Genomic DNA, 56,972 nt, shown 5'->3' on the forward strand with positions numbered 1-56,972 from the left:
GTGCACCGGACGGCCCAGCACCACGCTGTCGAAGCGGCGACCGGCGGCGCGTTCGCCGCGCTGCTTGAGTTCACCGATGAATTGCGACAGCAAGGCGCGAAACGGCAGCGCGCGGCCGCCCACTTCGGTCTGGCCGTCGATCATGCCCGAGCCGAGCAGGCTCTTGAGCGAACGCATGAGCCGGCCCTCGTAGCCGGCCAGGTAGGTCGACAGCGCGGCGCGGCCGTAGCTGAATTCGTTTTCATCGGCGTTGAAGAACACCACCGACGGCAAGGTCATCTTGCCGTCTTCGAGCGCAAGCAAGGAAGGTTGTCCCTGCCTGCTCCAGCCCATCGTGGAATTGGAAGTGCCGAAATCCACGCCGCAAGCGTCTGACATGCTTATCCCTGCTTTTTTGCAAAGGCGCGATGATATAGAAAAGCGCGGCGCGTGTCTGTAGTAAAGCGGATACCGGGGGCGTGGCTTTCCGCAATGCGGAAAATATTATGGAAACGACAATAAAACAGCTGCAAAAGCAGCCGAAAAGGCTTGATTGTCAGACTGCAGTCGCCTGCAAGCCGGCCCTGAAGTTGATCCGGAAACGCGCGCCCGGCCCTGCGTTCTCAGCCTGCAGCGTCCAGCCATGGGCATGGGCGATTTCTTCGCAGATGGACAAGCCCAGGCCGGCGCCTTCGTCGCGCCGATGTGGGCCGCGCCAGAAGCGCTTGAACAATTGCGGCATGGCGTCGGCCGGAATCCCGTCGCCGTAGTCGCGCACGGCGACGCCGCGCGCACTGACGTCGACATCGACGGCGCTGCCGGGCGGCGCGTGGTGCACGGCATTCTCGATCAGGTTGCGCATCAGTACGAACAGCGCGCCGCGATCGGCTGCGATCATTACCGGTTCTTCGTTGGCCGGACCGACGATATGCACTTCGCGTTGTTGCGCCAGGCGCTCCAGTTGCGCGGAAGCTTCGGCGGCGATGTCCTTGAGGTCGATCTGTTCCATCGCGTAATTCTGGTGCTCGCTGGCTTCAGCCAGATGTAGCAGTTGATGCACCTGGCGCGCCATGTGGTCGAGGTCGCGCAGCAAAGCGCCGCGGTCGCCGCGCTCATCCAGCTCGATCTGGCCACGCATCAGCGCCAGCGGTGTCTTCAGCTCATGCGCGGCGGTGGCGAGGAATTCGCGCTGTACGCGATAACCGTCCTCCAGCCGTTGCAATGCCAGATTGAAAGCGGTGAACAGCGGCGTCAGTTCGCTCGGCACGTCTTCCAGCGACAAACGCGCGGACAAGTTGTCGACCTGGATCTGTCCGGCGGCGGCTGACGCCTTGCGCAGCGGCTTCAGCGCGCGATGCAAGGTGGCCACCACGATCAGGCTGAACAGCAGCATGGCGACAACGGCGACCGCAATGGCGATCTTCTGCGCTTTTTCGCTGTCGCTGCCGACGATGATCCGTTGCATGCGTTCGCTGCGCATCAGCTGGACGTAGAAAGTGCGATCGTCGTGAATGAAAGGTACGGTCAGGACTTGTTGCCCTTCGCCGCTGTTGACCACGCGGAAGCGGGTGCGCTGCGGATCGAAGTTCTCACCGGCGGGTGCATAGGCTGTGACGGCGTGGTCCGACGACAGCAAGGCGACGCCGCGCTGATCGACCACACGGTAGGCGGCATCCTGCAACAGCACGGAATAGATCGCCGTCATTTTCTGATTCAACCTGACGCTGTCGGGCACGCCGTCGGCATTGAAATGGACGCCGGCGACGATGCGCGCCGCATTGTGCTCCAGATCCAGATTGATCAGCATGTCCGGCCCCCAGCGCAACAGCACTGCCAGCACCAGCACGACGATGCCGCTGATGCAGCTCAGCGCGATCGCCGTCGTGGTCAGCAGTCTTGAGGAAAGACTCTTCATGATTGCACCTGCTCCGGCTTTGCGGCATCGAGCAAGGCATAGCCATGGCCGCGAATATTGCTGATCTGCAGAGGCGATTCAATCGCCGCGAGTTTGCGCCGCAGCCGATGCAGCGCGACATCAAGCGCGTTCGGCGTGACCGGTTCGGACAAACCCCAGGCCGCCGCTTCCAGCGCCGTGCGCCGCACCGACTTGCCGGCCGCGCGCACCAGCGCCAGCATCAGTTGCATCTCGGCCGCCGCCAGCGACACCGACTCCTCGCCCTGGCGCATGCAGCCGGCGTCGGGCTCGACGCGCAAGCCGGCGAATTCGGGCGATAGACTTTGCAGCTGCGCGGGACGGCGCATCAGCGCACGCACACGCGCCACCATTTCTTCCATCGAAAAAGGCTTGGGCAGGTAATCGTCGGCGCCGGCTTCGAGTCCTGCCACGCGATCATGCAGGGCATCGCGCGCGGTCAGCATCAGGCACGGTGTGAGCACGCCGCGCGCGCGCAACTGCCGCACCAGGTCAAGGCCGTCGCCGTCAGGCAGGCTGCGATCCAGCACCAGCACCGGATACGCCATCTGCGTGCAGCCGGCGGCGGCATGCGCGATGGTGGCGTAAACATCGGTCTCGATGCCGGCCGCAGCCAGCGCCTTCGCAATCAGCGCCGCCATGCGTTCATGATCTTCCAGCAGCGCGATGCGATTCATTGCTTACCCTCAGAATTTATAAACATACCCCAGCCGCAGCGACGGCGAGGTGGAACGATCAACCAGCGGACTGTCGGTAATGCCGCTGCCGTAATGCGTCACGCCGAGGTCCAGGAACACCGACTGCGCCGTGGTCAGGCTGTAGTCGGCGCGCACCCCGGCATCGACGTTGGCGGTCGACTTGCCGTTGTAGGCCGCGCGGGCGGAGGTGGCTTCCGACGACTTCACGCCATAGTAATAGTTGACGTATTCGTTGTTCATCCAGGTCACGCCCAGATGCGGCGTCAGGCGCACGCTGCCGGTTGTGAAGCCGCGCTCGGCGCCCAGTTTAACCGTTTGGCCGTTGCTGTTGCCGGCGGCCTTGAGCCACTCCAGCGTGAACTTGGCGAACGGCGCACGCCATGTCGCCGTACCGCCCAGGTGGAAACCGTCCTTGCGCTCGTCCATGCCGTTGAGGATGGGCGCATCGCCGGACTTGTAACCCTGGTTGGCATATTTGGCGCGCAGGGTGAAATCGAACTGGCCCAGGCTGCCCAGCTTGAAGTCGACAGCCGGACCGGCCACGCGGAAGTAGGCGCCGTTGTACAGAAGAATGGGTAGGGCCGAGGTCTTGGTGCCGTAGCCGCGGTACGGGCTACGCTCGAAGCCGGCGCCGAGGCCGATGCCCCAGCCCGGCTCCTGTTGGCCGGTGACGCCATTACCGCCTGAGGCGTCTTGCGTTGCGGTTTGTGCTGACGCCGCGCAAGCGCCGCCGAGGGTGACGCCAAAAACGATGGCGCGAAGGACAACTGTAGTGTGCCGCATGAAAACTCCCGGGGAGAGTGGTGAATGGAATGCACCACGATCATCGAAAACTCCAGAAGATCGTGGTGAATGGAATGCACCACGATCATCGAAAACTCCCGGAGATCGTGGTGGATGGAATGCGCCACGATCATCGGGCAGGCCGACTTACCAGTTACTTACGGGTCTTTTCACCTGTTTCCCCAAGAAAATCATTCCAACATACCTCTCAGGATTTCTCCGATAGGGCATGGCAGAAATGTCAATTAAAGTTAAATCAAAGGGAGGGGAAATGATGACCAAACAAACCTGTTCACTCGCACTGCTGACGCTGGCAATCGGCATGCAACTTCATCTGGGTCATGGGCCGCGTGCAGCATCGACGGGCCAGCTGGGTGCGTCTGCGATGGTGGCGGAACGTTGCCGGATCGACTTCAGCGAAGGCAGCGCGGACTACTTCGAAACCTGCAACAGCGTCCAGGTTGCAGCGACCGAACGCGCGCACAACGTGCTCGGTGAAATCGTCGCGGTGGCAGCGTCGGCCGATCCGTATTATCTGGATCGCGATCCCGAATCGGCGAACATGGCCAGACCTGTGACGTCTTCTGCCAGTATGAACTCCACCGGCGCCGACCGCAGCAAGGCGCCGCGCGTCGTCACCATCCACTATTGACCAAGCTCTGGTTACCGGCCGCATTGCGCGGGTCGGCCGATTCCGTAGTACCGTTAAGCGGCGCGCCGGAGCCACGGCGCAAATTACCGCGCGGCACTCCAGGGACCAGCCATGAACAAGAACGTGATCCTCAGCATCGAAGACGACAACGGCATGCATTGCGTCGACTTCATCGAAAACGACGACGGCAGCTTCAGCTACAAGGCATTTCGCAAGGATCCTGAAGACGAAGGGAAATGGACACTGACGGCGGACTACTCGGCGACGCGTTTCGCGACCCAGCCGGAGGCCTTCGAGTCGGCAGGCCGGCGCATGCCATGGCTGGTGGCCTTTCTGCCGTCCTGATCGGGAAAAATAGAGGGGAAAGGCCCGGTTCTTACAGGGCCTTTTCTACGTGCATGGCGCAAAACTTGCTGAAATCTTAGAAATATTGCGCTATACACTAGAAATATTTCAGCTTGATGACAATCAGCTTTCATACAATACACGTTCACAACAACGCCGACGACCAGATCGAAGTCGACGGCCGGATCACCACCACGGGGGAAGCATCTTGAAGCTCAGCACCAGAATCGTTCTTTTATGCGCACCGACTTTGCTCGGCATCGTGATCATCGCAATGGTCTCGCTCAACACCCTGAAGAACACCATGCTGGAAGAACGCACTGCGCAGCTGTCGCTGCTGGTGACGCTGGCCGACGCTTCGCTGAACAAGATCTACGCGCTCGAGCAATCCGGCAAGATGACGCGCGAACAGGCGCAGGCGCAAGCCAAGCTCATCATCGGCAGCTTCGCCAAGGACCAGAACTACTTCTTCGTGCGCGGCTACACCGACGACGTCAACTACGTCCATCCGAACCCCAAGCGCGTCGGCATCCAGGACAAGACCGCGCGCGCCGACGGCGACCGCTACCGCGCGGCGCTGGCCGGACATGACATCGGCATCCTGCAGGCCGAAGGCACGCGTCCCAACACGGTGGAAAAAGTGCAGAAACTGTATGCCGTCATCAAGTTCGCGCCGTGGGACTGGACCGTCGGCTTCGGCGCCTATATCGACGACATCAACACCCAGTTCTATCGCAACGCGCTGATCCTGCTGCTGATCGGCGGCGCGCTGATGGCGGTAATCGGCGTCATCGCCTACCTCACGCTGCGCACCGTCATGAGACAGCTGGGCGGAGAGCCGGCCGACGCCATGGGCGTGGTCGACCGCATCTCGCAAGGCGATCTGTCGACGCGCATCGCCCTGCGCAAGAACGACCGCCACAGCCTGCTGCTGTCGATCCGCTCGATGCGCGACAATCTGTCGAAGATCGTCAGCGGCGTGCGAAGCGGCACCGACACCATCGCCACCGCATCCAGCCAGATCGCGGCCGGCAACCTCGACCTGTCGTCACGCACCGAACAGCAAGCCGGCGCCCTCGAAGAAACCGCCTCCGCGATGGAGCAGCTCACCTCGATCGTGCGCCAGAATGCCGACAACGCCAAACAAGCCAACCAGCTCGCCATCTCCGCCTCGGGTGTGGCGGTCGACGGTGGCGCAGTGATCGGCCAGGTGGTCGACACCATGGAAGAAATCAACGCTTCCTCACGCAAGATCGTCGACATCATCGCGGTGATCGACGGCATCGCCTTCCAGACCAACATCCTGGCCTTGAACGCCGCAGTAGAAGCGGCGCGCGCCGGTGAACAGGGCCGCGGCTTTGCGGTGGTCGCATCGGAAGTGCGCACACTGGCGCAACGCAGCGCCGGTGCGGCAAAGGAAATCAAGGCGCTGATCGAGGATTCGGTCGGCAAGGTCGACATCGGCAGCAAGCTGGTCGAGCGTGCCGGCGTCACCATGCAGGACATCGTCACCAGCGTCAAACATGTGTCCGACGTGGTGGCGGAAATCAGCGCGGCGACGCAGGAACAAAGCTCGGGCATCGAAGAAGTCAACCGCGCCATCAACCAGATGGACGAAGTCACGCAGCAGAACGCCGCGCTGGTGGAGCAAGCCGCAGCGGCGGCGGCCTCGATGCAGGAACAGGCCGCCAACCTGGCGCAACTGGTCAGCGTGTTCGTGCTGGCGGAACAAAGCGGCGGTCAGGCAGCCTTGCGCACCTGATCATTGCAAGGCATTCCGGACTGCAGTCATGCAGTCCGGGACGTAGCCTCACTCGCCGCCCGCCAGCGGCGGCAACCTGCGCTTGAGCGGCGTGCTCTTGATGATGGCCGTATTGGTCTGCGCGCTGGCGGCGAAACGGTCCAGCACCAGGTCCAGCTCCGGAAGCGTGCGCACCAACAGCCGCGCGATGTAGCAATCCTCTCCCGTGACCTTGTCGCATTCGGTGAATTCCGGCGTTGCCAGGATTTGCCGCTCGACCGCGTGCAGCTGTCCCGGCAAGGGGCGGATACGCACGATGGCCTGGATCTGGTAGCCGAGCGCATGCGTGTCGATGTCTATCGTGTAGGCCCTCAGGATGCCACGCTCTTCCAGCCGTTTGAGACGTTCCGTCACGCTCGGCGCCGACAGGCCGCTAGCCTGCGCCAAGGCCTTCAGCGAGGCGCGCGCATCCGCCGCGAGCAGCTGGATCAGCTTCTTGTCGATATGGTCGAGCATCTTTTCTTTACTCCTGAATGCCGGAAAACACCATCAATAATAAAGGCCGAATCCGGCTTTTGCCTAATTTAATGCATGGAATCGGCCGCCCCGGTCCGGCACAATATCGGCTTCTGCCTACGAGGAATATCCATGACAAAAAACATCAGGCGCGGCGCCTTTGAGATGACCGGCGCCATGCTGATTTCGGGCAGCATCGGCTGGTTCGTGCTGGCGTCGGGACTGTCGGTGCTCAATGTGGTGTTCTGGCGCTGCGTGTTCGGCACGCTGGCGCTGCTGGCGATCTGCGGCTGGCGCGGCCTGTTGCGCCGCGAGCTGCTCAGCGCGCGCGTGCTCGGCTGGGCCGCGCTGGGCGGCGTCGCCATCGTGTTCAACTGGGTGCTGCTGTTCGCCGCGTATTCGCATGCGTCCATCGCCATCGCGACGACGGTCTACAACACCCAGCCGCTGATGCTGGTGGTGCTCGGCGCCGTGCTGCTGCGCGAGCGCATTGCCGCCGACAAGCTGGTGTGGCTGGCGACCGGTTTCATCGGCATGCTGGTGATCGTCAATGCACGCGCGGACGCGGGTTATGCCAGCGGCAGTTACCTGGCGGGCGTGGCGCTGGCGCTCGGTGCCGCCTTCCTGTACGCGGTCGCGGCGTTGATCGCCAAGCGCCTGACCGGCACCCCGCCGCATCTGATCGCGCTGATCCAGGTTGCCGTGGGTATCGTGCTGCTGGCGCCGCTGGCGGATTTCTCCGCCCTGCCGCAAGGGTCGGGATGGAGTTACCTGATCGTCATGGGCATCGTCCACACCGGCGTGATGTACGTCTGGCTGTATGGCGCGATCCAGAAGCTGCCGACCGTGATCACCGGCACGCTGGCGTTCATCTATCCGGTGGCGGCAATTGCGGTGGATTGGGTGGCGTTCGGGCACCGGCTGCAGCCGCTGCAATGGTGCGGCGTCGCGGCAGTGCTGCTGGCGACGGCGGGCATGAGCCTGGGCTGGCGCGTACTTGGGCGCAAACGTGCAGGCGTCTAGCGTCCCTGGATGGAAATCGCGCGCGCCGCCAGCATCACCAGATCGGCGTGGCGACGTTCGTCGCTCTCACCGTTCCAGCGCGCCGTGGTAACCGCCATGTTGACGGCGCCGAGTGCGCGGCCCAGGCGAGAATCGCGGACCACTGCGGCGGTCGAAATGTCTCCCAGAAAATATTCCTCGCGGATGTGCGCATAGCCCTGCTCACGGAACTGCGCCAGGCGCTGCTTGATCTGGCCGCGGTCGGCGATGGTGAACGGCGTGTACATCTTGAGATCGCTGCGGTCGAGGATGTCGTCGATCTCGGCATCATCCAGCGTTGACATGATCGCCAGCCCCGAGGCCGTGCAATAGGCGGGCAGGCGCGTGCCGGTGACGACGTTGGGATTGAGCACGTTGCGGCTGACGATACGCTGCACGAACACCACGTCGGCGCCGTCGAGGATGGTCAGGTTGGTGGTCTCTTCGGTTTCCTGGCTCAATTGCTGCAGGTAAGGCGTGGCGCGACGCACCAGGTCGCTCGAGGTCAGGTAGTGATAGGCGAAGTTGAGCACTTTGGGCGCGAGCTCGTACTTGCGGACTTCGTCATCCTTGGTCAGGTAACCCAGCGTCATCAGCGTGTAGGTGAAGCGTTGCGCCGTGCTGAGGTCAAAGCCCGTCAGGGCAGCGATCTGCGACAGCGACAGCTGGCGCTGCTGGCCGTCGAAAGCCATCAGCACGCGCATGGATTTTTCCACCGAGTTGACGTACAGCGGCGAGTTGATGCCGGTGTTGTCGGTCGCGGGCGCCACCACGCCGGCTTCGTCAATGTCGGCGGCAACTGCCGCAGTAGCGCGCTTGGCCGGCTTGGCGCGCGTCTTGATTTCAGCGCCGTCGGTTTTCTTCGTCATAAGTTGGCTTGTCGGCTTGGTGGCTCTGCGGCGTGGACGGGTAAAGACCCGCGTGAAGGTTTGATTGAAAGCGCTATTATCGTCGTTCTGCCCGCACCGGGCTACTGTCCCATGCGGCGGCGAGGTCGGGCTTGAGCAGGTGCTTCTTGATGCGTTCGCTGAGCGTGGTCTCGAAACCGTCGGCCTGGATGTAATAGCGCGGCAGCTGGTAACTGGCCAGCTTCGATTTCGCCCATTCCGCCAGCGCCGGAAAGGACGCTTCCTGCCCTTCCTTGTACTGCACATAGAGCATGATTTCCTGTTCGCCGATGTCTCCGGTGACGCCGACCGCAGCGGCTGCCGCCACCGCCGGATGCATCACGAAGACGCGTTCGATTTCCCAGGCCGAGACGTTCTCGCCGCGCACGCGCATGCTGTCGGTCTTGCGGCCGACAAAATACAGGTCGCCCTGCTCGTCCATGCGCGCCATGTCGCCGGTGTGCAGCTTGCCGCCCTGCAGCGCTTCCGCGCTGGCCTTGGGATTGTCCAGATAGCCCGGCAGGAAGCAGCCTTCGACATCGCTGGAGACCACCACTTGACCGATCGCGCCGACCGGCGTCGGCATGCCGTCGGCATCGCGCAGTTCGACCTTCAGCCACGGCAGCGCGCGACCGATCGATCCGACTTTGCCGCTGGTGTTGACGGTGGTGAAGCTTGACCCTTCGGTCATGCCGTAGCACTCGCGCAGCGACAGTTTCAAACGCGCCAGGATGCCGTTCCAGGCGCGCGGAGAAACACCTGCTCCCCATGCCACGCGCAGCGTGTGATGCGGCGGTTGCATGTCAGGCGGCAGCTGCGTGAGGATGTCGAGGATGCCGCCGAGATAATGCAGATGCGTGGCCTGCGCCGCCTCCACTTGCTGCCAGAACTTGCTGGAGGAGAAGCGCTCGACGATATGCAGTTCGGTCTGCTGCAGGAAAGGCACCAGCAGCATCTGTGCGCCGCCGATGTGGCACAGCGGTTCCCACACGAACATGCGGTCGCCGGGACGCACGTCCGACACCAGCAGTGTTCCTTCGCTGGCGATGCGCATCATGCGATGCGTGAACACCACGCCCTTGGGTGCGCCGGTGGTGCCGGAGGTGTAGATCAGGCACAGCGTGTCGAGCGGTGCAATGTCGGCGGCGCGCGGACGCGGCTGTTCCGGCACCGGCATCTCACCGGCGAATTCATCGAGCCAGGCCAGCCTGTCCTGCAACTCTGGCAGCTCGGCCAGCGGTTCGGCGAAGCTGCGCTGGGCAATAAACAGCGTAGGGGCGCAATGCCCCAGCAGATAGCTGATGCCGGGCGCCTTCAGACGCATGTTGACCGGCACCCACACCACGCCGCTCAGCATCAGCGCATAGATCAGCGCCATGTGGTCAAGGCCGTTTTCCAGCATCAGCGCAACGCGGTCGCCACGGCGGATACCGCGGGCGACGAGGCGTTGCTGCATGGCGGCGACACGCACCGCCATCTCGGCGAAGGAGGTCTTGCGGCCGTTGAAGACAATCAGCGTACGGTCGCTGTTTTCAAGCAAGCCTTTGAGCAGCAGCGAGACGACGTCAAGCTGGTCGTCGCCGCAACGGGACGGGAAGTAGTGTGTGTAGCGATGCATATCGGATTCGGATAAATGTTGATGACTGTCAATGGATGGCGTGCGTGCGACGACGCGCCATCTTGTAGAACGCAGGCAACAGGACCAGCAGCGCAATCACGATCACCATGACCAGCGACACCGCGGCCAGGGTCGGATTGACCTGCAGGATCATGTCGTCCCACATCTGCTTGGGTAGCGTGTTCTTCATGCCGCCGCTGACGAAAATCGCGATGGTGAGTTCATCGAAGGAAATGATGAACGCCATCTGCAGGGCCGCTGCAACGCTGCCGATCATCATCGGCAGCTGGATCGTGCGCAGCCGCGCGAAGGCGGATGCACCGAGGATCCGGGCGGCGTCGTCGAGGCGCCAATCGAAGCGCTTGAGCGCCGCCGCCATGGTGACCACGACGTACGGGATGGCCAGCACCGTGTGACCGATGGTCAGGCCGAGATCGGTGCCGACCAGGCCCATGCGCGAGAACAGATAGAACAGGCCGACCGCCACCACGATGCGCGGCACGATCAGCGGCGCCAGCAGAAAGGCAAACACCGGCTTGGTCCAGCGCGGCGGCAGACGCGTCAGCGCCAGTGCCGCGCCAACGCCTAGCGCGGTGGACGCCAGCGCGGTGACGATGGCGACGCCGAACGAACGCAGGAACGAGGCCTGCCATACCGGCGAAAAAATGAAGGCTTCGAACCAGCGCAGGCTGAAACCCTGCGGCGGGAACGACAGGAACGGCGAATTGGTGAAGGCGATCGGGAACACCACGACAATCGGCAGTGACAGTAATGCCACCGCGAGCAAACTGTAAAGCTTCAGTCCCTTCACTTTCTGCAGCACCGGGCCGGCCGCGCCGTAGCCATTGCCGCACAGGCGGCCGATGCCGATCAACAGCGCAGTGGTCGCGGCCGAACTGTTCTTCTTCGGCGCCGCACGGGCGTCACCGCTGAGCGAAGACAAACCCACCAGCTTGTCGTACAGAATGAACACCGCCACCGCGAAGATCAGCAGGATGGTCGACAGCGCCGCCGCATACGGCAGGTTGAACAGGTCGTTGATGGCCGAGATCACCAGCTGCGCGACCATGGTTTCCTTCGGTGTGCCGAGCAGCGCCGGCAGGATGAAGAAGCCCAGGCTGGTGATGAACACCAGCAGGCCGGCCGCCGCGATGCCGGGTCCGGCCATCGGCAGGAACACCGAGAAAAAGGCGATCGATCGATTGGCTCCCAAAGTCTCCGCCGCCTGCAGCAGTTGTGCGTTGACGCCGCGCATGATCGGCAACATGTTGATCACCGCCAGCGGCAGCATGGCGTGCACCATGCCGATCATCACACCCAGCATGGAGGGCGCCAGCGCGTGCGGATCGTCCACCAGGCCGAGGCTGGCGGCCAGCGTCAGCAGGATGCCGGTCTTCGACAGCATCAGGATCCAGGCGAAGGTCTTGACCAGGTAGCTGGTCCAGAACGGCACCATGATCCAGATCATCCAGCGCTCGCGAAAGCTGTCGCTCAACTGGCTCAGGAAATACGCCACCGGAAAACCCAGCGCCACCGACAGCAGCGCCGTCAATCCCGAGATCAGGAAGGTGTTGCCGAGCACCTTGGCGAACACCAGGTCGTTGGTCATGCGGCGGAACTGGTCGAGCGTGGCGTGACCGTCGGCGTTGACCATGCCGGTCTGCAGGATCTCGACCACCGGCACGCAGAAGAAGCAGATCAGGAACACGAAGCACGGCAAGGCCGGCAGCCACGCGCGCAGCGACTTTTTCGCCGCGCTTGAAGAGAATGAACTGGACATGGTGAATCCTCGTATCGGTGGAACTGAGGCTTAGCAGGTCACGACGGCGGCATGTTCCGCATGCCAGCGGATGCCGACGCCGTCACCGACGGCCGGTGCTTCGCGGCGGCCGCAGCGCAGCAGGAACGGCCGGCTTTCGCCGATGTCGACCATCACGCGGATATCCGAGCCGGCGAACACGACTTCACTGACGATGCCCTTGACGTAGGCATCGCCAACGCCGGCCAGGCAGGCTTCTTCCGGTCGCACCACCAGCGAGATCTCGGCGTTCATTCCCGCGCCCTCCGGACGCTGCGTCGGCAAAGGCACGTTGAAGCGGCCGTTGCCAAGGCATGCACCGGACGCCCCGGCGGCACTGTCCTGCACCCGTCCCGACAGCAGGTTGGAGTAGCCGATGAACTGCGCCGAGAAGGCCGTGGCCGGTCGGTCATACAGATCCTGCGGCGTGCCGATCTGTTCGATCTTCGACTGGTTCATCAGGCAGATGCGATCGGACAGGTTGAGCGCTTCTTCCTGGTCGTGCGTGACGTAGATGAAGGTGGCGCCAAGATCCTTGTGCAGGCTGCGGATTTCGGATTGCATATGTTCGCGCAGTTTCTTGTCGAGCGCCCCCAGCGGTTCATCGAGCAGGATCACCGACGGCTTGTAGACAAAGCAGCGCGCCAGCGCGATGCGCTGCTGCTGGCCACCGGACAGCTCGCGCGGCAAGCGGTTGGCGTAGCTGCCCATCTGCACCATTTCCAACGCATCGCGCACGGCCGCCGTCATGGCCGCCTTGTCCATCTTGCGCATGCGCAGCGGATAGGCGATGTTTTCCCACACCGACAGATGCGGGAACAGCGCATAGCTCTGGAACACCATGCCGATGCCGCGCTCGCCGGCAGCGGTGTGGGTGGCGTCCTTGCCGTTGATGAATAGAGAACCGCCGCTCGGCTCGACCAGGCCTGCAAGTATCTGCAGCAGTGTGGTCTTGCCGGATCCGGACGGTCCCAGCAGGGTCAGGAACTCGCCGTCGCGGACGTCGAGGTCGGTCGGCGACAGCGCCGTAACGCTGTCGTAGTGCTTGCTGATTGCACGTGTTTGCAGTCTGGCAGTCATGACTTGTATCGCGATCAGGAAAGTAACCAGGCGTTGAAACGGTCCGATACGGCGTTGCGGTTCTTGTGCCACCAGAGGCCGCTGGGCGGACGCATCAAGGCGATGTTGGCTGGTGCGGTGGGCAGGATGGCGGCACGCGCGGCGGGGATGTCCTTGTAGGCCTCCAGTGCGGTCGGCCCGTATGCCAGCGTGTCGGTAAAGCCGCTCTGGCGCTTGGCGTCGGCACAGAACTTGACGAACTCCTTGGCGACGGCGGCACGCGGATTGCCCTTGGGCACGCCCCAGCCTTCGATCGAATACAGACCCTGGTTCCAGTTGATCGCCACCGGTGCGCCGCCTTCGATGGCGGTTTGCGCACGTGCATTCCAGGTCGAGATCATGTCGACTTCGCCGGACTGGATCAGCTGCATGGCCTGGGCGCCGCTGGTCCACCAGACCGCCACGTGCTTCTTGATGCGGTCGAGGCTCTTGAAGGCGCGGTCGAGGTCGAGCGGGTACAGCTTGTCGGATGCAACGCCGTCGGCCATCAGCGCTTGCTCCAGCGTGTCGATGGCATTGCGGCGCAGCGAGCGGCGACCGGGGAATTTCTCGACGTTCCAGAAGTCGGCCCAGGTCTTGGGCGGATTCTTGGCGAACTTGTCGGTGCGGTAGGCGAGGATGGTGGCGTACACGTCGACGCCGACGAAGCTCGATGTGATCGAACCAGGCAGCATGTTCTTGAAGTCGGTCGGCACGATGCCGAGCGGCTCCAGCATGCCGGCTTCTTCGAGAATCGGAATGTCCTGCGCCAGCGTGAGCGTAGTGACGTCCCACACGAAATTTTTGGTTTGCACCATGGCGGTCAGTTGCGCAACAGGCTGCGCTTCGCGGGCGACGTTGACGATTTTTACGCCCGTGGCTTTTTCAAACGGATCGTAGAAGGCCTTGCGATAGGCTGCCGTGTAAGGACCGCCCGGGTCAGCCACCACCAGTTGCTTGGTTTGCGCCATGACCGACGACGCGACGCCGGTGACGCCCGCGGCCGCCATGCCTGCAGCGCCGGCCATTTTCAGGACGGTGCGGCGATGATTGTTGAATTGCTGAGTCATACGTACTCCCATAAGTGGTTGTTAGAGGAATTGCCGACCTGCGACTGCGGTGGTGCCTTGTGCTGCAATGTGATGCCGGTTCCGGTTCAGCCGCCGATGGTGCGGCCGCGCTTCTTGAAGAACTCTTCCATCATGCGGGCCGGTTCGCCGGTGGCGTAGGCTTCGCCCTGGATGCGGCGGCCGGCGGCGATGGCGTCGACAAAACTCGGTTCGGTGATCTCGTAGAAGCGCTGCTTGTCGAGGCGCATGGCAACCGGCGGCTTGGCGGCCAGTTCACGTGCGATGGACAGCGATTTGCTCATGACCTCGGCGGCCGGCACCAGATGATGGATCAGGCCGAGGCGATGCGCTTCTTCGGCTTCCATCATGCGGCCGGTCAGGGTCAGTTCGATGGTGCGCGACAGGCCCAGCATCTGGGTCATGATCCACGGACCGGTGACGCTCGGAATGCCCGAATTGATTTCCGGCTGCCCCATGCGCGAGCCGGCATGGCCGACGCGGATGTCGCCCAGCAGCGTCACCTGGAAAGCCGAGCCGGCGGCGGTGCCGTTGAGCGCCATGACCAGCGGCTTCTTGAGCGAGCGCAGCGTGCGGTAATAATTTTCCCACTCGGTCATCCATTCATCGGCGCGTTGCTCGTCGAAGCCGTGCGCCTCTTCCAGGTCCTGCCCTGCGCAAAATGCGCGATCGCCGGCGCCGGTCATGATGATGGCGCCGATGGCCGCGTCCTGATCGCTGCGCTTGAGCGCGGCGATGATCTCGGCGCGCATTTCGCTGTTCCAGGCATTGAGCTTTTCAGGGCGGTTGAGGGTGATGATGGCGACGTTGCCGTCCTGTGAAACCTTGATGAATTTTTCCATAACTATTCCTATGCAATAAATAATATGTTATACCGCTAATTCATGGTACAGCAATTACCATGCCTGTCTATATGCGCTGCAAGATGGCTTATTTCGCTTGTAAACAGTGCATTTCATCTGCTTTTACGGTGCGGTGCACTACGATTGCGCCGCGCGCGATCGGCGGCGGTGCAAGCAGATACGGCAGCGAAAAGAGGAAAAGAGAGCGGAAGGGGTCGATCAGACGCGGTGACGCTGCCCGGGATGGACTGCGTCACTGCGAAGAGTTGTACTCAGGCGGGATTACTTGAAGAGCGGGAGAAAATTGGTTGGCTCAGCGCGCCAGCTGACGAATGCCAAGCGCGACGATGACGCCGCCGCAGAGACGGTCGATCCAGAGTTTGCCGGCACGGTAGTGGGAGGCAATGCGCGCGTGCGACATCAGGATCGCCACCATGGAATACCAGGACGTGGCCACCACGCCGACCACGCCCAGCATGGCGGCGAAGGTCGGCCACGAGACGTGGGCCGGCGTTGCTGACGCGAACACCGCGGCGAAGAAGGCCATCGATTTCGGATTGACGATGTTGGTCAGGAAGCCTTGCACGAAAGCCTGGCGCAATCCCGCCGCCTCTTCCATGTTGACTGCGGCGCTCGCCTCGTTCGACGATGCAGATCCGCTCCCCGCCTTGAGGATGAGATTGCCGCCAAACCAGATCAGGTAAGCGGCCCCTGCGATCTTGACCGCCAGCGCCGCCCATGGAAACGCCGCGAACACGATGCCCACGCCAAGGATGGCGCAGGTGGCCCAGAACAGATTCACGATCACGATGCCGGCCACCAGCGCCAGTGCAGCAGCACGCGTGGACGACACCGCCTTGTGTACGACGGCGACAAAATTGGGACCGGGAATTGTCACGCCGGTGATATAGACGGACAGTACCGCAAGTACGGCAGGCCATTGCACCATGTCGATGTCCCTCTCTTACAGTGAACGCGTGATGCCGCCGTCGATGCGGATGTTCTGGCCGGTGATGTAGGCGGCCGCATCGGACGCCAGATGCGAGGCCAGCGCCGCGACTTCGCTTACTTTGCCGTAACGCGCCATCGGGATCAGCTCCTTGATGCCGGGCTTTTCCGGCAGGCTGTCGATGAAGCCGGGCAGGATATTGTTCATGCGGATGTTTTCCGGCGCGTACTTGTCGGCGAACAGTTTGGTGTAGGCCGACAGGCCGGCGCGGAACACGCTCGAGGTCGGGAACGACTGCGACGGCTCGACCGCCGAGAAGCTAGATATATTGATGATGGTCCCGCCGCCCTGCTGCTGCATCAGCGGCGTCACCAGGCGCGCGCTGCGCACCACGTTCATCAGATAGACCTCCATGCCGAGCAGCCATTCTTCATCGCTGAGTTCGAGCACCTTGCCCTTGGGACCGTGACCGGCACTGTTGACCAGCACATCGATTCGGCCCCAGCGCGCGAGGCAGGCATCGACGGCTTTTTGCAGATCGACGACCGAACGGTTGGAGCCGGTGACGCCGACACCGCCCAGGCTGTTGCCGAGCGACTCGCCTTTGCCGGAGGAAGAAAGAATGCCGACGCCGAAGCCGTCGGCCGCCAGTTTTTGCGCCACGCCGGCGCCCATGCCGCTACCGCCGCCGATGACAAGGGCTACTTTGATTGTGCTCATTTGCTGCTCCGTGAAAATGCGATCCGATCAGAACGCGACAGCGTACACGATCATCCGGGGATTTGCCGGACGCCATCATTTCCCGAAGAGCACGACCAGGCTGCGGCTATCCGCAATTGACATTTTGGCACCGTGCAATTCTGTAGACGTTTTACAACGGTTGGAGCAAGCGCAGGCGGGTATTGGCTTTCCAGAGCCTATCAAGATGCATGTTTGGTTTGATCATGCAAATGTAAATGGTTATGATTCTTATCCATTACAGATGCTTACGTTTTCTTTGCATGCCTCCGGCTGCATCGAACGAGGAAAACGCCGGCGTCGCCCTCATCGTTTTTTATCCTTCCAGAAGACACCATGACATCGCTCCCGCTTCCCCGCGCCATTGCCGCGCAAACCCGCTGCGCCACCGCCATCGCCGCTGCGTTGATGACGCTGTCCGGCGCTGCGTATGCGCAGCAGACTGAAACCCCTAATACCCTGGAGACTATCCAGGTGAGCGGCGATTGGCTGGGCACCGGCCTGCAAAACAGCGTGAAGACCTATCCGGGTGCGCGCACCGTGATCAAGAAGGAAGAAATTCAAAGCAGCGGCGCGGTCACCATCGGCGACGTCATGCGCCGCATCCCCGGCGTCCAGGTCACCGACAACTCCGGTACAGCAGGCGGCGCCATGTCGCTCAATATCGGCGTGCGCGGGCTGACCGGTCGCTACTCGCCGCGTTCGACTCTCTTGCTCGATGGCGTGCCGATGGCATCGGCCCCCTATGGACAACCACAAATTTCTTTTGCTCCGGTCAGCCTGAACAATATCGAAGCAATTGACGTCGTTCGTGGTGGCGGCGCCGTACGCTACGGCCCGCAAAACGTCGGCGGCATCATCAACTTCCGCACACGCGCCATCCCGACCGAACCCGGTATCAGCGGCGACGCCACCATGCGTTACAACAGCTTTGAAAAAGGCGGCTCCAACAAACAGTACACCGCCTTCGCCGGAACGACGCTCGACAACGGCCTGGGCCTGGCCTTCCTGTATTCCGGCACCGACGGCTCCGGATGGCGTGCCAACAGCAATGAGCGCATCAACGACTTTGCACTGAAGTTCCGCTACGAAATCACCCCCAGCTCCGAGATCTACGGCAAGGTTTCCTACTACGACGTCATCTCCCGTACGCCTGGCGGTCTGACACCCGCGCAATACAACGCCGATCCATTCCAGAACACCCGCACACGCGATTACTGGAAAGGGAATCGCCGCGGCATTGATCTCGGCTATCTGAACACGATCTCCGACACGCAGGAATTCGAAATTCGCACCTACTACAACGAGAGCTATCGCGAGAGTGCACTGATCGGCACGTCCACTACGCAGCTGACGCATCAGCCCCGTTTCTACGAAACTATCGGCATCGAACCTCGTTTCACCCAGCGCTTCACCACCGGCAGCGTGACCAATGACGTCACAGTTGGCTATCGCTACATTGGCGAACGTGGTCACGACGACAATTTTGCCGAAACGATCGCAACAGGTGCCTATGGTGCTGCAACCAAAAACAAGAATCGCACCGATGCACACGCCGGCTATATCGATGACAAAATTTCCTTCGGCGCCTGGCGCATCACACCAGGTGTACGTTTCGAACACATACAGACGACCCGCCAGAACGTAGCGTCGCCGATCAAGTTCGAAGTCACCAACAACAAACCGCTACCATCGCTCAACATTGCTTACCTGCTCACGCCGGAGCTGACGCTGTTCACCAACTACAATACTTCGTTCGGTGTCGTGCAGAACACGCAGCTGAGCGCAGCTTCCGCGCCGAACAACCTGCAACCGGAACTGGCCAAGACGGCGGAACTCGGTGCACGCTGGAAGGGCGGCAATCTGTCGGCTGAAGCAACCTATTTCAACATTCGCTTCGACAATCAGATCACGTTGATCACGTCGCCGGACACGTATCAGAATCTCGGCAAGACTCAGCATGATGGTCTCGAAACTGCCGTCGACTATGCCTTCGACCAGGACGGCATGTTCCGCGGCCTGAGCGTGTATGCCAACTACACCTACACTCGCGCAGTGCTGAAGTCCGGTGTGAATTCGGGCAAGGACGTGCCTTTCTATTCGCGCACTACCGATACTATCGGCGGACGCTATCAGATCGGCCCCTGGGGCTTCAATCTGTCGTCAACGCATCAAAGCCGACAGTTCTCTGACGAAACCAATAGCCAGATCGAAACCACCGACGGAAAGAATGGTCCGATTCCCGGCTACCGCATCTGGAATGCGCAAATGGACTGGAAGGTACCGAACGCAAAAGGATTTGACGTAATGGCCGGCATCAACAACCTGACTGATCGCCGCTACTATTCACGCACCACCGACGGCAACCAGGGCAGCATCGTCGGCGCGCCACGCACAATCTACGTGCAAGGCCGCTACGCATTCTGATGAGGTGATGTCCCGACGTATGCCCCCGGGTGTACATCGGGCGTTCGTCGGGCGTACGTCGGCTGTCTTCCGGATTTTCCCCTTCAGCGGCGCCCGGGCAGCATCTTTACACCCGGGCCGGCCTGAAACTCTTCGCCAGCTGATTCAACATGAACTCCGGCGCCAGCCGGCTCATCAGCTTGAGCACGTTGCTCAATCCCGGACGGATCTCCAGCTTGCCCGCTTCGATGCCTTTGATCGCACGGTCGGCGAGCTCTCTTACATCCATCGCCTTCATGTCCTTCACCTCGTCCTTGAACTCGTCACGGAACAGGGGCGTCTCTGTTCCCGGCGGCGCCAATTCGATCACGGTGACGCTGCTGCCGCGCAATTGCACGCGCAACGCCTGCGAGTAGGAGTGCAGCGCCGCCTTGGTGGCGCTATAAATCGGTGAAGAAACAAACGGAACAAAAGCCAGCCCCGAAGAAACGTTGATGATTGCGGCTTCCCGTTGCGCTTTCAGGTGCGGCAGGAATTGCTGCACCATGCGCAGCGGCCCGCTCAGATTGATATCGATCTCGCGCGTAATATCGGCGACGCCATGACGCATGTCGTTGAGGTCGAGGTTGCGCATGATGCCAGCATTGTTGATCAGTACATTCAGCGCCGGAAACTGCGTGGTCACCTGTGCGTGCAAGGCGGCAATCGCCTCGACGTCGCTGACGTCGCTGCGGATGATGTGCACCGCCGGCAGCGTGCGCTTGGCAGCCTCCAGCTTGCCGGCGTCGCGGCCGGTGATGATGACTGTGTTGCCGAGCGCCAGCAGGCGGCGCGTCAATTCCAGGCCGATGCCGCTGCTGCCGCCTGTGATGAGGATGGTTTTGTTCTTCAATTGCATGACTGCTCCCGTAGATGGATCTGACCTTGAATCGATGGCCGCTTCATAAGCTTTGCTGCGCAAGTTTTACTTGTCATAAAACCCGCCAAAACCCAGTATAGGGACTACACTCTCTTTTAGAAAGTAGGCACTCGACAGTGCGAGAGTTACCAAAAGGAGAGCCAGAAAATGAAGATCGCACCACCCACCAAAGAGCAGATTGCCAAGGCGTATTACTACACCACCCAGACCCCGCCGAAAGAAATCGATCCGCGTCTGGAAGCACTTGTCACCGAGGTGATCGGCCGCGTCGCCGACAAGTGGACCATGCTGATTCTGGAAGTGTTGTCGGAACACGGCGAATCGCGTTTCACACGCATCGGCGAACTGGTCGGCGGCATCAGCCAGAAAATGCTGACGCAGACACTGCGCCAGATGGAACGCGACGGCTTGCTGATTCGCACCGTACATCCGGTGGTGCCGCCGCGCGTCGAATACAAGCTGACCGAACTCGGCATGAGCCTGGGCGCGGCATTTTGCGGCGTGTGGATCTGGGCCGCAGAGAACTTGCAAAGCATCGAACAGGCGCGCCGCGAGTTCGATCAGAGAACGGACGGCAAGACAGCGAAATAAATGCGGAAATGAAAACGCTCTGCATTCTTTCTACGGAATGCAGAGCGGAAGACCTGCAACTGAATGCAAGCGGTTGTCGCAAACTCAACGCCAGCCGCGATGCCAGCCGTACTGCGGATGACGCCAGCCCCAGCCGTAGTGGGCGTGGTATTCCCAGGCATAGCCCGGACCGGGCGAGGCATAGGTCGGCTGCACATACACCACGCCCGGCGGCGCAACGTAAGCCGGTTCGACATACGCCGGGCGCACCGACGGCGGCGTCACTACACAGCCGCTGACGGCGACCGCTACGGCAGCGACCGACAACAGGCCTGCAATCCTGATCATTCTGGTATTCATCTTTTTGCTCCTCGTTGGGAAATCGGATCATGATCAGCCTCATGTCGACCGGTCTGGCAGACGCCGGACGCAACAAGGCTGTTACCCGTTTAACGGGGAGAGACCGCAAAATGAAGACTGTAAAGTTGTATTAATCTGTAAGAAGATTCAGCAATTTGTCAGACGTTGCCAAAGAATACATTCACCATCTCGCCATCGCCGGAGACCCTCCGAGTACGCCGCTCAACTCTCCGCCGCATCGGTCGAACACGTCAATTCCTCCCACTGCGCCAGCTCCTGCGTCAACTCACCCAGCTTCTTCCTCACCAGCGCCAGCGCATCGCTGCCCAGCAGCAAATGCGTCGGCGGCGCCGGACTGTCGACCAGCCTCAGCATTGCCTGCGCGGCCTTGCGCGGATCGCCGGTCTGTTTGCCGCTACGCTCGGCGCGCGTGGTGCGGATAGGATCGAACAGCGCGTCGTAGTCGGGGATGCTGCGCGGCGAACGCACCATCGAGCGGCCGGCCCAGTCGGTGCGAAACGATCCCGGCGCGACAGCGGTAACGAAGACATTGAAGGCCTTGAGCTCCTTGCCCAGGGTTTCCGAAATCCCTTCCAGCGCAAACTTGCTGCCGCAGTAATACGCGATGCCCGGCATCGTGATGAAGCCGCCCATCGAGGTGATGTTGATGATGTGCCCGCGCCGGCGTTGGCGCATGAAGGGCACGACGCCTTTTGTCACCGCCACCGCGCCGAATACATTGACGTCGAACTGACGTTGCAGTGCGTCCATGCCGGATTCCTCGAAGATGCCTTCGTGTCCGTAGCCGGCATTGTTGACCAGTACGTCGACCGCTCCGATGCTGCTCTCGACCTCGGTGGCGATCCGTTCCGCCGCGGCAAAATCGGTGACGTCGAGCAGGCGCGCAAACGCCCGCCCCGGCCGGTCGGAAAATTGCGCCTCGAAAGCGCGGCGGGCGTCTTCGCTGCGCACCGTACCGATCACGCGATGGCCTGCAGCGATGGCGGCTTCCGCGAGCGCAAGGCCGAAGCCGCTGCTGACGCCGGTGATGAAAAAAGTTTTGGATGCGGACATGGCAGTTCCTTTGCTGTGCGTGAAAACAAAAACGAAAATCGACCAGGCCATTATCGATTTTCGCGCACGCCGCGGCTGCCGATTCTTCTCACATGATTGTCTGATTCTCTGAGTTGCTGGCGGAGCAGCGCAGAAGATGGCAAAGTAGCCGCATTATCGATTGCCGGATTCAATGAAATGCCCACCTCCCCTGCACCCGGCACTCCCGCCGAAGTCCGTCGCCGCATGGTCGCCTTGCTGGCGGCGCTGACGCCGCTGGAAGGCTATAACCTGTCGCCGCTGGCCGACGTGCGCTTCCTGCGTTCGAACCGTCCGTTGAAGCGCATGCCGGTGCTGTATGAGCCGGGCATTGTGATCGTGGCGCAAGGACGCAAGCGCGGCTATCTCGGCAGCGATGTGTATCTGTACGATGCGCAGCATTACCTGGCTGTCGCGGTGCCGGTGCCGTTTTCGATGGAGACCGATGCCAGCGAGAAGGAACCGATGCTGGCGATCTATCTGCGGCTGGATTTCAAGGTGGCGGCCGAACTGATGATGCAGATCGATGACCGTGTCGGCCCGAGCATCGCCAGGCCGCGCGGAATGGTGTCGACGCCGATGGAAAGCGCGCTCGCAGTGTCGGTACTGCGTTTTCTGGAGGCAATGCATGATCCGCTGGAGGCGGAGGTGCTGGGGCCGTCGCTGGTGCGCGAAATCTATTTCCGCGTGCTGACCGGTCAACAAGGTGGAACGATGCGCGCTGCGCTGACCCTGCAGGGTCAGTTCGGCAAGATCTCGCGCGCCATCAGCATGATCCACCGCAGCTACGACGAAGCGCTGGGCATAGAACAACTGGCGAAGGAAGCCGGCATGAGCGTGCCAACCTTCCATGCCCACTTCAAGACGGTGACGGATACCTCGCCGATGCAATACCTGAAATCAACGCGGCTGCACCAGGCGCGCCTGCTGATGCTGCGCAACGGCATGACGGCGGGCGCCGCCTGTGCGCAAGTCGGTTACGAAAGCGCGTCGCAGTTCAGCCGTGAATTCAAGCGCCTGTTCGGCCGCACGCCGGTCGATGAAGTCGAGCGCATGCGCAAAAGCTTTGCGCTCCCGCCGCAGGAGGACGGCGCGCAGTTTGTCTCATCCCACTAAGAGCGGCGTTTTGTTAGCCGTTCTTGATTCAGGTCAGGCAAATGCTGCAGCTATGCCCCTTGCAATTGTGCAGCACGCTGCTGCGCGCCGCGCCCGCGTGCGCGCCCGGTCCCGCCGCGCCCTGCCCCGCAAGCTGCTCGGCGCCGTTGCGCGGACGCCAGCGTTCGGTCACCTGCAAGCCGACGCGACCGCCGGTCAACAGCGGTGCAGCGGTGGTGTCCTCCTTGCAGTAGGGACACGCGACCAGCCCATGCAAGGCCTGCATGTTGAGGAATTTCTCGAAGATGCCTTCGCAATGGCTGCAGCGGATATCGTATAAGGGCATGTTCTGCTCCGGTGTGGCGATGGTTCGGGTAGACGATTCGCGGACGGAGTAAAGTCTCCGTCCGCAACAAGGAGTGAACGACTACGGCTTTCGTCCCCAGTACGACTTGTCGTTCAGCATGCCTTTCGGCGTGATGTCCTGATCGAAGATCGAGGTCGGCAAGGACACCGTGCACGCGCAGTTCGGAATATCCACGATGCCGCCGATGCGTCCTTCCACCGGCGCGGCGGTCAGCAGCATGTAGGCCTGGCTGCCGGTGTAGCCGAAGTGGGTCAGGTAGTCGATCGCCTTCAGGCAGGCCTGGCGATAGGCGACGGTGGCGTCGAGGTAATAGTTGACGCCGTTCTCGACACTGATGCCTTCGAAGGTCAGCCATTGCTCATAGTGCGGCTTGACCACGCTCGGCATGAAGATTGGCGAGGTGATGTTGTACTTCGCCATGCCGCCCTTGATCAGGTCGAAGCCGACGTGGCTGACGCCGTCCATCTCAATCGCGCCGCAGAAGCCGATTTCGCCGTCGCCTTGCGAGAAGTGCAAATCGCCCATCGAGAAGCCGGCGCCCTTCACATACACGGGGAAGAAAATCCGCGTGCCGGCCGACAGATCCTTGATGTCGGTGTTGCCGCCATGCTCGCGCGGCGGCACCGTGCGCGCCGCGATCTTGGCCATCTCGTCGAACTTGGCGCCGGTCAGGCCGCGCAACACTGCGGTGCTCGGATCAGGCGGCTTGGCCAGGCCTTTGGCGGCAAGCGGCGCTTCGCGGCGATTCCATTCGGCCAGCAGATCGTGCGACGGCAAACATCCCATCAGGCCTGGATGCGTGAGACCGGCGATGCGCACGCCGGGGATGTGGCGCGAGGTCGCGTACAAACCCTTCAAGTCCCAGATCGCCTTGTCGGCATCGGGAAAATAATCGGCCAGGAAACCGCCACCGTTCTCCTTGGAGAACACGCCCGAGAACCCGACCGGCGTCACCGGCTTGATGTCGAGCAGGTCGATCACCAGCAGGTCGCCCGGCTCGGCGCCTTCGACATGGAAAGGACCGGTCAGTGGATGGGCGCGCGTGAGGTCGACGTTCTTGACGTCGGCGACGTCATCGGTGTCCTTGATCTGGGCATCGAGGAAATCCAGCGATTCAATCAGGATCGCTTCGCCCGGCTTGACCGACGACAGGAAAGGCAGGTCGGGATGCCAGCGGTTGTGTCCGAGTTCAGGCTGCTCTGCCAGCGGTACGCCGGGCTTGATTTTGAAATGTTGCATGCGACTCTCCTTCTCGTGTGGAATGCGGGTGAATTGACGATTTATTCGTTGGGAATGCCGGGGATCGGGCATTCCGGCGTGCCGGCGGTCTTGCGGGTGATCGCCTCGACCTGGGCGCGCGCGGCCTGCGGATCGTTGACCCAGGTCTTGTAGAAGTCGAACGGACAATCGGCCACGCCCGCCGACGATTCGCCGGAGTTGATCTTGCCGGTGTAGCCGCGGTGCAGCAGCTTGAACAGATGGTTCTGCGACTGCCAGTTGCGGCGCGCATCGCGGATCGCGCTGACCGACAGTTCGGCATACTGGATGCCCATCTCTTCGGTCTCGCATTCGCCCAGGGTGCGGCCATCGAAGCCGACGATCGCCGAGTGGCCGAAATAGGAATACACGCCGTCGAAGCCGGCCGCGTTGGCGACCGCGACGTAGACGTTGTTCATCCATGCCATCGCCTTGGCCACCAGCACCTGCTGGTCCTTGGCCGGATACATGTAGCCCTGGCAGCGCACGATCAGTTCGGCGCCCTTCATGGCGCAGTCGCGCCAGATCTCCGGATAGTTGCCGTCGTCGCAGATGATCAGGCTGACCTTGAGTCCCTTGGGACCGTCGCAGACGTAAGTGGTGTCGCCCGGATACCAGCCCTCGATTGGCGTCCACGGCATGATCTTGCGGTACTTCTGCACGATCTCGCCCTGGTCGTTGATCAGGATCAGCGTGTTGTACGGCGCCTTGTGCGGATGCTCTTCATGGCGCTCGCCGGTCAGCGAGAACACGCCCCAGACGCCGGCGATGCGGCAGGCCTCCGAGAACACGCGCGTCTCTTCGCCGGGAATGCTGGCGGCGGTGTCATACATTTCCTTCTCGTCGTACATGATGCCGTGCGTTGAGTACTCCGGAAAAATAACCAGATCGAGGCCGGGCAAACCCTGCTTCATGCCGATCAGCATGGCCGCGATCCGGTTGACGTTGTCCATCACTTCAGCGCGGGTATGCAGGCGCGGCATCTTGTAGTTGACCACCGCCACGCCCACCGCGTCTTTACTGCTTGATATGTCTCCGTGCCTCATGGTGCTGCTCCTCCTTCAAAGCTGTCGTTAAACCGATAGGTACTTGCTGATGGTCGGCGCGTCGACATTGGCGCGCGTGTCTTCGTAGACGAAGCGGCCCTTGTCGATGACCAGGAAACGATCGGCGATCTCCAGCGTGAAGCTCAGCACCTGTTCCGACACGATGATGGTGAGCTCGCGGATCTTGCGGATCTCTTTCAGGCTGCGCGCGATGTCCTTGATGATGGACGGCTGGATGCCTTCGGTCGGCTCATCCAGCAGCAGCACGCGCGGATTGGTCGCCAGCGCGCGCGCAATCGCCAGCTGCTGTTGCTGGCCGCCCGACAGGTTGCCGCCCTTGCGGCTGCGCATTTCGTACAGCACCGGGAACAGCGCATACAGCTCGTCCGGCACCTTGCCGCGCGCATCGGCGGCGAGACCGGTCTGGATGTTTTCCAGCACCGTCATGCCGGGGAAGATCATGCGCCCCTGCGGAACATAGGCCACGCCGCGCGAGACGCGCTGATGGCTTTCCATCGCGCCCAGTTCGACGCCGTCGATCTTGATGCTGCCGTCGCGCAGCGGCAGGATGCCCATCAGCGTCTTGAACAGCGTGGTCTTGCCCATGCCGTTGCGGCCCATGACGGCGACGATTTCTTCCTTCGCCACCGACAGGTTGATGTCGTGGATGACGGCGCTCTGGCCGTAGCCGGAGGCGAGGTTGGATACGTTGAACATGGCTGGCTCCGAAGATTAATTAATGGCCGACTCAGTGACCCAAATACACGTCGATAACTTTGGGATCCGACTGCACCTTGTCCATGCTGCCCTCGGCAAGGATCTTTCCCTGGTGCAGCACGGTCACCTTGTGCGCGATGCTCTTGACGAAATCCATGTCGTGCTCGATCACCACCACCGAACGTCCCTGGCTGATGCGACCCAGCAGCTGTGCGGTCTTTTCGCGTTCGGACACGCTCATGCCGGCGACCGGTTCGTCCAGCATCAGCAGCTCCGGCTCCTGCATCAGCAGCATGCCGATCTCCAGCCATTGCTTCTGGCCGTGCGACAGCAGGTCGGCCTGGGTGTACAGATGCTGGTCGAGGAAGATCTCCGCTGCCACCGATTCCACGCGCGCCACCACGTCGGCGGTACGCTTGAAGGTCAGCGCGCCGAACACCTTGCGGCCGCGCGGGAAGGACATCTCCAGGTTCTCGAACACGCTGAGGTTTTCATAGATCGACGGCGTCTGGAACTTGCGGCCGACGCCGACGCGCACGATGGCGTGCTCGCTCATCTTGGTCAGCTCGTGGTTGTTGAAACGGATGCTGCCCGAGGTCGCCTGCGTCTTGCCGCAGATCAGGTCCAGCACCGTGGTCTTGCCGGCGCCGTTGGGGCCGATCACCACGCGCACTTCATTGCGCTGGACATAGAGGTTGAGCTTGTCGACCGCCTTGAAGCCGTCGAAGGAGACCGTCAGGTCCTCGATCGCCAGTACGGGATGGTCGGTCGATTCGAATCCGATGGGTGCGTTGCTCATTTGCTGGCCTCCAGGTTGGCGCCGTCGATATGGACTTCCGCCGGATCGGCTTTGGTCGCCGTTTTCGGCTTCACCGGCTCGGGCGGTACTGCTTTTTTACGGGACAGCTTTTCCATCAGGCGCTTGCCCTGCTTTTCATACACGCCGGCCAGACCATTCGGGAAGTACATCACCACCGCGATGAACAGGCCGCCCATCAGGAACAGCCACAGCTCGGGGAAGGTCTCGGAGAAATAGGTCTTGCCGAAGTTGACCAGCAGCGTGCCGTACACCGCGCCGAGCAGCGACATGCGCCCGCCCACCGCGGCGTAGATGACCATCTCGATCGACGGCACGATGCCGACGAAGGACGGCGACATGAAGCCGACCTGCAGGGTGAACATGGCGCCGCCGATGGCCGAGAACATCGCCGCGACGCAGAACACGAACACCTTGAAACTGGCGACGTCGTAACCGGAGAAGCGCACCCGTTCTTCCTTGTCGCGCATCGCCATCAGCAGGCGGCCGAGCTTGGACGTCAGGATGTAGCGGCCGAACAGGATGCAGGCGAACAGCAAACCGGCATTGACGAAGTACAGGATCACCTTGGCGCTGTCGGTGCGGATGTCCCAGCCCATCAGCGTCTTCAGGTCGGTGATGCCGTTGACGCCGCCGGTCAGGCCTTGCTGGCCGATGATCAGGATCGACAGGATCGCGGCGATCGCCTGCGTCACGATGGAGAAGTAGACGTCGCCGACGCGCCGCTTGAACATCGCCATACCGATGATCAGCGCCAGCAAGGTCGGCACCGCCAGCACTGCCAGTACGGTGAAGCTGAAGCTGTGGAAGGGCTGCCACATCGCCGGCAGCGAGGTGATCTGGTTCCAGTCCATGAAGTCGGGGATGCCGGGCGTGGACTGGATCTTGGTGCTGATCGGATCCGACGCTTCCAGCTTCAGGAACATCGCCATGCAATAGCCGCCGACGCCGAAGAACACGCCCTGGCCGAGACTCAGGATGCCGCCGTACCCCCAGCACAGCACCAGGCCGACCGCGACGAAGGCGTAGGACAGGTATTTGCCGACCAGGTTGAGGCGGAAGATGTCCAGGCCCAGCGGGAAGATCACCAGCAACAGCACTCCCAGTATCAGCAGCCCGGTCAGTCCGGATCTGCCGCCCAATAATTTTTCGTATGCTGCATTCATTGTTGAACCTCGCGGATGGGAAGTCTGAAGGACATCATTTACGTACACGCACCGAGAACAAGCCTTGAGGACGCAGCATCAGGATCAGGATCACCGCCGACAGCGTCAGCACCTTGGCCATCGAACCGGTCAGGAAGAACTCGGCGGTGGACTGCGTCTGCGCAATCGAGAAGGCCGAAGCGATCGTGCCGATCAGGCTCTGTGCGCCGCCGAACACCACCACCAGGAAGGTGTCGACGATGTACAGCGAGCCGCTGGTGGGACCGGTCGAGCCGATCGTGGTGAACGCCGCGCCGGCCACGCCCGCCACCCCGCAACCGAGTGCGAAGGTGGTGCGGTCGACCTTGCGGGTGTTGATGCCGACCGCGCCGCTCATGACGCGGTTCTGCATCGTGGCGCGCACTTGCAGGCCCCAGCGCGAGCGGAACAGCAGGATGAAGATGGTGCCGGTCAACAGCAGCGTCAGACACATCATGAACAGGCCGTTGATCGGGATGTCGATGTTCTCGGTCGGCTTGAACGAGCCGAGCAGCCAGTCCGGTAAAGTGGCGCTGACTTCCTTGGCGCCGAAGATGGAACGGAAGGTCTGCTGCATCGCCAGGCTCAGGCCCCAGGTTGCCAGCAGCGTGTCGAGCGGACGCTTGTAGAGCCGGCTGATCAGCAGCAGCTCGGTGAGGTAACCAAAGCCGTAGGCGACGATGAACGACAGCACCACCGCGCCGAAGAAATAGAACGGTTGCAGGCTGGGCGCGTAGGTCGTGGTCAGGTGCGACAGCAGGTACGTGATGTAAGCGCCGATGGTCAGGAACTCGCCATGCGCCATGTTGATCACGCCCATCTGGCCGAAGATGATCGCCAGGCCCAACGCCATCAGCAGCAGCACGCAAAATACCGACAGGCCGTTGAAGCCCTGCATGGCGAAGATGGCGAAAAATTCGGATAGAGAAACCATGTTGACTCCCGCCCTGGGTGATTGATAAGCAATGTCCGGGTACTTCAAAATTCAATAATTCAATAATTCAATAATTCAACTGCAACTACGTGGGCGGCAGCGCCCGCATGTCACTACAGGCGCCGCCGCTTTGCTGCCAACAAATCAGATGCCGCGATTTATTGATAACCCTTGGGGAAAGGATTCGGCTCGATCAGGTCGGACTCGTAGATGACCTTGAACTGGCCGTCCTTCTGCGCTTCGCCGATGCGGGTCTTGCTCCACAGGTGATGGTTGGCGTGGACCTTGACGTAGCCTTCCGGCGCAGTCTTCAGCTCCAGGCCCGGCGAGGCGGCGACCACTTTGTCGACGTCGAAGCTGCCGGCCTTTTCAACCGCGGCCTTCCACAGCCATGGGCCGAGGTAGGCTGCCTGCGTGACGTCGCCGATCACCGAATTGGCGCCGAACTTGGCCTTGAACTCGGCCACGAATTTCTTGTTGTTCGGGTTGTCGAGGCTTTGGAAATACTTCATCGAGGCGTAGAAGCCTTCGACGTTTTCGCCGCCGATGCCGAGCATTTCATCTTCGGTCACGGAGATGGTCAGCAGGTTCTGCGTCTTGGCGGTGACGCCGGCCGCTTTCAATTGCTTGTAGAAGGCGACGTTGCTGCCGCCGACCACGTCGGCAAAAATCACATCCGGTTTTTTCAGCTTGATCTTGTTGATCAGCGAACCGAACTGGGTGTTGCCGAGCGGGTAATACTCTTCGCCGACCACCGAACCCTTGAGCACGTTCTCGATGTGCTTGCGGGCGATCTTGTTGGAAGTGCGCGGCCAGATGTAGTCGGAGCCGATCAGGAAGAAGGTCTTGGCTTTCTTCTCTTTGGCCACCCAGTTAAGGCCGGCCAGCACTTGCTGCGTGGCTTCCTGGCCGGTGTAGAAGACGTTCTTGGATTGCTCCAGGCCTTCATAGAAAGTCGGGTAGTAGAGCAGGCCGTTGTCCTTTTCGAAGACCGGCAGCACGGCCTTGCGCGAGGCCGAGGTCCAGCAGCCGAACACGGCGGCGACGTGGTCGTTCTCGAGCAGCTTCTTGGCTTTTTCGGCGAAGGTCGGCCAGTCGCTGGCGCCGTCTTCCTGGATGATCTTGATCTTGCGACCGAGGATGCCGCCCATGGAATTGATCTGGTCGATCGCCAGGCGTTCTGCCTGGATCGAACCGGTTTCGCTGATCGCCATCGTGCCGGTGGCCGAATGCAGCTGGCCGACGGTGACTTCGGTGTCGGTGATGGCCAGCTTGGTGGTGTTGACCTTGGCGGTCGGGAACTGCTGCGCCATGGCCAGGCCGGGGAACGCCATGGCGGCACCGGCGGCACCGGCGACGATGCCCATCATGATCTTGCGGCGTTGCGATGAAGGCGGTTTGGAAGAGGAACGGTGCGACATGCGGTACTCCTTTCGAGCGTTATTGGAAGTAATCGGACTTGGTCGTGTCGATCGGGCTGAATCAGTTAAATCGGCTGATTCGATTGAAACAAAACGAGGCGAAAGCCGGGACCGACATGCGAGTGTTCTCTCCCTCCCGCTATGCTTCCTGCTCGTTCTGGGATGGAGAATAGGTTTTGCGGTGCGGCGCAACAATACGTTGTTTGACGTAAAACCCGGGCGCGGGTGGGCGTGATTGCGTCCGCCCGGTCGCACAGGTTTCGCTCGTGCGCGGCATGGTATTGGTGCGTTTTACGGTGGCAAGAAGGTGGTGCGGCTGCCGTGTTTTGGTGAATCGGAAGTAAAGCCCGGCCGCATACGCCTGTCCGCATACGTCATTTGACGTATGCCGTCCTGGGCCGATTGGTTTGAAAATTGCTTCGTCGGGAAGAGGGCGCGGCAATTGCCCCGGAGTGCCGTAGTCGCCGCGTCCGCCCTCACCCCGGCATTGATCACCAACGCGAGCAAAATTTGACCAATCCCGCCATCCAACGCATCGTCAAAGTCCGGCGCGACTACAACACCTGGGTCGCCAACGAGACGCTGGAAGACTATGCGCTGCGCTATACGCCGCGCTCGTTCCGGCGCTGGTCGGAGTTCCGCCTGGCCAACACGGCGCTGGGCGCGACGTCGTTCCTGGCGCTGGAGGCAATCAGCGGCGCCATTACGCTCAGTTATGGATTTACCAACACCTTCTGGGCGATCGCCTGCGTGGTGGTGCTGTTCTTCCTGACCGGCTTGCCGATCAGTTATTACGCTGCCAAGTACGGGGTCGACATGGACCTGCTCACGCGCGGCGCCGGCTTCGGCTACATCGGCTCGACCGTCACCTCGCTGATCTACGCCAGCTTCACTTTCATCTTCTTTGCGCTGGAGGCGGCCATCATGGCGCAGGCCATCGAAATCTATTTCGGCCTGCCGCTGGTCTACGGCTATGTGCTGTGCTCGCTGATCGTGATCCCGATGGTGGCGTACGGCATCACGCTGATCAACCGGCTGCAGATGTGGACCCAGCCGCTGTGGATCGTGCTGCTGGCGCTGCCTTATATCTGCGTGCTCTACAAGGAACCGGAAGCGCTGACCAATCTGATCACCTTCGCCGGCCGTGCCGAAGAAGGCGGCTCGTTCAACATCTATCTGTTCGGCGCGGCGGCGACGGTGGCGTTCTCGCTGATCGCGCAGATCGGCGAACAGGTCGACTTCCTGCGCTTCCTGCCGGAGAAGACCCGGGCCAATCGCGGCCGCTGGTGGAGCGCGCTGCTGCTGGCGGGTCCGGGATGGATCCTGCTGGGCGGCGCCAAGATGCTGGGCGGCGCCCTGCTGGCCTTCCTCGCGATCCAGCATGAGGTGCCGATGGGCAAGGCGGTGGAGCCGACCCAGATGTACCTGATCGGCTATCAGTACGTATTCTCCAATCCGGCGCTGGTGCTCGGCGCGGTGGCGCTATTCGTGATTGTGTCGCAGGTCAAGATCAACGTCACCAACGCCTACGCCGGTTCGCTGGCGTGGTCCAACTTCTTTGCGCGACTCACGCACAGCCATCCGGGCCGGGTGGTGTGGCTGGTGTTCAATGTGCTGATTGCAGTGCTGCTGATGGAGCTGGGCGTGTTCAATGCGTTGGAACACGTGCTGGCGCTGTACAGCCTGGTGGCGATTTCGTGGATAGGCGCGGTGGTGTCGGACCTGGTGATCAACAAGCCGCTCAAGCTGAGCCCGCCGCACATCGAGTTCAAGCGCGCGCATCTGTACGACATCAATCCGGTCGGCGTGGGTTCGATGGCGATTGCCTCTATCCTTTCAGCCATCGCGATGTCCGGCGTGCTCGGCAAACTGGCGGCGGCGATGTCGCCGTTCATCGCGCTCGGCACCGCCTTGCTGATGGCGCCGCTGATCGCCATCGCGACCAAGAGCCGCTACTATATCGCGCGCGAAGACACGCTGTCGGAACATCTCGATACGGGAAAAGCCACCGGTCATCATCACCCGGGAATTGAGTGCGTCATCTGTGGCAACCAGTTCGAGACGCCCGACATGGCGCACTGCCCCGCCTATCAGGGCGCGATCTGTTCATTGTGCTGTTCGCTCGACGCGCGCTGCAACGACCGCTGCAAGACCCCGGCGGCGCGATTGCCCAATCAGGTTTTCAGCACCTTGCAGGCCCTGCTGCCGTCGCGCTTCACCCTCAAGCTCAACACCCGCATCGGCCACTACCTGATCGTGTTCGGCCTGATCTCGGGCGGCCTGGCGGTGGTGCTGTGGATGCTGTACTTCCAGCAGATGGCGGGCATCTCGGGCCTGACGCCAAGCGGTCCCGATTCCATCCAGAGCATTTTCATCAAGCTGTTCTGTACGCTGCTGGTGCTGATCGGCGTCGGTTCGTGGTGGCTGATCCTGACCAACGAAAGCCGCAGCGTCGCGCATGAAGAATCGGAACGCCAGACCAATCTGCTGCTGCAGGAAATCGAAGCGCACAAACAGACCGATGCCGAATTGCAACGCGCCAAGGAAGCCGCCGAATCCGCCAACCTGGCAAAAAGCCGCTTCGTCACCGGCATGAGCCACGAGCTGCGCACTCCGCTCAACAGCATCCTCGGCTATGCGCAGATCCTGCATGTCGACGCCACCATCCCGCCGGCGCGCAAGGATGCGATTGCGGTGATCCGTCGCAGCGGCGAACATCTGCTGAGCCTGATCGACGGCTTGCTCGACATCGCCAAGATCGAAGCCGGCAAGATGCGCCTGGCCTCGGACGAGCTGGCGCTGTCGGAATTCCTTGAGCAGATCGCCGGCATGTTCGCGCCGCAGGCCGAGCAAAAGGGATTGCGCTTCCTCTTCGAGAAGACCGGCCGCATCCCGCACATCGTACACGCCGACCAGAAACGCCTGCGCCAGATCCTGATCAACCTGATCGGCAACGCCGTCAAGTTCACCGACAGCGGCAGCGTGACGGTGCGCGTACGCTATATGCGCGAGATCGCCTACTTCGACATCATCGATACCGGCATCGGCATCGCCGATGACGACCTTGACCGCATCTTCCTGCCGTTCGAGCGCAGCAATGCCGCCAACCTGCGCGAAGACATCGGCACCGGCCTCGGCCTGGCCATCAGCAGCATGCTCACGCACATCATGGGCGGCGAGCTGGCAGTCAAGAGCAAGGTCGGCAGCGGCAGCAGTTTCCACCTGAAGATCTATCTGCCGGAAGTCCACGTGCCGCGTCCGCGCCTGAAACTGGAGGACCAGATGTCGGGTTACATCGGTCCTTCCAGGCGCGTGCTGGTGGTCGACGACCAGGCCTCGCAACGGCTGCTGCTCAAGGAGATGCTGTTGCCGCTGGGCTTCGAGGTGATGGAAGCCGACGGCGGCATCGCCTGCCTGGAAGAATTGACCCGGCGCACGCCCGACCTGGTGCTGCTCGACATTGCCATGCCGGTCATGGACGGCTGGTCGGTGGCGCGCGCCATCCGCGCACGCGGGCTGACGCAGCTGCCGATCATCATCGTTTCCGCTAACGCCTTCGAGAGCGGGCACGAACGCAGCAACGACGGCGTCGATCCACCGCTGTACAACGACTTCGTCGTCAAGCCGGTGTCGTACAACGAATTATTGTCGAAGATCCGGCAGCAGCTACGCATCGACTGGGTGTCTGCCGCCATGCCTGCTTCCGTTCCTGTGAGGGACAACATCGTTGCGCAACCGATGATGCTGGTGCCTTCGCAGGAAAAACTGCAGGCGCTGCTGGAGCTTGGCTCGATCGGCTACGCCAAGGGCATCTTGCGCAAGCTTGACGACATGGAACAGCAGAATTCGGCGTACCTGCCCTTCACCACGGAACTCCGGCAACTGGTCAAACAGTTTCGCCTGAATGAATATGTCACCCGTATCAAGGAGATGATTCGTCATGATGTCAACAACGTTTGATCGGCATGTCGTCCTGATCGTCGACGACAAGCCTGACAACCTGGCCATGCTATCCGACTCGCTCGACGAAAGCGGCCACATCGTACTGGTCGCCACCGACGGCATCAGCGCGCTGGAACGGCTCGACTACATCACGCCCGACCTGATCCTGCTGGACGCGATGATGCCGGGTATCGACGGCTTTGAGACCTGCAAGCGCATCAAGCTGATCAAGAGCGTCAACCACGTGCCGGTGGTGTTCATGACCGGACTGACCGAAACCGAACATGTCGTGCGCGGCTTCGAGGTCGGCGGCATCGATTACGTCACCAAGCCCATCAAGCCGCAGGAAGTGGTCGCGCGCATCGGCGCCCACATCAAGACCGCACGCATGATGTCGCAGGCGCGCGGCATGCTCGAACACGCCGCCCACGCCGTCATCGTCCTCAGCGGCAACGGCCTGCCGCTGTGGCAGACCAGCAAGGCCTCGCTGTGGTTGGAAAAGTACTTTCCGGTCGGTGCCGGCGCAAGCACCGGCCACAAGCTGCCGGCGCTGCTGCAATCCTGGCTCAATGAAAGCCTGGTGCGCCAGCGCCAGGGCGGCGGCGACATCCGTCCGCTGGTGACGACACAGGGCGACTGCGAACTGCGCGTCGCACTGTCGGCGCCCGGTCAGGGGCAGGAGATCACCTTGCTGCTGGAAGAGAAGAATCTTGCTGCCGGCATCGCAGCAGGCGCTGGCACGGCATTGCTGCATGCCGCTGTGCAGGGTAGCGCTGACGCCGCAATCCCCCCGATGGCGCCGGGCAGCGTCCACCTGACGCCGCGCGAAAGCGACGTACTGGCGTGGCTGGGCAAAGGCAAGACCAACCGCGACATCGCCGAAATCCTCGGCATGAGCCCACGCACGGTCAACAAGCACCTCGAACACATTTTCGTCAAACTCGGCGTGGAGACGCGCTCGGCGGCGGCGGTGCTGGCGAGCAGCCTGCAACAGATGCCAACCCCGAGGAGCGGCAGCGGCCTGTTGCAGTAGACGCCGTCAGGCAGCAACCGCGACTGCCTGATCCGACTTCATCGTCTCCCAGAAAGCACCGTCGCCGCGCACCGTGGTGCGGTTCAGCACGCGCCGCTGCAATGGCGACAAGGGCGTGGCGCGATGCGCGACACGGAAGTTGTCCGCCACCACGAAGTCGCCTTCCTTCCATTGATGCCGATACACCGCACCTTCGCGCGACAGATGGCGGTCGAGCGTGGCGATCAGTTGCTCGGTGGCGTCGCGTTCCATGCCGATGATGCTGTTGGTGAGGCCGACGTTGAGGTACAAACCTTCAACGCCGGTGTGCGGATGCGGCATCACCAGCGGATGTACCACATGATTGCGATGCGTGGTCCGCAAGTCGTGTATCTGCGATTTCAGTTCCTCCGGCAGGCTGCGCCAGGCCTGCTGCAGATCGGTGAACAGGGTGTCGCCGCCGACGTCCGGGCGCGCTTCCAGATGCCACAACGACATCGGCGTCGGCACCGTGCGGAACGAGCCGTCCGAATGCCAGTAGCGACCGACGCCGGTATAACCTTCGGTAGCGCGGCTGGCGACGCGGAAGATCTGCGGATAACCGGCAATCTGTCCCGGCGCCGGTGGAAATTCCTCCAGCGCGCCGAATACTTCAGAGGCGGCGATCTGGTCCTGCGGCGACAGCACCGGTCCCGGAATGACCAGCAGGCCGTACTCCAGCAGCGCCGCCTGCAACGCCTGCTGCATGCCGGAGTCCGGATCGTCGCCCAGCCGCGCCAGGTCGACGTTGTGAATGCGTGCGCCGAAACCGGCGCTCATGGGGATGATGTTCATGGTGCTTCCTTTCGTGAGAATGACGAGGCGCAGGTCCAGCCTGAGGGTCGCCCGGGGATCGCGATGGCAATCGACGCCCTTATCTTGGCCTTGATCGGGCATGGGCGGAACGTCTGCATTGGGCATATGATTCATTCCAAAAAGGAATAAAGAGCGTCATATCAGACGAAATTGGTGCGATAGACGCTATTATTCATTCCATGGAGGAATCAACATGGATCGCCTGAACGCAATGGAAACCTTCGTCAACGTGGTCGAAGCAGGTTCGTTTTCGAGCGCCGCACGACGTCTGGAAGTCGGCCAGCCGGCGGTCTCGAAAGCGGTGGCGCAACTGGAAGAACGTCTCGGCGTGCGCTTGCTGCTGCGCTCCACGCGCGGCCTGACGCCGACCGAAGCCGGCCAGCGTTTTTATGAACGCGCCTTGCGCGCCATCGGCGAAGCTGACGAAGCCGACCGCAGCGCGCGCGGCGCCGGCAACGAACTGTCCGGACCGCTGAGGATTTCGGCGGCGCTGACCTTCGCGCGCCTGCGCATCCTGCCCCATCTCAAACCTTTCCTCGACCGCCATCCCCAGCTCAGCCTCGACGTGGTGCTGGACGATCGGCATATCGACATGCTGGAAGAAGGCATCGACGTCGCGCTGCGCATGGGCGTGCTGAGCGACTCCGGCATGACGGCGCGCAAGATTGCGCAAGGCGCGCGCTCGGTCATCGCCACGCCGGCCTACTTCGCCGCGCATGGCGTACCGGCCGGGCCGGCCGAGCTGAGCCGGCACGCGGCGGTGATTTACGGACGCGGCAGCGGCGGCACGACGTGGTCGTTCCGCCGCGGCGCCGACGAGGTAACGGTATCGGTCTCCGGACGCATCAAGGTCAACGCCGCCGAAGGCGTGCGCGCCGCCGTGCTGGCCGACATGGGGCTGGCGATTTCATCGGAATGGATGTTTGAACCGGAACTCGCGAGCGGCGAGCTGGTGCGTGTGCTGACCGACTGGAGCCTGCCGCCGATCGACTTGTGGGCGCTGTACCCGGGCGGGCGCATGGCCAGCGCCAAGGCGCGCGCCTTCGTCGCCTATGTGGAAGAGTTGCTGGCGACGCCGGCCTGAGCGAACGGCCCGGCGTGGCAAGTCAGCGCTTCTTCTGCATGGCCTTGAACGACTCCGGCGACCACGGCCGCATCGCCAGGATCAGGCTGGTGCCGTCGCGCTGCGCCAGCGGCAACTCCAGGTCCTGATGATGCAGCGCCGAGAATTCCGCCGCGATGCGGCGCATGTGCTGCTGCATGAGCGCATTGCTGGCCGGCGACAACATGCCGCTGACCATGCTCATCTTTTCGCGCTCGCCGTCAAAACGTGAGTTGAAAAAATCGTTGCGCAGCTGGGCGCGGAAATATTGCTGTATCGGGCCGCCCGGCAGCCAGCTGAAATCCGGCGCGACGCGCACCCGTATCTTGTTGTTGGGCAGCAGGTCGATGATGCCCAGCTTGTCGAGGCGCGCCAGCAGGCGCACGCATTCCGCACGCGAAAAATCGAAAGCCTCGAGGATCTCTTCCATGCTCCAGTGATTGACCGCATGCACGGCGATCAGCAACAGCCGCGGATCCGATACCAGCTTGTTCTCCTGTTCGATCGTCAGCTGCGCCGGCGTGGCCGCATCGTGCGCCACCATGCGTGCGAGATCGCTGATCTGGATGCCGAGCAGGCCGCACACCTGGTCGAAGCGCTCCAGCGAAAAACTCTTCTCCGCAAATACCCGCTTCACGCTGGCCTCGCTCAGGCCGAGTCCCTTGCCGAGCTTTGCATACGTCATGCCGCGCGCCTTGAGCACGTTCTTGAGGGCGTCTATCAGCGCCTGGGCCTGGGCCATCTGCATCTCCTTCAATTCGAATTTCTTGAAAAGTATCATATATCAATACTTTCGTAGAAGTCGTTCGCTACTTTTGATTGAATAAATACAAATGCCGATACCGTTGATAAAGTCCGCCTGCGCTTCAACGACGCGCTTCCCTCAACACCACTTAAACGTAGAAACCGGAGAACAACATCATGAACACATTGAACCTGCGCCGCATCGTTTCCACCCTGTCGCTGGCCGTCGCCCTGTCGTCGGCCTTGCTGGCGCAACCTGCATCGGCGCAATCGACTGCCAGCGACGCCTCCGCACTGTCGGTAGTGGCATCGATCGCGGCGCCGGCCTACTTCATCTCCGAAGGCAGCGAGTACCTCGTCAAGAGCGTCGAAGCCTCGGGCAAGGGCTCGGTCTATGTAGTGGAGAAAATCGGCGCCGGCGTGCGCGGCTCGGTGACCATCACCGCCAACGCCAGCGGCGCCGTGTCGGTCGGCGTGGGCTCGGTCATCCAGGCCACCGCCACCTCGGCCGGCATGCTGCTGGTCAGCGCCGGCAAGGTGTTGGCGATCATCCCGAACGAACTCGGCAAGGCGCTCATGAAGAGCAAGAAGGTTTCCTGAAAAATTTAAACGACCGCAGCACACGATCATTCAACGACACGGAGCCCAACATGATAAAAAAAATCGTCCTCGCCGCACTCGTGGCATTGCATCTGGCGCTGCCTGCCATCGCGCATGCCGGGCAAGCCTGCGAACAAAAGCCGCCGACGGAAACACGCGTGGCACAAGGCATCGCCATGGCCGTCAAGACCGTCGCCCAGCTCGACGCCAGCGGCGCCGATGTGGTCATCATCGCGCGCGCCGGCCAGGATCTGAGCAAATACCGGCAACGCTATTCGCATCTCGGCTTCGCCTACAAGCAGGATGGCCACTGGACCATCGTGCACAAGCTCAACGAATGCGGCACCGCCGTCAGCAACATCTACGAACAAGGCATGGGCCAGTTCTTCCTCGACGATCCCTATCGCTTCGAAGCGGCGGTCACCGTGCCGGCGCCGGAAGTGCAGCAACGCCTGCGCACCGTGCTGACCGACCCGGCAAAAGTGCTGGCCGGACATATTGCCGCCTACAACATGCTGTCGTACGCCTGGGGCGACAAGTACCAGCAATCGAATCAATGGGTATTGGAAACATTGGCGATGGCGCAGGAAAACAGCATCCACACCCGCGAGCGAGCCCAGGCATGGCTCAAGTTCAAGGGCTACCAGCCGACCGTGCTCGACCTCGGCCCCATGACCCGGCTCGGCGCGCGGATGTTCAAAGCCAACATTGCCTTCGACGATCATCCCAACGAAAAGCGTTTCAGCGATCGCATTGAAACCATCGGCGCTGATTCTGTGTTCGCCTTTCTGGAACAATCGGGCTTGCAGGCTTCCCATTTCGTCGTCGGCCTCTGACAGCAGCGGAAAAAACCGGCGGATTTACCCGAACAATGCAGACGATTGTCCGGGCCTCAGGAACAAAGGCCTTCAGTCAGACGATATTTTTATATCAGTCATTTCATGTTCGGATAACACGAAAATAAGTGGTTGCAAAACAAAACTCTGAACCTATCTCGGTAATGCGCCCGGCAGTACTCATTAATTTTTCTGCCGGCATCGCTGTTGTTTCAACCAGGTACTTCAACTTAATTGCCACTTACTCAGAGAGAATAAAATGAACATCGCTAAAATTATCGCCGCTACTGCCCTGATCGCCGCCGCCGGTTCCGCACTTGCCGAAACTCCATATCCACCACAACAAGCGTTCACCTCGACCAAGACACGTGCTGAAGTCGTCGCCGAAGTGAAGCAAGCAGGTGGTGACCTGGGTCGCCGCAACTATCAGGACACGTTCAATCCTGCTCCTGTCGTATCGAGCAAGACCCGCGCTGACGTCCTGGCCGAACTCAGCCAGACTCGCGGCGACGTCGCTCGCAACAACTACATCAACACCACACGTTGATCGACCGCTGCATGTCGATGACAGACAGTCCGCCCCGGCATCGCGCCGCCGCGGACTGAAGTTGTTTAACTGACCGGCGAACTGCAATCTCTGCAATGACGCCGGTTTGTCGTATTCTTCCCTCCTCGTTTTTCTTTTCATTTTCCACCACCTTCCGCTGCTCCCCTTACGCATTTTTCCTGCGCTGTTTTCCGCATAAACAAAGCCGTAAATAGTCGTTCCCAGATCCCGTCGCGTCTTCCTATACTCGCTCCCATTTGGTGCATACGCGCCAAGGGGATGCAGGACCTCGCCGGCTATCCGCCTGCATTGAAACGCATCCCACCATTTCACGACAACAAGGAAAATATCCATGAAATTGCGTGCTTCACTGTCCCCTTTGTTCTTTGCGTCCGCCCTTGCGCTGACCTTGCTGCCGGCTGCCGCCCACGCCGACAAGCTCGACGACATCAAAAAGGCCGGCGTACTGCGAGTAGCTGCTTTTGACGGAAATCCGCCGTTCGGCTACGTCGATGCGACCAGCAAGAAAATCGTCGGCCTCGACATCGACTACGCCAACGAGCTCGGCAAGAAACTCGGCGTGAAGGTGGAAATCGTCCCGACCAATCCGGCCAACCGCATTCCGCTGCTGTCGTCCAACAAGGTCGACCTGGTGTTCGCCAATTTCACGATTACCGAAGACCGCGCCAAGGTTATCGACTTCAGCATTCCTTACTTCGCTTCGGGCCAGCAATTCCTCGCCAGGAAGGGCGTGCTGAAGAACGCCGACGGCATCAAGGACATCCGCGTCGGCACCGACAAGGGAACCACCATGGAAACCACGCTGCGTGAAAAGTATCCCGACACCAAGGTGGTGCTGTATGACGACACCCCACTCGGTCTGGCCGCACTGCGCAACGGCAACATCCAGGCGTTCAGTCAGGATGGCTCCAAGCTGACCGCGATCCTGGCGGCGCTGCCGGACAAGGACAAATACGAAATCCCGGCCTTCGCAATCTCGGAAGAATATGAGGGCGTCGGCGTTCCCAAGGGGGAGACGCGCTTGGTTGCCTTCCTGAATGACTGGCTGCGCGACCTCGAGAAGACCGGTACCGCACAACAGATCTATGACAAGTGGTTCGGCCCGCAAAGCAAATCGCCGCTGCCGCGCCTGTTCAAGATCGGCGACACCAAGCTGCGCGACAAATAAGCAGATCGTTCGCGATGAAAACCAGCCGCTTCGTGCGGCTGTTCTCGTTTTGGCTACCTCACTGATTGCTACCGCTTAATTGGCTTCCTGATCTCCATGCTCTCCCATTTCGATACCAGCCAGCTGCTCGCCCCCAAATATCTGCTGTGGATGTGGCACGGCTTCCAGACCACCCTGCTGCTCAGCGCCGCGACGGTGGTGCTGGCGACGCTGCTCGGCTTCTTCCTGGCGGCGGCGCGCTCGAGCGCACATGCCGGCTTGCGGTTGCCGGCCGCAGCCTACACTTCGCTGTTTCGCAACACGCCGCTGCTGGTGCAGTTGCTGTTCTGGTATTTCGGCGTGCCCGCCCTATTCCCCGAAGGCGCGATGGAGTGGCTCAACGCCACCCACAGCATCCGCTTGCTGGGCGTGCTGACGCTGAGCTGGCCGTCGTTTGAATTCCTGGCGGCGATGATCGGCGTGGTGCTCTACTCCACCGCCTACGTCAGCGAAGAAATCCGCGCCGGCATGCGCGGCGTGCCGGCCGCGCAATCGCTGGCCGGCGGCGCCATCGGCCTGACGCGCCTGCAAGTAGTGCGTTACATCGTACTGCCGCAGGCCGTGCGCATTGCCTTGCCGCCGCTGCTGGGCCAATACATGAACATCCTCAAGAACACCTCGCTGACGATGGCCATCGGCCTTGCCGAATTGTCGTACACCTCGCGCCAGGTGGAAGCCGAGACCTTCCGCACCTTCCAGGCCTTCGGCTTCGCCACGCTGCTGTATATCGTCGCCATCGCATTGATCGAGAGTCTTGGCCACTGGCATTTGCAGGTGCGCCTCGCACATGGCGGCAAGGGGAGGCATTGATGGAATTCGCCGTGCTGCTCGACAACCTGCCCTATCTGCTGTGGGGATCGTATCCAGACGGACCGCTCGGCGGCGCCGCGCTGACGCTGCTGCTGAGCGTCGGCTCAGCGCTGCTGTCGGCGCTGCTCGGCGTGGTGTTCGGCGTCGTGCTGGCGATGAGCAGCGGCGCGATGCGCAACCTGCTCACGCTGGCGCTGGGATTTTTCCGCGCGATTCCGGTGCTGATGCTGATCTTCTGGACTTACTTCCTGCTGCCGATTGCGTTCGGCATCGACGTGCCCGGCGTGCTGTCGGTGATGTTTGCGCTGTCGCTGGTGAGCGCCGCCTATCTGGCGCATTCGGTGGCGGCGGGGATTGCCGGCATTCGCAGCGGCCAATGGGACGCCGGCCTCTCGCTCGGCCTGCCGCGCCTGCATGTGCTGCGCTGGATCGTGCTGCCGCAGGCGCTGCAGATGATGCTGCCGTCCTTCATCAATCAGTGGGTGACGCTGATCAAGGACAGTTCGCTGGCCTACATCGTCGGCGTCGGCGAATTGTCGTTCGTGGCGTCGCAGGTGAACAGCCGGTTGATGATTTATCCGATGGAGATTTTCATGTTCGTCGGCGCCATTTATTTCGTGTTGTGCTCGGCGCTGGAACAATTCGCGGCATGGGTTGGACGCTACTTCCATCCTGAGGCAATCGCCACGCGACATGTGCGCCGGGCGATGAAAAAAGAGCAGGAAAACACGCTGCCGGAGACCTGGCCTGAAATCGCCTGACGCGTCAGGAAAATGTGATACATTCGTCCGCTTGCTGTTCCTTGTTGTCCTTGCGGCTTTGGTTATAATCGCCCCCCCCATAAGAATAATCGACCATGAAATCGAACACACAGACATCCCACGCAACAATCTACGGGCAAGACATCAGCCTGGCGTGCCCGCACTGCGGCCAGCTCATGCTGCAGCTGTCGCCCGACGCGCGCCCGATCCAGGAAAAGAAGGTGGCCTGCCCGTCATGTTGCAAGCAAAGCAAGATGGCCAAGCTGAAGACCAGCAGCGGCGATACTTACCAGCTCTACATTCGTCAGATCGATCCGAATGCGCGCATCGGCGTGTACAGCTACAAAAAATAGAGAATTTTTGCAGGACTGCTCCACCTGATCTTGCATCCCCAAACAAAAAGCCCCGCACGTTGCCGTGACGGGGCTTTTTTGAATTTGCGCAAAAAGATTGTGAAAATCTGTTCATATTGCAACCCCGACAGGTGAACAGATTCGGTGAGGAGATTCGCGCGGCCCAGTGCTATCTGCAAAGTGGCTGCGCATTGAATCCGCTCACTGAATCTGTTCACATGTTGGCGCTGCTGCGCAGGAGAGGATAGCGTGAGTTCACTATACCTGCCCCGCCGCCGCGCAGCTACGAATCAATCCGAGCATGCATGCGCGGATTTTTCATAACTACGCTGCCGCCGCCACTACCTCAGGATTCCGTCCCTGACGGAATCCCGCCGCCGGATGCCGTGCCGGCAACAAGGGCGAGGCGCCGCCCAGCTTCTCGCGCAACGTACCCTCCTGATACGCGGTCTTGTAGCGGCCGCGCCGCTGCAGTTCCGGCGCCACCAGGTCGGCAAAATCCTCGTAGGCCTCCGGCGTCACGGCATAACTCAGGTTGAGGCCGTCGACGTCGGTGGCATCGACCCAGTGCTCGATGGCGTCGGCCACCTGCTCCACCGAGCCGATGAACAACGGACCGCGGCCGCCGATGGCGTTGTGGCGCGCCAGTTCGCCGACAGTCCAGACACGGTTCGGATCGCCGATGGTGAAATTTTCCAGCGCCGAACTGATGCCGGCGTCGAGCTTGAGGTAACGGATAGGCTCGTCGGGATCATATTTGGAAAAATCGATGCCGGTCCAGCCCGAGAACATCGCCAGCGCCGCCTGCGGATTGATGTAGTTCTGGTAGTCGCGGAATTTTTCCTGCGCTTCCTTTTCGGTGCGACCGACGATGATGGTCGCCATCGAGAAGAACTTGATGTCGTCGGCGTGGCGCCCCGCCAGCACTGCCTGGCTGCGCGTATCGGCCACCACCGGCGCGATGGTCTTGATGCTCGGGCCGCTCAGGTAGATGCATTCGGCATGGCGGCCGGCGAAGGCCTTGCCGCGCGTCGACGAACCGGCCTGGAACAACACCGGCGTGCGCTGGCGCGACGGCTCGGTCAGGTGCACGCCTTCCAGCTTGAAGTATTTTCCTTCGTGCACGATCTTGTGGATAAGGCGCGGATCGGCGAACTCGCCGGTGGCGACGTCGCGCAGCACGGCGCCATCTTCCCAGCTCGACTCCCACAGCTTGTAGACCACGTCCATGTATTCGTCGGCGATGTCATAGCGCTCGTCGTGGGCCGTCACCTTGCTGTGGCCGAGCGCGCGCACGCCGCTGGTGCTGTGGCCGGTGACAATGTTCCAGCCGATGCGGCCGTTGGTCAGGTGATCCAGCGTCGACATGCGCCGCGCGAACACATACGGCGGCTCGTGGTTGGCGTTGCTGGTGACGCCGAAGCCGAGATGCTTCGTCGCGTAAGCCATCGCCGAAATCGACAGCATCGGATCCTGCTTCGGCACCTGCGCGCCGTAGCGCAGCGCCGTGTCGAGATTGCCGCCGAAGACGTCGTTGACGCCGATGCTGTCGGCCATGAACAGCGCATCGATGAAGCCGCGCTCCAGCACCTTGGCCAGATTGACCCAGTAGTCGAGCGTGTTGTAGGTCAGCGAGCGATCACGCGGATGGCGCCACAGGCCCGGCGAGTGATGCACCGGGCTGTGCAGCGCAAAGGCGTTCATGCGGATTTCTTTTGCCATGATTTTTCCTTGGATGCAACTAGGCCGCGTTCAACGCAGCCGCGTAATTTTGATTGCTGTGATTGCCGGCCGCATCAAGACGCGGCGCCAGCAGCACTGCCTGGCGCAACAATTCGGCGATGGTGCCGGACTCGAACAGCACGCCGCGCAAGGGCAGGCCGCTGGTAGAGATCAGGGTCGAGGGCTGGCCGTCGGCGCCGATCACGGCCAGCGTCTGCGGATCGGCGTCGATGCCGAGATTGAGTGCGCTCGGGCGTACATAACCCTTCTCCAGCAAACGACCCAGCAACGGTTCGCCGCTGACGCGCTTCCACACGTATTCGAAGCCGGTGCAATTGATCACGGCGTCGGCCACCAGCGTCAATGCCGGCTGCACTTGCTGCTGGCCGCGCAGGCGCACCGCCACCGCGACCTTGCCGCCCGACTCTTCATGCAGTTCGACCGGCGTGCCGGTATGCACCTGCAAGCGACCGGCAGCGCGCACTGCGTCAAAGACCTCCGCACTCGGCGGCGGCACCCGATGCAGGAACATGTCCCAGTACGCGCGCACGTGGCGCATGAAGCGCTGGCGCTCGCTCAGTGCGGCAGCCTTCCACAGGCGCGTCAGATGCGGACGCACCGCCATCACCACGCGTTGCCAGTCGTCGCCACTGTCCTTGGCCTTCGCAATCTGCGCCCGCACAGTGCGCAAGATGTCGCGCGCGGTCGTGGGTGCGCCGGTGTCGGTCAGGAACTCGGGCCACGCCGCCACTTCATGGCGCGCCACCGGCACCAGGCCGCGCCGCGAAACCACGTGATACTTGCCGCGATAGCCTCGCGCCTCCAGCGCCACCACGGCGTCGATCATGGTCAGGCTGCTGCCGATCAGCAGCACGTCGGTGGCGCCCTTGAGCTTGTCGAGTGCATCCGGATTCCACGGATCGGCCAGGTAGCGGCCATCGTCTTCCAGCGCCTGCGTGACGGCAAAACCGGGACGCGACTTGAATACGCCAGGCGCCAGCAACAGATGATCGGCGCTGAACTCGCGCACGGCGTGGCCGTTGTCGACCGTCACGCGCACGCGGCCGTGATCTTCGCTGACGTCGCTGACCTTGGCCAGGATGTGTTCGACTTCAACGCCGGGTGCAGCGTCCTGCAACGCCAGCCGCAACTCGTCGCGCAGGTAGTCGCCGAACATCCAGCGCGGCGCGAACGCCAGCAGCTTGTCGTCGAACTCGTTCCAGCCCGATCGGTCGGCGCGCAATTGCAGCCAGTTGGCGAAATGCGCGGCGTCGTCGGGACGCAGGCTGAAGGCCTTGGCCGGGCCGTTGAGGCGGTGGCTGAAGTCGGGGGTGGAATACGCCAGCCCGCGTCCCAGTTCGGGATTCGGATCGAAGATGCGGATCAGCAGCGGCGTCTGCGCCTGGCGCAGCAGACGGATCGCGGCCAGCGTTCCGGCCATGCCGCCGCCGACGATGGCGACCGAGCGTTGTGTGGTGTGGTTGGACATGCGGCCTCCTGGGTGGAATTTAAAACGGCTTGTCGCCCTTGACGGTCACGCGGTAACCGGAACGCACTTGCGGGTAGTAGTCCCACACCGCCAGATGCTGGGCGCTGCGGTTATCCCAGAACGCGATCGAATCCGGCTGCCAGCGAAAGCGCACCTGGAAATCCGGCTTGGCCAGATGCTGGTACAGGAAAGCGAGGATCGCCGCACTCTCTTCGCGCGGCACATTGTCGATGTGCGTCGTGAAATTGGAATTGACGAACAAGCCCTTGCGGCCGCTCTCCGGATGCGTGCGCACGATCGGATGCGAAGACTTCGGATAGACGCGGTCACGGTCGTCGATGCCCTTGCCGCGATTGCGGCTGCGATACACCTGCTCGCCGTCGTGCGTCGCGGTGAGTCCCAGCAGGTAAGTCTGCAGGCCCGGCGACAGCGCTTCATAGGCGGCATAGGTATTCGAGAACAGCGTGTCGCCGCCGTGCTCGGGCAAGGTCTGCAGATGCAGGATGCTGCCCAGCGGCGGTTCGGCGTCGCACGAGACGTCCGAATGCCAGCGGTCGCCGGCGATGCGCACGGTGTTGTGGTCGGCGTGGATCGGCAGGATTTCGGGATGGCCTTCCGGACCTTTGGTGTTGGGATGCACGTGCAATTCGCCGAAATAGCGGCCGAAGCGCTTGTGCTGCTCCAGCGTCAGCGGCTGGTCGCGGAAAAAGATCACCAGGTGGTCCAACAGCGCCTGGCGCACTTCCGCAATTTGCTGCGGCTCAAGCGGACGGGTCAGGTCGATGCCGTCGATCTCGGCGCCGATCAGCGGCGTGACCGGCTTGACCTTGATGGTTTCGTAACGTGTTGCTGCTGTTGTTGTCATGAAAGCCTCCTTGATGTTATTGAATTTCGGCAGCGGCGGCGAGAGCATCTGCGGCTGCATCGGCGCCGCGCCGGAACGCCGCCGCCGGATGCGTGTCGGGCAGGCGCGGGCCGGCGCCATAGAGTTTTTCGCGCAGCGTGCCGGCGCGGTATTCCTTCTTGTAGACGCCGCGCTTCTGCAACTCCGGCACCACCAGTTCGACGAAATCGATGTGGCTTTGCGGCAGCAGCGTGTAGCTCAGGTTGAAACCGTCAATGTCAGTCTCGTCCATCCATTCCTGCATGATGTCGGCGACCTGTTCGGGCGTGCCGACCAGCACCGGACCCTTGCCGCCGATGGCGTTGTGCTGCGCCAGCTCGCCGATGGTCCAGACGCGATCGGGATCAGCCACGGTGAAACCTTCGATGGTCGATTGCATGCCTTCGCTCTTGGCGTATTGCAGCGGCTCGTTGACGTCGCGTCCGGCCAGGTCGACGCCGCTCCAGCGCGAGAACAGCGCCAGCGCGCCCTCCGGGCTGACGTAGCGGCGGTAGTCTTCGAGCTTGGCCTTGGCCTCGGCTTCGGTACGGCCGACGATCACGGTCAGCAGCATGAAGAACAGGATGTCTTCCGGATTGCGACCCAGTTGTGCGGCGCGCTGCCGTGTGTCGGCGACCGAGGCGCGAATGATGTTCTTCGACGGCGCGCTGACGAACACGCATTCGGCATGGCGCGCGGCGAAGTCCTTGCCGCGTCCCGACGAACCGGCCTGGTACAGCAGCGGCGTGCGCTGCGGCGTCGGCTCGCTGAAGTGCACGCCCTCGATCTGGTAGTGCGGCCCTTCATGACGGATCACGTGTACCTTGGACGGATCGGCGAAGGTCTTGGTGGCGCGGTCGCGTTTGACGGCGTCGTTTTCCCAGCTGCCTTCCCACAGCTTGTAGACCACGTCGAGATAGTCGTCGGCGATCTCGTAGCGCAGGTCGTGCGGCTTGCTGGGACCGAGCCCGAGCGCCTTGCTGCCGGAGTCGCCGAAGCTGGTCACGATGTTCCAGCCTACCCGTCCCCTGGTCAGCTGATCGAGCGTCGACATGCGGCGCGCGAACAGGTACGGCGGCTCGTACGTTACGCTGCTGGTCACGGCAAAGCCGAGATGCTCGGTGACCTGCGCCATCGCCGCCACCAGCAACAACGGATCGAGGCGCGGGAATTGCAGGGCGCCGCGGATGCCGGCATCGTGCGAACCGCCGTAGACGTCGTAGGTGCTGATGCCGTCGGCCCAGAACAGGCCGTCGTACTTGCCCTGCTCGGCCACGCGCGCGAGATTGCTCCAGAACTCCAGCGTGTTGTAGTCGAGCGACTTGTCCTGCGGATGCGACCACAAGCCCGGCGACAGATGGCTGGGTGCAAACGTCACGAAGGCGTTGATCCTGATTTCCTTGCCGGTTTTTTTACTCATGTCATCCTCATTTCAAAAATTTGTATTCAGGTCCATGCCTGCAGCGCCGCGAACCACGCCAGGCTGACTCCGTAACCGGTCAGCGTAAAGCGGCCGTTCCATTGCAACGCGACGACGCGTCCCGGCACGTCGGCGGCGCGCGCCATGATGGCGATGGTGGCGCCGTATGGCGTGATGCCGCCGGCCAGCACCCAGCTCGACAGGAACACGAAGGCCAGCACCACCGGCTTCAATCCCAGCAAAGCCGGATCGGGAATCGCCGCGCTGACGATGCCGATGCCGACCACCGCGCCGACACCAAGCTGCGCCACCGCGATGATCGCCGGCAGCAGCAAGCCGGCCAGCAGCACCGGATGCAAAGCCGCCTGCGCCAGCAAAGCCGGGATTGCCTGCAAATGCAGCGCGTGGCCGAGCAGCGTGCCGAGCAGAGCGCCCGAGGCGATCATGCAGATCTCGGTGCGAAAGCCCGGAAAGATTTGAAACAGGCGCTGCCGCATGCGCCGCGCCGTCAGCGCCAGCGCTGACGACACGCCGGCGCGTGCGTACTGGCGCACCAGCCACAGCAGGGCCACCGGCGGCACCACCAGCATCACGCCGTCGCTGACGCTGGCATGCAGCGCGAACGCCGCCGCCAATGCTGCGGCGATCACGGCCAGGATCAACGCGACGAAGCCGTGGACCGCACGCCAGTCGGCGCGCGGCGATGACGTGTTGATCGCCGCAGCAGTCTTCCAGTGCACCCCGTCCAGCAGCCAGCCGAGCAGCAGATAGCTCAGCGACAGGGCCATCGCGTAGGGCAGCAATTCCTGCCAGTGCAAGGCCGGCACCGAGGCCAGCGCCACCGCAAAACCGATCGACAGCGGCGACCACATCGCCATCGTGCCGAAGCCGCGGATGATCGCCACCGACGATTCGCGCAGACGCTGCGCCTGCAATTGCGCGTCGCCGCCGGCGGCTGCCAGCGTGTTGCTGCGCCGGACCATGTTGCCCAGCAGGTTGATCGCGCCGACGTTGAGCACGATCGCCAGCAGATGCGCACCAGCGGTCAGCACCACATAGCGACGCGACTTCGGTTGTCCGATCACGGTGTAGCCGACGCGGCGGATCAGCGGCGAAGTACGCGCCGCCTCCACCATGAAGCCCATCGCCGCCAGAATCGCCGCCACCGTCGTGGAACGGTCGAGTCCCTGCGCCACCACCTGCCAGCCGGATGGCCACGACAGCAGCGCCGCCAGCGCCAGCAGCAAGGTCAGCCACACGGTGGTCTTGACGATGCGCGCCAGCACATGCACCTCGCACAGCAGGTAGACCGTCAGGCCGAGATCGGCGGCGTAGCCGAACCAGATTGCCGTTGCATGTCCCGCCAGCAAGTCGCGCAACAACACACCCACCGCCACCGTGCTCAAAGCCAGCGTCGACCACACCGCGCGACTGCCGAACGACAGTCGTGGCAAGAATGCGGTCAGCGGCAATTTGTCGGCGAGTCGGTTCACGGCAAGATGACTAGCGTTGCAAGGTCGAGTCGAACTGCTCGCCCAGCTCGGCCTGGCCGAGGATCTGCGCGGTGCGGTCGTGACCGGCGTGCAGCACGTGAGTTTCCAGGTCGCGGATATAGCGGCCGAGCGGATGTTCGTCGAACTGCGCGGTCGCGCCGGAGGCGTGCACCACGGTCTGCGTCAGCTTGAAGGCCGCATGCGCCGCGGCCGACTTGGCGCTCATGGAAATCAGTTCGGACGCCACCACGTCGGATTTCTGCCAGCTCTCGATGGCGACATTGAACAAGGCGGCGGCGCTGTCGAGCGTGATGCGCATCTCGCCGGTGCGCAGCTGCGTGATCGCATTGGTGGCGCGGCCGCGTCCCTTGATGTAGTCGAGATACCAGCCATACAGACCTTCCGACGCGCCCAGGTAATTTGCCGCGAAGCCGAGGTGATACCGACCTTGCCAACGACCTTTGGGATAGGAACCCGGCTCGCCCAGCACATGGCTGTCCGGTACGAACACGTCCTGCAGCGTGATCACCGAGCTGCGCGCGGCGCGCATGCCGTGCGGCTGGTACCAATCGTCGCTGAGCGTGATGCCGGGCATGTCCGGCTCGAGAATCACCATCATGTGGTTCTTGAAATAATCGTCGACGCCATCGATCGCCACGAAGGCGATGATGTAGTCGGCCAGCGGGCCGTTGGTGGCGAAGTTCTTGACGCCGTTGAGCTGCCAGCCGCCGTCGACGCGTTTGGCCTTGGTCTGCATCACGTACATGTTGGTGCGGCCCGGCTCGCTGCCGACCGAGGCCAGCAGGCTGAACTTGGAAGTCAGCGGTTGCAGGAAGCGCTCGCGCTGCTGCGGCGTGCCGAGTTCTTCCAGCAGCCACAGCGTGTGGTTATGCACCTGATAACAGTGCGCGGTCGAACTGTCGCCGCGCGCGATGGTGCGCACCGCCTGCAGGAAGACGCCGGGATCGCGGCCCAGCAGGCTGCCGTCGCGACCGCCGTTGTTGCTGGTCGCTGCGGCGTGCAGCAGGCCGAGCGCATGGATGCGCGTGAGGTTCTCGACCGGCAGCTTGCCGTCGCGTTCGTGGGCGATGCTCCAGGCGCGGAAATCGGTGCGCGCGAGCTGGTCGAGCGTGCGGAATTCGTCGCGCTCGAGGATGGTGTGGGGGCTTGCCATGTTGTCTCCTGATATGAATATGGGATGAGCGGCCGCTGCGCTTATGCGGCGATGGCGCTCACGATGTCGGTGCTCTCATCTGTCTGTGCAATTGCCTCGGCGTAGTGGCAGGCGGCCCAGTGCCCCGGTCCGAGCTGACGCAGCAAAGGCTTGCTCTCGGCGCAGCGGCTGTCGGCGCGCGGGCAGCGTGGATGGAATGGGCAGCCCGAAGGCGGATTCAGCGGCGACGGGATTTCTCCCGTCACAACGTCGTCATCGAGTCCGCTGTCGGGATCCGATACGGCGATCAAGGCTTGCGTATAGGGATGGACCGGACGATTGACGACCTGCTCCTTGCTGCCGATCTCCATGAACTGGCCGAGGTAGAGCACGCCGATCTGCGTGCTCATGTAGGCGACCACGGCGAGGTCGTGCGAGATCAGCAGATAGGTCAGATTGAGTTCGGCCTGCACGTCCTTGAGCAGGTTCAGCACCTGCGCCTGGATCGAGACGTCGAGCGCCGACACAGGTTCGTCCAGCACCAGGATGCGCGGCTCCAGCGCTAGTGCGCGGGCGATCGCCACGCGTTGGCGCTGGCCGCCGCTGAGTTCGTTGGGCAGGCGCTCGGCATAGTCGGCGCGCAGGCCGACCAGTTCCAGCAGCTCGGCCACGCGTTGGGCGTAGGCATCGCTGTTGGCAAGCGCGGGGACAGCTCCGTCCGCGCCAGGATTGCCGGCGAGGCGGCTCCATTGTTTCCAGCGCTGGATGCGCAGCGGTTCGGCGATGATGTTGCCGATCTTCATGCGCGGATTGAGCGCACCGTAAGGGTCTTGCAACACCGGCTGCAGGGCGCGGTAACGCCAGGCATCCTCGCTCGCCGATGCCTGCGGGCCGAAACGATGGCCGTCGATGACGACCTGCCCCGAGGTCGGGCGCTCGGCGCCCATGATCAGTTTGGCGATGGTCGATTTGCCCGAGCCCGATTCGCCGACCAGGCCGAAGGTACCGCCCTGCTCGATCGTGAACGACACCCCCGCCACCGCCGCCAGCGTGGCCGGACGGGCGAGGAAATGACGGCGCACCTGATAATCCTTCTTCAGGTCGCTGACCTCGATATAAGCGCTTTCAGATGTTTTATTCATGCTGCGGTCTCGAGCGGATACCAGCACGCCACCTGATGCAGCCCATCGCCATCAGTGGCCGCCAGCGGCGGATACGATTCCCTGCACAACGCAGCCGCGCGGGTGCAGCGCGAAGCGAAACGGCAACCGCTGCCGTGCTGGCCGGCGGCCGGCGGCTGGCCCGGAATTTCCTGCAGGCGCGCCATGTCGGCGCTGATCTTCGGTGTGGCGTCGAGCAGGCCGCGTGTATAGGGATGCGCCGGCCTGGCGAAGATGCGCGCCACCGGACCTTGCTCGACGATGCGGCCGGCATACATGATCGCCACCTCGTCACAGAACTTGGATACCGTGTGCAGGTCGTGCGTGACGAGGATGATGGCGGTGCCGCGCTCGCGCTGGATTTCCTTGAGCAGGCGCAGGATCTGCTGGCGGATGGTGACGTCGAGCGCAGTGGTCGGCTCGTCGGCGATCAGCAGGTCGGGCTGGCAGGCGACGTTGATGGCGATCGAAATGCGCTGGCGCATGCCGCCGCTGAACTGGTGCGGATAAGCCGCCGCGCGTTGCGCCGGGGCGGGAATGTGCACGCGCTTCATGACGTCGATGGCGCGCTGCCAGCGGCTGCGCTTGCTGCGCTCGCCGTGATGGTATTTGAAGACTTCGCCGATCTGGTCGCCGATGCGGTAGAGCGGATTGAGCGAGGTCATCGGATCCTGCAGGATCATGCCGATCTGGCCGCCGCGGATCTTGCGCATCTCGTCGGCGGACTTGGTCGCCAGGTCTTCGCCCTTGAACAGCACCGAGCCGCCGGTGACTCGGCCGAATGCCGGCAACAGGTTGAGGATGGACAGACAGGTCATGCTCTTGCCCGAACCGGACTCGCCCACCAGCCCCAATGTCGCGCCTGCGCGCAGGCCGAAGCTGATGCCGTCGACCACCTTGACGCGACCGCCCGGTGTGGCGATGTCGGAGGTCAGGCCGCTGACCCTCAACACTTCCTTGCGCAAGACTTCGTGATTAGGGATATCCGCCGCGCCCATCAGTCGACCTCGCCAATCAGGCGCGTGCCTTCGCGCAAATGGTCACCCGCAAGGTTGGCGGCCAGCACAGTCAGCATCATCACGATGCCGGGCATGACCGAAGTCCACCACGCGTGTTCGAGCTGGCCGCGACCGTCGGAAATCATGGTGCCCCACGACGGATCGGGTGGCTGCACGCCGAGGCCGAGGAAACTCAGCGCCGCTTCCAGGATGATGATCAGGCCGATATCCAGCGTCAACAGCACCAGGAAGGTATTGCGTACGTTCGGCAGGATATGGCGCAAGGCCACGCGCAACGGCGAAGCCCCGGCCAGGCGCGCCAGCAAGACATAGTCGCGGTGCTTGATGCTGAGCGCTTCGGCGCGGATCACGCGGGCGAAGCGCGCCCAGTTGGCGATAGTGACAACGATGATGACGTTGGCGGTGTTGGGACCGATCACGCCGATCACCACCATCGCCAGGATCACCGGCGGCAAGGAATATTGAATGTCGGCCAGGCGCATCGTGACGCTGTCGATCCAGCCGCCGAAATAGGCCGACAGAATGCCAATCAGCGTGCCGCCGCAACCCGCCAGGAAGACAGCGCAGAACGCGATGAACAGCGACAGCCGGGCGCCGAACATGGTGCGGCTGAGCACGTCGCGGCCGAGCTGGTCGGTGCCGAACCAATGCGCCAGCGACGGCGCCTGCAAGGCGCTGCCGAGGTCGATGCCGTTGGGATCGTAGGCGGTCAGCCATGGCGCCAGCGCGGCCGAAACGATGACCACCGCCAGCACCGCCACCGACAGATGGAACTGCCAGTGCCGCGTCCAGCGCAACCAGGCGGGACGGGACGAGCGTACTGCCGGCACGGACGACTGCGGCAACGATGGAGCGTGCTGGATGATGGCGTCAGACATGGCTAATCCTCGGATCGATCAGGGCGTACAACAGGTCCACCGTGAAATTGATCACGATGAACAGCAGGGTGGAAACGATCACGGCGGCTTGCACCACGGTGAAGTCGAGCTGGTTGATGGATTCCACCATCAGGCTGCCGAAGCCGGGCCAGGAGAACACCGCTTCGATCGACACCGCGCCGCCGATCAGGATGCCGAACTGCGACGCCGCAAAAGTGATCACCGGCAGCGCCGCATTCTTGAGCGCGTGCTTGACCACCACCACGTGTTCCGGCACGCCCTTGATGCGCGCCATCTTGACGTACTCCGATTGCAGCACCGCGGTGAGGTTGGCCTGCGTCAGCCGGCACAAACCGGCGGCTGAATACCAGCCCAATGCGATCACCGGCAGCACCAGATGCTGCCAGCTGCCGTAGCCGCCGGTGGGCAGCCAACCGAGGCCGACCGAGAACAGGCGGATGAACAACAGCGCAAAGAAGAACGGCGGTGCGGCCTGGCCGAGCGCCGCAAATATTTTTGAGAACTGATCGGCGAAACCATCCTTCTTCACCGCCGCCGCAATGCCCAGCGGCACGCCCGTAAAAATTGCAAACGCCAGCGCGCTCAAGGTCAGCAGCAGGCTCGGACCGAGCCGGTCTTCGACGATGCTCAGCGCCGGCACGCCGAAGTGGAAGGAATTGCCGAAGTCGCCGCGCACGATGGTGGAGAGAAAGCGCGCATATTGCACCGGCACCGGATCGTTGAGGCCGAGCTGTTCGCGGAACAGCGCGCGGTCGGCTTCCGTTGCTTCCGGCGGCATCATCAGGTGAGCCGGGTCGCCGACCATTCTCACCATGACGAAGATCAGCACCGACATCAGCAGCAAGGTGACGAGGGCGGAGCCGATGCGGCGCAGCAGGAAAGCCGGCATGTTATTTCCAGCCTGCCGTGCGGAAGTTCAGGAAGCCGGAGCCCTTTTGCACATCCCACTGCACGCTCTTCTTCTTGGCGTAGATGTAGAAATACTCGGACAGGAAGAAGCCGGCGGCGTCGTCATGCAGGATCTGACCGACCTGCTCGAAGATCTCGCCGCGCTGCTGTGCGCCGGAGACGCTGTTGACCTTTTGCAGCAAGGCCTCGACTTCCGGATTGTTATAGTTGGACCAGGAGCCGTCCTTGGAGAACGCGCCGCCGACCGGATGGATCGGGTCATACAAGGCGTTGGTGAATTGCGACAGGGCCAGCGGACCGGAGGCATGGGTATTGTTCAGGCGCTGGAAGGCGGCGTAGGTCAGGCGATTGAGTTTGACCTTGACGCCGATCTGGCCCCAGTAGGCGGCGACGGTTTCCGACAATTCTTTCGGCAGGTCGCCCTGGATGTTCAGCGTGGTCTCGAAGCCGCTTGGATAGCCTGCCTTGGCCAGCAGTTCCCTGGCCTTCTTCGGATCGTAGGGATAGGCCTTGATCGACTTTTTCGCGCCGTACGGATAGTAGTTGGAGATGAAGGTGCCGAGCGGTTCGCCGACGCCGTGCAGCACGCTCTTGATGATGGCGTTGGTGTCGATCGCATAGCTCAGCGCCTGGCGCACTTCACGCTTGGAGAACGGCGAGGCCGGATCGTCGGTGTAGACACGGATGTACAGCGGCGAGGCTACCGGCGACGAAATCACGTCGAGGCCGGCTTCCTTCTTCAGGCGGTCGTAGTCGGGGAATGGCAACACCACGGCGACGTCGATCTCGCCGCGCAGGATGGCGTTGACGCGGCTGACCGGTTCGGTGATGGCCTTGAAGATCAGGGTCTTGATCTTCGGTTTTTCACCCCAGAAATCGTCGAAGCGCTCCAGCACCAGTTCGCTGCCGCCCGGTGCATAACGCTTGACCTTGTAGGGGCCGAGCGAGACCGGCGCCTGGGCGAAGGCATCCGGATTGGCCAGGCTGGCGAGGTAGTCGCCGGGCAAGATGTACAGGTAGCCGGCGACCTTGTTCTGGAAGGCGCCGTCCGGCACTTTCAGCTTGAAGGTGACAGTGTAAGGGTCCGGCGTCTCGATGCTGTCGACGATCGGTGCGAAGTAAGGGCGACGCGTGCTCTTGCTCT

General features: G+C 62.2%; 54 protein-coding genes (2 of these 54 cut by a window edge). 17 read left to right on the forward strand and 37 right to left on the reverse strand.

Features of this window, described 5'->3' with window-relative positions:
• The 4 genes from ACIROY_RS19190 to ACIROY_RS19205 all read right to left on the reverse strand — a co-directional run.
• Positions 1-378, reverse strand: partial view of an Hsp70 family protein gene (locus tag ACIROY_RS19190; RefSeq protein WP_402275750.1) — the beginning only. The gene continues 873 nt to the left of window position 1, outside the view; the window shows 378 of its 1,251 coding nt (coding positions 1-378); its start codon is at positions 376-378; its stop codon lies beyond the left edge, outside the window.
• Between the two features lie 157 nt (positions 379-535).
• Positions 536-1,894 (reverse strand): sensor histidine kinase, encoded by a 1,359-nt coding sequence (locus tag ACIROY_RS19195; protein WP_402343329.1) that lies wholly within the window; start codon positions 1,892-1,894, stop codon positions 536-538.
• The gene (locus tag ACIROY_RS19200; RefSeq protein WP_402275756.1) at positions 1,891-2,589 is read right to left on the reverse strand and encodes a response regulator transcription factor; all 699 of its coding nucleotides are present in this window, start codon (positions 2,587-2,589) and stop codon (positions 1,891-1,893) included. Before ACIROY_RS19200 ends, ACIROY_RS19195 begins: the two co-directional genes overlap by 4 nt.
• A 9-nt stretch (positions 2,590-2,598) precedes the next feature.
• Entirely contained in the window at positions 2,599-3,393 is a 795-nt protein-coding gene (locus ACIROY_RS19205) for a MipA/OmpV family protein (RefSeq protein ID WP_402275759.1), read from the reverse strand.
• A gap of 271 nt (positions 3,394-3,664) precedes the next feature.
• Between ACIROY_RS19205 and ACIROY_RS19210 the strand changes: the two genes are divergently transcribed.
• The 3 genes from ACIROY_RS19210 (at position 3,665) to ACIROY_RS19220 (ending at position 6,152) form a co-directional block, all read left to right on the forward strand.
• The gene (locus ACIROY_RS19210) at positions 3,665-4,045 is read left to right on the forward strand and encodes a hypothetical protein (protein WP_402343331.1); all 381 of its coding nucleotides are present in this window, start codon (positions 3,665-3,667) and stop codon (positions 4,043-4,045) included.
• A gap of 111 nt (positions 4,046-4,156) precedes the next feature.
• The gene (locus tag ACIROY_RS19215; RefSeq protein WP_402275764.1) at positions 4,157-4,390 is read left to right on the forward strand and encodes a hypothetical protein; all 234 of its coding nucleotides are present in this window, start codon (positions 4,157-4,159) and stop codon (positions 4,388-4,390) included.
• 208 nt (positions 4,391-4,598) lie between these two features.
• Positions 4,599-6,152, forward strand: a complete 1,554-nt coding sequence (locus ACIROY_RS19220) for a methyl-accepting chemotaxis protein (RefSeq protein WP_402275766.1) — start codon at positions 4,599-4,601, stop codon at positions 6,150-6,152.
• A 48-nt stretch (positions 6,153-6,200) separates the two neighbouring features.
• On the opposite strand, the gene ACIROY_RS19225 is transcribed toward ACIROY_RS19220, so the two are convergent.
• On the reverse strand, positions 6,201-6,647 hold the full coding sequence (locus ACIROY_RS19225; protein WP_402343334.1) for an Lrp/AsnC family transcriptional regulator: 447 nt from the start codon (positions 6,645-6,647) through the stop codon (positions 6,201-6,203).
• A gap of 132 nt (positions 6,648-6,779) precedes the next feature.
• On the opposite strand from ACIROY_RS19225, the gene ACIROY_RS19230 reads away from it, so the two are divergent.
• Positions 6,780-7,670, forward strand: a complete 891-nt coding sequence (locus ACIROY_RS19230) for a DMT family transporter (protein WP_402343337.1) — start codon at positions 6,780-6,782, stop codon at positions 7,668-7,670.
• Here ACIROY_RS19230 and ACIROY_RS19235 read toward each other — a convergent pair.
• From ACIROY_RS19235 to ACIROY_RS19270, 8 genes are all read right to left on the reverse strand, one after another.
• Positions 7,667-8,557 (reverse strand): IclR family transcriptional regulator, encoded by an 891-nt coding sequence (locus ACIROY_RS19235; protein ID WP_402343340.1) that lies wholly within the window; start codon positions 8,555-8,557, stop codon positions 7,667-7,669. The genes ACIROY_RS19230 and ACIROY_RS19235 overlap by 4 nt on opposite strands.
• Positions 8,558-8,633: 76 nt before the next feature.
• Complete coding sequence (locus ACIROY_RS19240) at positions 8,634-10,193, reverse strand: AMP-binding protein (protein WP_402343343.1); 1,560 nt, start codon at positions 10,191-10,193, stop codon at positions 8,634-8,636.
• A 28-nt stretch (positions 10,194-10,221) separates the two neighbouring features.
• Positions 10,222-11,973, reverse strand: a complete 1,752-nt coding sequence (locus ACIROY_RS19245; protein ID WP_402343346.1) for an ABC transporter permease subunit — start codon at positions 11,971-11,973, stop codon at positions 10,222-10,224.
• 30 nt (positions 11,974-12,003) lie between these two features.
• Entirely contained in the window at positions 12,004-13,071 is a 1,068-nt protein-coding gene (locus tag ACIROY_RS19250) for an ABC transporter ATP-binding protein (protein ID WP_402343349.1), read from the reverse strand.
• A gap of 14 nt (positions 13,072-13,085) precedes the next feature.
• On the reverse strand, positions 13,086-14,159 hold the full coding sequence (locus ACIROY_RS19255) for an ABC transporter substrate-binding protein (protein ID WP_402275783.1): 1,074 nt from the start codon (positions 14,157-14,159) through the stop codon (positions 13,086-13,088).
• 86 nt (positions 14,160-14,245) lie between these two features.
• Positions 14,246-15,019 carry an enoyl-CoA hydratase/isomerase family protein gene (locus ACIROY_RS19260; protein WP_402275786.1) on the reverse strand — a complete coding sequence of 258 codons (774 nt, stop codon included), beginning with the start codon at positions 15,017-15,019 and terminating at the stop codon, positions 14,246-14,248.
• Between the two features lie 313 nt (positions 15,020-15,332).
• Entirely contained in the window at positions 15,333-15,968 is a 636-nt protein-coding gene (locus ACIROY_RS19265; protein ID WP_402275789.1) for a LysE family translocator, read from the reverse strand.
• A gap of 15 nt (positions 15,969-15,983) precedes the next feature.
• The gene (locus tag ACIROY_RS19270; protein ID WP_402275792.1) at positions 15,984-16,688 is read right to left on the reverse strand and encodes an SDR family oxidoreductase; all 705 of its coding nucleotides are present in this window, start codon (positions 16,686-16,688) and stop codon (positions 15,984-15,986) included.
• A 354-nt stretch (positions 16,689-17,042) separates the two neighbouring features.
• Here ACIROY_RS19270 and ACIROY_RS19275 point away from each other — a divergent pair, with 354 nt between their 5' ends.
• On the forward strand, positions 17,043-19,133 hold the full coding sequence (locus ACIROY_RS19275; protein ID WP_402343352.1) for a TonB-dependent receptor family protein: 2,091 nt from the start codon (positions 17,043-17,045) through the stop codon (positions 19,131-19,133).
• A 106-nt stretch (positions 19,134-19,239) separates the two neighbouring features.
• On the opposite strand, the gene ACIROY_RS19280 is transcribed toward ACIROY_RS19275, so the two are convergent.
• Positions 19,240-20,010: an SDR family oxidoreductase gene (locus ACIROY_RS19280; RefSeq protein WP_402275798.1), complete on the reverse strand. Its 771-nt coding sequence runs from the start codon at positions 20,008-20,010 to the stop codon at positions 19,240-19,242.
• 168 nt (positions 20,011-20,178) lie between these two features.
• On the opposite strand from ACIROY_RS19280, the gene ACIROY_RS19285 reads away from it, so the two are divergent.
• Positions 20,179-20,622, forward strand: coding sequence for a winged helix-turn-helix transcriptional regulator (locus ACIROY_RS19285; protein ID WP_402275801.1), 444 nt, complete (start codon positions 20,179-20,181; stop codon positions 20,620-20,622).
• 84 nt (positions 20,623-20,706) lie between these two features.
• Here the strand turns inward: ACIROY_RS19285 and ACIROY_RS19290 are convergent, their stop codons facing one another.
• Both ACIROY_RS19290 and ACIROY_RS19295 read right to left on the reverse strand, forming a co-directional pair.
• Positions 20,707-20,961, reverse strand: coding sequence for a hypothetical protein (locus tag ACIROY_RS19290; protein WP_402275803.1), 255 nt, complete (start codon positions 20,959-20,961; stop codon positions 20,707-20,709).
• 222 nt (positions 20,962-21,183) lie between these two features.
• Positions 21,184-22,035: an oxidoreductase gene (locus ACIROY_RS19295; protein ID WP_402343355.1), complete on the reverse strand. Its 852-nt coding sequence runs from the start codon at positions 22,033-22,035 to the stop codon at positions 21,184-21,186.
• A 177-nt stretch (positions 22,036-22,212) separates the two neighbouring features.
• Between ACIROY_RS19295 and ACIROY_RS19300 the strand changes: the two genes are divergently transcribed.
• Complete coding sequence (locus ACIROY_RS19300; protein WP_402343358.1) at positions 22,213-23,169, forward strand: AraC family transcriptional regulator N-terminal domain-containing protein; 957 nt, start codon at positions 22,213-22,215, stop codon at positions 23,167-23,169.
• Between the two features lie 28 nt (positions 23,170-23,197).
• On the opposite strand, the gene ACIROY_RS19305 is transcribed toward ACIROY_RS19300, so the two are convergent.
• The 8 genes from ACIROY_RS19305 to urtA form a co-directional block, all read right to left on the reverse strand.
• Positions 23,198-23,494 (reverse strand): FmdB family zinc ribbon protein, encoded by a 297-nt coding sequence (locus ACIROY_RS19305; RefSeq protein WP_402275810.1) that lies wholly within the window; start codon positions 23,492-23,494, stop codon positions 23,198-23,200.
• An 81-nt stretch (positions 23,495-23,575) separates the two neighbouring features.
• Positions 23,576-24,754 (reverse strand): formamidase, encoded by a 1,179-nt coding sequence (gene fmdA / locus ACIROY_RS19310; RefSeq protein ID WP_402275813.1) that lies wholly within the window; start codon positions 24,752-24,754, stop codon positions 23,576-23,578.
• 41 nt (positions 24,755-24,795) lie between these two features.
• The gene (locus tag ACIROY_RS19315) at positions 24,796-25,818 is read right to left on the reverse strand and encodes an aliphatic amidase (protein WP_402275816.1); all 1,023 of its coding nucleotides are present in this window, start codon (positions 25,816-25,818) and stop codon (positions 24,796-24,798) included.
• A 27-nt stretch (positions 25,819-25,845) separates the two neighbouring features.
• Entirely contained in the window at positions 25,846-26,535 is a 690-nt protein-coding gene (gene urtE, locus ACIROY_RS19320; RefSeq protein WP_007884563.1) for an urea ABC transporter ATP-binding subunit UrtE, read from the reverse strand.
• Between the two features lie 31 nt (positions 26,536-26,566).
• Positions 26,567-27,334, reverse strand: a complete 768-nt coding sequence (urtD, locus tag ACIROY_RS19325) for an urea ABC transporter ATP-binding protein UrtD (RefSeq protein WP_007884565.1) — start codon at positions 27,332-27,334, stop codon at positions 26,567-26,569.
• Positions 27,331-28,518 carry an urea ABC transporter permease subunit UrtC gene (gene urtC / locus ACIROY_RS19330; RefSeq protein WP_402343361.1) on the reverse strand — a complete coding sequence of 396 codons (1,188 nt, stop codon included), beginning with the start codon at positions 28,516-28,518 and terminating at the stop codon, positions 27,331-27,333. The genes urtD and urtC overlap by 4 nt, the downstream gene beginning before the upstream one ends.
• A gap of 34 nt (positions 28,519-28,552) precedes the next feature.
• Complete coding sequence (urtB, locus tag ACIROY_RS19335) at positions 28,553-29,470, reverse strand: urea ABC transporter permease subunit UrtB (RefSeq protein WP_402275823.1); 918 nt, start codon at positions 29,468-29,470, stop codon at positions 28,553-28,555.
• Between the two features lie 158 nt (positions 29,471-29,628).
• Positions 29,629-30,891: an urea ABC transporter substrate-binding protein gene (gene urtA, locus ACIROY_RS19340; RefSeq protein WP_016834172.1), complete on the reverse strand. Its 1,263-nt coding sequence runs from the start codon at positions 30,889-30,891 to the stop codon at positions 29,629-29,631.
• A 510-nt stretch (positions 30,892-31,401) separates the two neighbouring features.
• Here urtA and ACIROY_RS19345 point away from each other — a divergent pair.
• Complete coding sequence (locus ACIROY_RS19345) at positions 31,402-34,851, forward strand: ATP-binding protein (RefSeq protein WP_402343364.1); 3,450 nt, start codon at positions 31,402-31,404, stop codon at positions 34,849-34,851.
• Positions 34,832-35,866, forward strand: a complete 1,035-nt coding sequence (locus ACIROY_RS19350) for a response regulator (RefSeq protein WP_402343367.1) — start codon at positions 34,832-34,834, stop codon at positions 35,864-35,866. Before ACIROY_RS19345 ends, ACIROY_RS19350 begins: the two co-directional genes overlap by 20 nt.
• 6 nt (positions 35,867-35,872) lie before the next feature.
• Here the strand turns inward: ACIROY_RS19350 and ACIROY_RS19355 are convergent, their stop codons facing one another.
• The gene (locus ACIROY_RS19355) at positions 35,873-36,679 is read right to left on the reverse strand and encodes a TauD/TfdA dioxygenase family protein (protein WP_402343370.1); all 807 of its coding nucleotides are present in this window, start codon (positions 36,677-36,679) and stop codon (positions 35,873-35,875) included.
• Between the two features lie 214 nt (positions 36,680-36,893).
• Between ACIROY_RS19355 and ACIROY_RS19360 the strand changes: the two genes are divergently transcribed.
• A complete protein-coding gene (locus tag ACIROY_RS19360) occupies positions 36,894-37,784 on the forward strand; it encodes a LysR family transcriptional regulator (RefSeq protein ID WP_402275835.1) in 891 nt (296 codons plus the stop codon).
• A 22-nt stretch (positions 37,785-37,806) separates the two neighbouring features.
• Here the strand turns inward: ACIROY_RS19360 and ACIROY_RS19365 are convergent, their stop codons facing one another.
• The gene (locus tag ACIROY_RS19365; RefSeq protein ID WP_402275838.1) at positions 37,807-38,544 is read right to left on the reverse strand and encodes a helix-turn-helix domain-containing protein; all 738 of its coding nucleotides are present in this window, start codon (positions 38,542-38,544) and stop codon (positions 37,807-37,809) included.
• Between the two features lie 179 nt (positions 38,545-38,723).
• On the opposite strand from ACIROY_RS19365, the gene ACIROY_RS19370 reads away from it, so the two are divergent.
• From ACIROY_RS19370 to ACIROY_RS19400, 7 genes are all read left to right on the forward strand, one after another.
• Entirely contained in the window at positions 38,724-39,146 is a 423-nt protein-coding gene (locus ACIROY_RS19370; protein ID WP_402275839.1) for a hypothetical protein, read from the forward strand.
• A 50-nt stretch (positions 39,147-39,196) separates the two neighbouring features.
• Positions 39,197-39,982 (forward strand): DUF2145 domain-containing protein, encoded by a 786-nt coding sequence (locus ACIROY_RS19375; protein WP_402343373.1) that lies wholly within the window; start codon positions 39,197-39,199, stop codon positions 39,980-39,982.
• Between the two features lie 259 nt (positions 39,983-40,241).
• Positions 40,242-40,529 carry a DUF4148 domain-containing protein gene (locus tag ACIROY_RS19380; protein WP_402275843.1) on the forward strand — a complete coding sequence of 96 codons (288 nt, stop codon included), beginning with the start codon at positions 40,242-40,244 and terminating at the stop codon, positions 40,527-40,529.
• 352 nt (positions 40,530-40,881) lie between these two features.
• Positions 40,882-41,718 (forward strand): ABC transporter substrate-binding protein, encoded by an 837-nt coding sequence (locus ACIROY_RS19385; RefSeq protein ID WP_402343376.1) that lies wholly within the window; start codon positions 40,882-40,884, stop codon positions 41,716-41,718.
• A gap of 96 nt (positions 41,719-41,814) precedes the next feature.
• Positions 41,815-42,567 (forward strand): amino acid ABC transporter permease, encoded by a 753-nt coding sequence (locus ACIROY_RS19390; protein WP_402343379.1) that lies wholly within the window; start codon positions 41,815-41,817, stop codon positions 42,565-42,567.
• Positions 42,567-43,328: an amino acid ABC transporter permease gene (locus tag ACIROY_RS19395; protein WP_402275849.1), complete on the forward strand. Its 762-nt coding sequence runs from the start codon at positions 42,567-42,569 to the stop codon at positions 43,326-43,328. Before ACIROY_RS19390 ends, ACIROY_RS19395 begins: the two co-directional genes overlap by 1 nt.
• A 95-nt stretch (positions 43,329-43,423) precedes the next feature.
• Positions 43,424-43,681, forward strand: coding sequence for a hypothetical protein (locus ACIROY_RS19400; RefSeq protein ID WP_157137835.1), 258 nt, complete (start codon positions 43,424-43,426; stop codon positions 43,679-43,681).
• 324 nt (positions 43,682-44,005) lie between these two features.
• Here ACIROY_RS19400 and ACIROY_RS19405 read toward each other — a convergent pair whose 3' ends face one another.
• The 11 genes in view from ACIROY_RS19405 to ACIROY_RS19455 are tightly spaced (at most 41 nt apart) and all read right to left on the reverse strand, a layout consistent with a single transcriptional unit that may run on beyond the window.
• Complete coding sequence (locus ACIROY_RS19405; protein ID WP_402343382.1) at positions 44,006-45,403, reverse strand: LLM class flavin-dependent oxidoreductase; 1,398 nt, start codon at positions 45,401-45,403, stop codon at positions 44,006-44,008.
• Between the two features lie 19 nt (positions 45,404-45,422).
• The gene (locus ACIROY_RS19410; protein WP_402343385.1) at positions 45,423-46,892 is read right to left on the reverse strand and encodes an FAD/NAD(P)-binding protein; all 1,470 of its coding nucleotides are present in this window, start codon (positions 46,890-46,892) and stop codon (positions 45,423-45,425) included.
• 19 nt (positions 46,893-46,911) lie between these two features.
• Entirely contained in the window at positions 46,912-47,757 is an 846-nt protein-coding gene (locus ACIROY_RS19415; protein ID WP_402343388.1) for a TauD/TfdA dioxygenase family protein, read from the reverse strand.
• A 16-nt stretch (positions 47,758-47,773) separates the two neighbouring features.
• The gene (locus tag ACIROY_RS19420; RefSeq protein WP_402343391.1) at positions 47,774-49,195 is read right to left on the reverse strand and encodes an LLM class flavin-dependent oxidoreductase; all 1,422 of its coding nucleotides are present in this window, start codon (positions 49,193-49,195) and stop codon (positions 47,774-47,776) included.
• 26 nt (positions 49,196-49,221) lie between these two features.
• On the reverse strand, positions 49,222-50,688 hold the full coding sequence (locus ACIROY_RS19425) for a hypothetical protein (protein ID WP_402343394.1): 1,467 nt from the start codon (positions 50,686-50,688) through the stop codon (positions 49,222-49,224).
• A gap of 10 nt (positions 50,689-50,698) precedes the next feature.
• On the reverse strand, positions 50,699-51,862 hold the full coding sequence (locus tag ACIROY_RS19430) for an acyl-CoA dehydrogenase family protein (protein WP_402275864.1): 1,164 nt from the start codon (positions 51,860-51,862) through the stop codon (positions 50,699-50,701).
• Between the two features lie 41 nt (positions 51,863-51,903).
• Positions 51,904-52,983, reverse strand: a complete 1,080-nt coding sequence (locus tag ACIROY_RS19435; protein ID WP_402343397.1) for an ABC transporter ATP-binding protein — start codon at positions 52,981-52,983, stop codon at positions 51,904-51,906.
• Positions 52,980-53,999 (reverse strand): ABC transporter ATP-binding protein, encoded by a 1,020-nt coding sequence (locus tag ACIROY_RS19440; protein ID WP_402343400.1) that lies wholly within the window; start codon positions 53,997-53,999, stop codon positions 52,980-52,982. Before ACIROY_RS19440 ends, ACIROY_RS19435 begins: the two co-directional genes overlap by 4 nt.
• Positions 53,999-54,898: an ABC transporter permease gene (locus tag ACIROY_RS19445; RefSeq protein WP_402275873.1), complete on the reverse strand. Its 900-nt coding sequence runs from the start codon at positions 54,896-54,898 to the stop codon at positions 53,999-54,001. The genes ACIROY_RS19440 and ACIROY_RS19445 overlap by 1 nt, the downstream gene beginning before the upstream one ends.
• Entirely contained in the window at positions 54,891-55,808 is a 918-nt protein-coding gene (locus tag ACIROY_RS19450; RefSeq protein WP_402343403.1) for an ABC transporter permease, read from the reverse strand. Before ACIROY_RS19450 ends, ACIROY_RS19445 begins: the two co-directional genes overlap by 8 nt.
• Position 55,809: 1 nt before the next feature.
• A protein-coding gene (locus ACIROY_RS19455; protein ID WP_402343406.1) for an ABC transporter substrate-binding protein crosses the window boundary here: on the reverse strand, positions 55,810-56,972 show its 3' portion. It continues 388 nt past the right edge of the window; 1,163 of the gene's 1,551 nt are visible here — the last part of the coding sequence; the start codon falls outside the window, past its right edge; its stop codon occupies positions 55,810-55,812.

Source organism: Herbaspirillum sp. NPDC101396, assembly GCF_044767365.1.
Lineage (GTDB): Bacteria > Pseudomonadota > Gammaproteobacteria > Burkholderiales > Burkholderiaceae_D > Herbaspirillum.

Bases quoted from the DNA above. Each gene is read 5' to 3' on its own strand.
- ACIROY_RS19195 (WP_402343329.1), bottom strand. From the start codon at position 1,894: ATGAAGAGTCTTTCCTCAAGACTGCTGACCACGACGGCGATCGCGCTG.
- ACIROY_RS19200 (WP_402275756.1), bottom strand. From the start codon at position 2,589: ATGAATCGCATCGCGCTGCTGGAAGATCATGAACGCATGGCGGCGCTG.
- ACIROY_RS19205 (WP_402275759.1), bottom strand. From the start codon at position 3,393: ATGCGGCACACTACAGTTGTCCTTCGCGCCATCGTTTTTGGCGTCACC.
- ACIROY_RS19210 (WP_402343331.1), top strand. From the start codon at position 3,665: ATGATGACCAAACAAACCTGTTCACTCGCACTGCTGACGCTGGCAATC.
- ACIROY_RS19215 (WP_402275764.1), top strand. From the start codon at position 4,157: ATGAACAAGAACGTGATCCTCAGCATCGAAGACGACAACGGCATGCAT.
- ACIROY_RS19225 (WP_402343334.1), bottom strand. From the start codon at position 6,647: ATGCTCGACCATATCGACAAGAAGCTGATCCAGCTGCTCGCGGCGGAT.
- ACIROY_RS19230 (WP_402343337.1), top strand. From the start codon at position 6,780: ATGACAAAAAACATCAGGCGCGGCGCCTTTGAGATGACCGGCGCCATG.
- ACIROY_RS19235 (WP_402343340.1), bottom strand. From the start codon at position 8,557: ATGACGAAGAAAACCGACGGCGCTGAAATCAAGACGCGCGCCAAGCCG.
- ACIROY_RS19240 (WP_402343343.1), bottom strand. From the start codon at position 10,193: ATGCATCGCTACACACACTACTTCCCGTCCCGTTGCGGCGACGACCAG.
- ACIROY_RS19245 (WP_402343346.1), bottom strand. From the start codon at position 11,973: ATGTCCAGTTCATTCTCTTCAAGCGCGGCGAAAAAGTCGCTGCGCGCG.
- ACIROY_RS19250 (WP_402343349.1), bottom strand. From the start codon at position 13,071: ATGACTGCCAGACTGCAAACACGTGCAATCAGCAAGCACTACGACAGC.
- ACIROY_RS19255 (WP_402275783.1), bottom strand. From the start codon at position 14,159: ATGACTCAGCAATTCAACAATCATCGCCGCACCGTCCTGAAAATGGCC.
- ACIROY_RS19260 (WP_402275786.1), bottom strand. From the start codon at position 15,019: ATGGAAAAATTCATCAAGGTTTCACAGGACGGCAACGTCGCCATCATC.
- ACIROY_RS19265 (WP_402275789.1), bottom strand. From the start codon at position 15,968: ATGGTGCAATGGCCTGCCGTACTTGCGGTACTGTCCGTCTATATCACC.
- ACIROY_RS19270 (WP_402275792.1), bottom strand. From the start codon at position 16,688: ATGAGCACAATCAAAGTAGCCCTTGTCATCGGCGGCGGTAGCGGCATG.
- ACIROY_RS19275 (WP_402343352.1), top strand. From the start codon at position 17,043: ATGACATCGCTCCCGCTTCCCCGCGCCATTGCCGCGCAAACCCGCTGC.
- ACIROY_RS19280 (WP_402275798.1), bottom strand. From the start codon at position 20,010: ATGCAATTGAAGAACAAAACCATCCTCATCACAGGCGGCAGCAGCGGC.
- ACIROY_RS19285 (WP_402275801.1), top strand. From the start codon at position 20,179: ATGAAGATCGCACCACCCACCAAAGAGCAGATTGCCAAGGCGTATTAC.
- ACIROY_RS19290 (WP_402275803.1), bottom strand. From the start codon at position 20,961: ATGAATACCAGAATGATCAGGATTGCAGGCCTGTTGTCGGTCGCTGCC.
- ACIROY_RS19295 (WP_402343355.1), bottom strand. From the start codon at position 22,035: ATGTCCGCATCCAAAACTTTTTTCATCACCGGCGTCAGCAGCGGCTTC.
- ACIROY_RS19300 (WP_402343358.1), top strand. From the start codon at position 22,213: ATGCCCACCTCCCCTGCACCCGGCACTCCCGCCGAAGTCCGTCGCCGC.
- ACIROY_RS19305 (WP_402275810.1), bottom strand. From the start codon at position 23,494: ATGCCCTTATACGATATCCGCTGCAGCCATTGCGAAGGCATCTTCGAG.
- fmdA (WP_402275813.1), bottom strand. From the start codon at position 24,754: ATGCAACATTTCAAAATCAAGCCCGGCGTACCGCTGGCAGAGCAGCCT.
- ACIROY_RS19315 (WP_402275816.1), bottom strand. From the start codon at position 25,818: ATGAGGCACGGAGACATATCAAGCAGTAAAGACGCGGTGGGCGTGGCG.
- urtE (WP_007884563.1), bottom strand. From the start codon at position 26,535: ATGTTCAACGTATCCAACCTCGCCTCCGGCTACGGCCAGAGCGCCGTC.
- urtD (WP_007884565.1), bottom strand. From the start codon at position 27,334: ATGAGCAACGCACCCATCGGATTCGAATCGACCGACCATCCCGTACTG.
- urtC (WP_402343361.1), bottom strand. From the start codon at position 28,518: ATGAATGCAGCATACGAAAAATTATTGGGCGGCAGATCCGGACTGACC.
- urtB (WP_402275823.1), bottom strand. From the start codon at position 29,470: ATGGTTTCTCTATCCGAATTTTTCGCCATCTTCGCCATGCAGGGCTTC.
- urtA (WP_016834172.1), bottom strand. From the start codon at position 30,891: ATGTCGCACCGTTCCTCTTCCAAACCGCCTTCATCGCAACGCCGCAAG.
- ACIROY_RS19350 (WP_402343367.1), top strand. From the start codon at position 34,832: ATGATGTCAACAACGTTTGATCGGCATGTCGTCCTGATCGTCGACGAC.
- ACIROY_RS19355 (WP_402343370.1), bottom strand. From the start codon at position 36,679: ATGAACATCATCCCCATGAGCGCCGGTTTCGGCGCACGCATTCACAAC.
- ACIROY_RS19360 (WP_402275835.1), top strand. From the start codon at position 36,894: ATGGATCGCCTGAACGCAATGGAAACCTTCGTCAACGTGGTCGAAGCA.
- ACIROY_RS19365 (WP_402275838.1), bottom strand. From the start codon at position 38,544: ATGGCCCAGGCCCAGGCGCTGATAGACGCCCTCAAGAACGTGCTCAAG.
- ACIROY_RS19370 (WP_402275839.1), top strand. From the start codon at position 38,724: ATGAACACATTGAACCTGCGCCGCATCGTTTCCACCCTGTCGCTGGCC.
- ACIROY_RS19375 (WP_402343373.1), top strand. From the start codon at position 39,197: ATGATAAAAAAAATCGTCCTCGCCGCACTCGTGGCATTGCATCTGGCG.
- ACIROY_RS19380 (WP_402275843.1), top strand. From the start codon at position 40,242: ATGAACATCGCTAAAATTATCGCCGCTACTGCCCTGATCGCCGCCGCC.
- ACIROY_RS19385 (WP_402343376.1), top strand. From the start codon at position 40,882: ATGAAATTGCGTGCTTCACTGTCCCCTTTGTTCTTTGCGTCCGCCCTT.
- ACIROY_RS19390 (WP_402343379.1), top strand. From the start codon at position 41,815: ATGCTCTCCCATTTCGATACCAGCCAGCTGCTCGCCCCCAAATATCTG.
- ACIROY_RS19395 (WP_402275849.1), top strand. From the start codon at position 42,567: ATGGAATTCGCCGTGCTGCTCGACAACCTGCCCTATCTGCTGTGGGGA.
- ACIROY_RS19400 (WP_157137835.1), top strand. From the start codon at position 43,424: ATGAAATCGAACACACAGACATCCCACGCAACAATCTACGGGCAAGAC.
- ACIROY_RS19405 (WP_402343382.1), bottom strand. From the start codon at position 45,403: ATGGCAAAAGAAATCCGCATGAACGCCTTTGCGCTGCACAGCCCGGTG.
- ACIROY_RS19410 (WP_402343385.1), bottom strand. From the start codon at position 46,892: ATGTCCAACCACACCACACAACGCTCGGTCGCCATCGTCGGCGGCGGC.
- ACIROY_RS19415 (WP_402343388.1), bottom strand. From the start codon at position 47,757: ATGACAACAACAGCAGCAACACGTTACGAAACCATCAAGGTCAAGCCG.
- ACIROY_RS19420 (WP_402343391.1), bottom strand. From the start codon at position 49,195: ATGAGTAAAAAAACCGGCAAGGAAATCAGGATCAACGCCTTCGTGACG.
- ACIROY_RS19430 (WP_402275864.1), bottom strand. From the start codon at position 51,862: ATGGCAAGCCCCCACACCATCCTCGAGCGCGACGAATTCCGCACGCTC.
- ACIROY_RS19435 (WP_402343397.1), bottom strand. From the start codon at position 52,983: ATGAATAAAACATCTGAAAGCGCTTATATCGAGGTCAGCGACCTGAAG.
- ACIROY_RS19440 (WP_402343400.1), bottom strand. From the start codon at position 53,999: ATGGGCGCGGCGGATATCCCTAATCACGAAGTCTTGCGCAAGGAAGTG.
- ACIROY_RS19445 (WP_402275873.1), bottom strand. From the start codon at position 54,898: ATGTCTGACGCCATCATCCAGCACGCTCCATCGTTGCCGCAGTCGTCC.
- ACIROY_RS19450 (WP_402343403.1), bottom strand. From the start codon at position 55,808: ATGCCGGCTTTCCTGCTGCGCCGCATCGGCTCCGCCCTCGTCACCTTG.